This window comes from Ureibacillus thermosphaericus (assembly GCF_012396605.1).
GTDB classification, from domain to species: domain Bacteria; phylum Bacillota; class Bacilli; order Bacillales_A; family Planococcaceae; genus Ureibacillus; species Ureibacillus thermosphaericus.
In genome coordinates, this window is sequence record NZ_JAAXPW010000005.1 from 57,672 (window position 1) to 104,025 (window position 46,354).

General features: G+C 36.0%; 48 protein-coding genes, 1 pseudogene and 1 riboswitch (1 of these 50 running past the window's edge). Of the genes and pseudogenes, 35 read left to right on the forward strand and 14 right to left on the reverse strand.

The features are described from left to right. On the forward strand, window positions 1-162 hold the 3' end of the coding sequence (locus HF990_RS03555; protein WP_016838652.1) for a hypothetical protein. 255 nt of this gene lie to the left of the window's left edge; only the last 162 of its 417 coding nucleotides appear in the window; the start codon falls outside the window, past its left edge; it ends in the stop codon at window positions 160-162. Between the two features lie 54 nt (window positions 163-216). On the opposite strand, the gene HF990_RS03560 is transcribed toward HF990_RS03555, so the two are convergent. Then, window positions 217-537, reverse strand: coding sequence for a thioredoxin family protein (locus HF990_RS03560; protein ID WP_016838653.1), 321 nt, complete (start codon window positions 535-537; stop codon window positions 217-219). A gap of 327 nt (window positions 538-864) precedes the next feature. Here HF990_RS03560 and HF990_RS03565 point away from each other — a divergent pair, with 327 nt between their 5' ends. The 4 genes from HF990_RS03565 to HF990_RS03580 all read left to right on the forward strand — a co-directional run bounded on the left by HF990_RS03565 (window position 865) and on the right by HF990_RS03580 (window position 6,697). Then, the gene (locus HF990_RS03565; RefSeq protein ID WP_168411985.1) at window positions 865-3,249 is read left to right on the forward strand and encodes a 3-hydroxyacyl-CoA dehydrogenase/enoyl-CoA hydratase family protein; all 2,385 of its coding nucleotides are present in this window, start codon (window positions 865-867) and stop codon (window positions 3,247-3,249) included. 30 nt (window positions 3,250-3,279) lie between these two features. After that, window positions 3,280-4,455 carry an acetyl-CoA C-acetyltransferase gene (locus HF990_RS03570; protein WP_168411986.1) on the forward strand — a complete coding sequence of 392 codons (1,176 nt, stop codon included), beginning with the start codon at window positions 3,280-3,282 and terminating at the stop codon, window positions 4,453-4,455. A gap of 38 nt (window positions 4,456-4,493) precedes the next feature. Continuing rightward, window positions 4,494-6,275, forward strand: coding sequence for an acyl-CoA dehydrogenase family protein (locus HF990_RS03575; protein ID WP_016838656.1), 1,782 nt, complete (start codon window positions 4,494-4,496; stop codon window positions 6,273-6,275). Window positions 6,276-6,358: 83 nt separating this feature from the next. Then, complete coding sequence (locus HF990_RS03580) at window positions 6,359-6,697, forward strand: hypothetical protein (protein WP_168411987.1); 339 nt, start codon at window positions 6,359-6,361, stop codon at window positions 6,695-6,697. Here HF990_RS03580 and HF990_RS03585 read toward each other — a convergent pair. Both HF990_RS03585 and HF990_RS03590 read right to left on the reverse strand, forming a co-directional pair. Beyond that, window positions 6,678-7,784, reverse strand: coding sequence for a TFIIB-type zinc ribbon-containing protein (locus HF990_RS03585; protein WP_016838657.1), 1,107 nt, complete (start codon window positions 7,782-7,784; stop codon window positions 6,678-6,680). The two genes, HF990_RS03580 and HF990_RS03585, sit on opposite strands and share 20 nt — an antisense overlap. Before the next feature lie 11 nt (window positions 7,785-7,795). After that, the gene (locus HF990_RS03590) at window positions 7,796-9,097 is read right to left on the reverse strand and encodes an SPFH domain-containing protein (protein ID WP_016838658.1); all 1,302 of its coding nucleotides are present in this window, start codon (window positions 9,095-9,097) and stop codon (window positions 7,796-7,798) included. A 191-nt stretch (window positions 9,098-9,288) separates the two neighbouring features. Here HF990_RS03590 and HF990_RS03595 point away from each other — a divergent pair, with 191 nt between their 5' ends. From HF990_RS03595 to HF990_RS03625, 7 genes are all read left to right on the forward strand, one after another. After that, the gene (locus tag HF990_RS03595; protein ID WP_016838659.1) at window positions 9,289-9,645 is read left to right on the forward strand and encodes an arsenate reductase family protein; all 357 of its coding nucleotides are present in this window, start codon (window positions 9,289-9,291) and stop codon (window positions 9,643-9,645) included. 79 nt (window positions 9,646-9,724) lie between these two features. Then, complete coding sequence (gene gcvH, locus HF990_RS03600; protein WP_016838660.1) at window positions 9,725-10,105, forward strand: glycine cleavage system protein GcvH; 381 nt, start codon at window positions 9,725-9,727, stop codon at window positions 10,103-10,105. A 114-nt stretch (window positions 10,106-10,219) separates the two neighbouring features. After that, the gene (locus HF990_RS03605) at window positions 10,220-10,561 is read left to right on the forward strand and encodes a toprim domain-containing protein (protein ID WP_016838661.1); all 342 of its coding nucleotides are present in this window, start codon (window positions 10,220-10,222) and stop codon (window positions 10,559-10,561) included. 12 nt (window positions 10,562-10,573) lie between these two features. Then, entirely contained in the window at window positions 10,574-10,876 is a 303-nt protein-coding gene (locus HF990_RS03610) for a thioredoxin family protein (protein WP_016838662.1), read from the forward strand. Between the two features lie 62 nt (window positions 10,877-10,938). Beyond that, a riboswitch (SAM riboswitch) is annotated at window positions 10,939-11,051 on the forward strand. 178 nt (window positions 11,052-11,229) lie between these two features. After that, window positions 11,230-12,255 (forward strand): methionine ABC transporter ATP-binding protein, encoded by a 1,026-nt coding sequence (locus HF990_RS03615; RefSeq protein WP_096551694.1) that lies wholly within the window; start codon window positions 11,230-11,232, stop codon window positions 12,253-12,255. Further along, on the forward strand, window positions 12,248-12,916 hold the full coding sequence (locus HF990_RS03620; protein WP_016838664.1) for a methionine ABC transporter permease: 669 nt from the start codon (window positions 12,248-12,250) through the stop codon (window positions 12,914-12,916). The genes HF990_RS03615 and HF990_RS03620 overlap by 8 nt, the downstream gene beginning before the upstream one ends. A gap of 62 nt (window positions 12,917-12,978) precedes the next feature. Continuing rightward, window positions 12,979-13,833, forward strand: a complete 855-nt coding sequence (locus HF990_RS03625; protein WP_016838665.1) for a MetQ/NlpA family ABC transporter substrate-binding protein — start codon at window positions 12,979-12,981, stop codon at window positions 13,831-13,833. Between the two features lie 145 nt (window positions 13,834-13,978). On the opposite strand, the gene HF990_RS03630 is transcribed toward HF990_RS03625, so the two are convergent. Next, on the reverse strand, window positions 13,979-14,881 hold the full coding sequence (locus tag HF990_RS03630; RefSeq protein WP_026019096.1) for a LysR family transcriptional regulator: 903 nt from the start codon (window positions 14,879-14,881) through the stop codon (window positions 13,979-13,981). 553 nt (window positions 14,882-15,434) lie between these two features. Here HF990_RS03630 and sufC point away from each other — a divergent pair. Genes sufC through sufB form a run of 5 tightly spaced genes read left to right on the forward strand, consistent with a single transcriptional unit; the run spans window position 15,435 to window position 20,618 of the window. Next, window positions 15,435-16,220 (forward strand): Fe-S cluster assembly ATPase SufC, encoded by a 786-nt coding sequence (gene sufC / locus HF990_RS03635; RefSeq protein ID WP_016838667.1) that lies wholly within the window; start codon window positions 15,435-15,437, stop codon window positions 16,218-16,220. A 19-nt stretch (window positions 16,221-16,239) separates the two neighbouring features. Beyond that, on the forward strand, window positions 16,240-17,544 hold the full coding sequence (sufD, locus tag HF990_RS03640; protein ID WP_168411988.1) for a Fe-S cluster assembly protein SufD: 1,305 nt from the start codon (window positions 16,240-16,242) through the stop codon (window positions 17,542-17,544). Beyond that, complete coding sequence (locus HF990_RS03645) at window positions 17,544-18,770, forward strand: cysteine desulfurase (RefSeq protein WP_016838669.1); 1,227 nt, start codon at window positions 17,544-17,546, stop codon at window positions 18,768-18,770. The genes sufD and HF990_RS03645 overlap by 1 nt, the downstream gene beginning before the upstream one ends. After that, a complete protein-coding gene (gene sufU / locus HF990_RS03650; protein WP_016838670.1) occupies window positions 18,757-19,200 on the forward strand; it encodes a Fe-S cluster assembly sulfur transfer protein SufU in 444 nt (147 codons plus the stop codon). The genes HF990_RS03645 and sufU overlap by 14 nt, the downstream gene beginning before the upstream one ends. A gap of 20 nt (window positions 19,201-19,220) precedes the next feature. Next, a complete protein-coding gene (gene sufB, locus HF990_RS03655) occupies window positions 19,221-20,618 on the forward strand; it encodes a Fe-S cluster assembly protein SufB (protein ID WP_016838671.1) in 1,398 nt (465 codons plus the stop codon). A 162-nt stretch (window positions 20,619-20,780) separates the two neighbouring features. On the opposite strand, the pseudogene catA reads toward sufB, so the two are convergent. The 6 genes and pseudogenes from catA to HF990_RS03685 all read right to left on the reverse strand — a co-directional run bounded on the left by catA (window position 20,781) and on the right by HF990_RS03685 (window position 26,885). Further along, window positions 20,781-21,535: pseudogene (gene catA / locus HF990_RS03660) on the reverse strand (type A chloramphenicol O-acetyltransferase). 139 nt (window positions 21,536-21,674) lie between these two features. Further along, a complete protein-coding gene (locus HF990_RS03665; RefSeq protein ID WP_184656221.1) occupies window positions 21,675-23,045 on the reverse strand; it encodes an MATE family efflux transporter in 1,371 nt (456 codons plus the stop codon). Window positions 23,046-23,148: 103 nt separating this feature from the next. Next, the gene (locus tag HF990_RS03670; protein WP_096551690.1) at window positions 23,149-23,733 is read right to left on the reverse strand and encodes a helix-turn-helix domain-containing protein; all 585 of its coding nucleotides are present in this window, start codon (window positions 23,731-23,733) and stop codon (window positions 23,149-23,151) included. A gap of 686 nt (window positions 23,734-24,419) precedes the next feature. Beyond that, complete coding sequence (gene cysC, locus HF990_RS03675; RefSeq protein ID WP_168411990.1) at window positions 24,420-25,016, reverse strand: adenylyl-sulfate kinase; 597 nt, start codon at window positions 25,014-25,016, stop codon at window positions 24,420-24,422. A 12-nt stretch (window positions 25,017-25,028) separates the two neighbouring features. Further along, the gene (gene sat / locus HF990_RS03680) at window positions 25,029-26,168 is read right to left on the reverse strand and encodes a sulfate adenylyltransferase (RefSeq protein WP_096551686.1); all 1,140 of its coding nucleotides are present in this window, start codon (window positions 26,166-26,168) and stop codon (window positions 25,029-25,031) included. Window positions 26,169-26,180: 12 nt separating this feature from the next. After that, a complete protein-coding gene (locus HF990_RS03685) occupies window positions 26,181-26,885 on the reverse strand; it encodes a phosphoadenylyl-sulfate reductase (protein WP_016839276.1) in 705 nt (234 codons plus the stop codon). Between the two features lie 337 nt (window positions 26,886-27,222). On the opposite strand from HF990_RS03685, the gene HF990_RS03690 reads away from it, so the two are divergent. From HF990_RS03690 to HF990_RS03740, 11 genes are all read left to right on the forward strand, one after another. Continuing rightward, on the forward strand, window positions 27,223-28,299 hold the full coding sequence (locus HF990_RS03690; RefSeq protein ID WP_409373608.1) for a sulfate ABC transporter substrate-binding protein: 1,077 nt from the start codon (window positions 27,223-27,225) through the stop codon (window positions 28,297-28,299). A gap of 180 nt (window positions 28,300-28,479) precedes the next feature. Next, entirely contained in the window at window positions 28,480-29,322 is an 843-nt protein-coding gene (cysT, locus tag HF990_RS03695) for a sulfate ABC transporter permease subunit CysT (protein WP_096552552.1), read from the forward strand. Window positions 29,323-29,337: 15 nt separating this feature from the next. Beyond that, window positions 29,338-30,213, forward strand: a complete 876-nt coding sequence (gene cysW / locus HF990_RS03700) for a sulfate ABC transporter permease subunit CysW (protein WP_247595817.1) — start codon at window positions 29,338-29,340, stop codon at window positions 30,211-30,213. Between the two features lie 14 nt (window positions 30,214-30,227). Beyond that, complete coding sequence (locus HF990_RS03705) at window positions 30,228-31,298, forward strand: sulfate/molybdate ABC transporter ATP-binding protein (protein ID WP_016839281.1); 1,071 nt, start codon at window positions 30,228-30,230, stop codon at window positions 31,296-31,298. Between the two features lie 333 nt (window positions 31,299-31,631). Beyond that, window positions 31,632-32,486, forward strand: a complete 855-nt coding sequence (locus HF990_RS03710) for a DUF72 domain-containing protein (protein WP_168411992.1) — start codon at window positions 31,632-31,634, stop codon at window positions 32,484-32,486. Beyond that, window positions 32,486-33,307, forward strand: coding sequence for a sulfite exporter TauE/SafE family protein (locus HF990_RS03715; protein ID WP_016839283.1), 822 nt, complete (start codon window positions 32,486-32,488; stop codon window positions 33,305-33,307). Before HF990_RS03710 ends, HF990_RS03715 begins: the two co-directional genes overlap by 1 nt. Window positions 33,308-33,329: 22 nt before the next feature. Continuing rightward, entirely contained in the window at window positions 33,330-34,694 is a 1,365-nt protein-coding gene (locus HF990_RS03720; RefSeq protein ID WP_016839284.1) for a bifunctional metallophosphatase/5'-nucleotidase, read from the forward strand. Window positions 34,695-34,784: 90 nt separating this feature from the next. Continuing rightward, a complete protein-coding gene (locus HF990_RS03725) occupies window positions 34,785-35,882 on the forward strand; it encodes an HD-GYP domain-containing protein (RefSeq protein ID WP_016839285.1) in 1,098 nt (365 codons plus the stop codon). 69 nt (window positions 35,883-35,951) lie between these two features. After that, window positions 35,952-36,707 (forward strand): sporulation protein YunB, encoded by a 756-nt coding sequence (yunB, locus tag HF990_RS03730; protein WP_026019140.1) that lies wholly within the window; start codon window positions 35,952-35,954, stop codon window positions 36,705-36,707. 119 nt (window positions 36,708-36,826) lie between these two features. Then, a complete protein-coding gene (gene lipA / locus HF990_RS03735; protein ID WP_016839287.1) occupies window positions 36,827-37,726 on the forward strand; it encodes a lipoyl synthase in 900 nt (299 codons plus the stop codon). Window positions 37,727-37,768: 42 nt separating this feature from the next. Beyond that, window positions 37,769-38,101, forward strand: a complete 333-nt coding sequence (locus HF990_RS03740; protein ID WP_016839288.1) for a YutD family protein — start codon at window positions 37,769-37,771, stop codon at window positions 38,099-38,101. A gap of 41 nt (window positions 38,102-38,142) precedes the next feature. Here the strand turns inward: HF990_RS03740 and HF990_RS03745 are convergent, their stop codons facing one another. Then, entirely contained in the window at window positions 38,143-38,409 is a 267-nt protein-coding gene (locus tag HF990_RS03745) for a DUF3055 domain-containing protein (protein ID WP_016839289.1), read from the reverse strand. Between the two features lie 87 nt (window positions 38,410-38,496). Here HF990_RS03745 and HF990_RS03750 point away from each other — a divergent pair, with 87 nt between their 5' ends. Together HF990_RS03750 and HF990_RS03755 are read left to right on the forward strand one after the other, a co-directional pair. Next, the gene (locus tag HF990_RS03750) at window positions 38,497-38,946 is read left to right on the forward strand and encodes a DUF86 domain-containing protein (protein ID WP_168411993.1); all 450 of its coding nucleotides are present in this window, start codon (window positions 38,497-38,499) and stop codon (window positions 38,944-38,946) included. Next, on the forward strand, window positions 38,946-39,710 hold the full coding sequence (locus HF990_RS03755) for a TIGR01457 family HAD-type hydrolase (RefSeq protein WP_016839291.1): 765 nt from the start codon (window positions 38,946-38,948) through the stop codon (window positions 39,708-39,710). The genes HF990_RS03750 and HF990_RS03755 overlap by 1 nt, the downstream gene beginning before the upstream one ends. A gap of 245 nt (window positions 39,711-39,955) precedes the next feature. On the opposite strand, the gene HF990_RS03760 is transcribed toward HF990_RS03755, so the two are convergent. After that, window positions 39,956-40,192: a YuzB family protein gene (locus tag HF990_RS03760; RefSeq protein WP_016839292.1), complete on the reverse strand. Its 237-nt coding sequence runs from the start codon at window positions 40,190-40,192 to the stop codon at window positions 39,956-39,958. Between the two features lie 174 nt (window positions 40,193-40,366). On the opposite strand from HF990_RS03760, the gene HF990_RS03765 reads away from it, so the two are divergent. Beyond that, complete coding sequence (locus tag HF990_RS03765; protein ID WP_016839293.1) at window positions 40,367-41,437, forward strand: NAD(P)/FAD-dependent oxidoreductase; 1,071 nt, start codon at window positions 40,367-40,369, stop codon at window positions 41,435-41,437. 70 nt (window positions 41,438-41,507) lie between these two features. Here the strand turns inward: HF990_RS03765 and HF990_RS03770 are convergent, their stop codons facing one another. Then, a complete protein-coding gene (locus HF990_RS03770) occupies window positions 41,508-41,837 on the reverse strand; it encodes a YuzD family protein (protein ID WP_016839294.1) in 330 nt (109 codons plus the stop codon). Window positions 41,838-41,920: 83 nt separating this feature from the next. Here HF990_RS03770 and HF990_RS03775 point away from each other — a divergent pair, with 83 nt between their 5' ends. Next, window positions 41,921-42,157 (forward strand): NifU family protein, encoded by a 237-nt coding sequence (locus HF990_RS03775; RefSeq protein ID WP_016839295.1) that lies wholly within the window; start codon window positions 41,921-41,923, stop codon window positions 42,155-42,157. Window positions 42,158-42,229: 72 nt separating this feature from the next. Here the strand turns inward: HF990_RS03775 and HF990_RS03780 are convergent, their stop codons facing one another. Continuing rightward, window positions 42,230-42,943 carry a DUF2225 domain-containing protein gene (locus HF990_RS03780; protein ID WP_168411994.1) on the reverse strand — a complete coding sequence of 238 codons (714 nt, stop codon included), beginning with the start codon at window positions 42,941-42,943 and terminating at the stop codon, window positions 42,230-42,232. Between the two features lie 145 nt (window positions 42,944-43,088). Here HF990_RS03780 and HF990_RS03785 point away from each other — a divergent pair, with 145 nt between their 5' ends. The 3 genes from HF990_RS03785 to HF990_RS03795 all read left to right on the forward strand — a co-directional run bounded on the left by HF990_RS03785 (window position 43,089) and on the right by HF990_RS03795 (window position 46,217). Then, window positions 43,089-43,460, forward strand: coding sequence for a HesB/IscA family protein (locus HF990_RS03785; RefSeq protein ID WP_016839297.1), 372 nt, complete (start codon window positions 43,089-43,091; stop codon window positions 43,458-43,460). A 181-nt stretch (window positions 43,461-43,641) separates the two neighbouring features. After that, window positions 43,642-44,139 carry an NUDIX domain-containing protein gene (locus HF990_RS03790; protein ID WP_016839298.1) on the forward strand — a complete coding sequence of 166 codons (498 nt, stop codon included), beginning with the start codon at window positions 43,642-43,644 and terminating at the stop codon, window positions 44,137-44,139. Window positions 44,140-44,414: 275 nt separating this feature from the next. Then, window positions 44,415-46,217, forward strand: a complete 1,803-nt coding sequence (locus HF990_RS03795; protein WP_016839299.1) for a carbon starvation CstA family protein — start codon at window positions 44,415-44,417, stop codon at window positions 46,215-46,217. The last annotated feature ends 137 nt before the right edge of the window (window positions 46,218-46,354 follow it).

The following is a 46,354-nucleotide window of genomic DNA, read 5'->3' on the forward strand; positions in this document are numbered from 1 at the left end:
CTTTATCTTCCTTTAACTTCGGTGTCAATCATTAACATCCCTGTAGGTATGTGGTTTGCTAAAGTTTACTCTTCAGGATTGATTGAAATAGTAGCCGGTTTATCGTTAATGGTTAGCTTATTTTATCCTGCGAAAAATGAAAAAGAAAACATATTTTTATAGAAATTGAAAGGACATAACTTTTTTGATAGAAGTTATGTCCTAAATTTTTCAAAGTTACACCGTTTGCGCATCCAAAAATTGCGTTACATCTTCCGGTGTTTTGGCGTTGGCACTATGAAGGTGAGCTAATTTTTCACCGTTTTTATAAATTAATAAACTTGGAATTCCCAATACTTGATATTTTTCAGCCAGTTCTGGGAAATCATCGCGATTGATTTCGAACCATTCATACTGATTGTACTTTTCAATAATCGGATCAATAAACATGTTCATGCGTACACAATCAGGGCACCAACCTGCATAAAATTTAACTATCACTGGCTCGTCCTTGCTAATAATTTCATTAAATTGTTCAATTGACGTAATTTCTTTCAATTTTTTCGCCTCCTTACCTAGTAGTTTACACATTTTAGCGAATGTCGGAAAGAAATATGTTTGGAGTGTAAATAACAAACTATTAAAATATCAATTAATTTTTCGAAAATTTTAATAAAAGGATTGCGAAATTCTGTAAAATCATCTACACTAAATACAAGAATAGTTGCTTCATGTATTTTTTTTAAACTAGAAATGAATAGCCATTCATTTTCTTGAAAAAAACATCTTCAAATGAGGAATTGAATAAACTATGAATGAACAAAGGGGAAACTTATAGCGAAAATGAATGATTGTTCATTCAAAAGAGTGAAGGGGGAATTGTTTGTGACGTATAAAATTGAAAAAGTAGCAGTAATTGGATCTGGGGTTATGGGTTCCGGTATTGCAGCTCATTTAGTAAATATCGGTATACCAACATATATGTTGGATATTGTTCCAAAAGAACTAACGAAAGAAGAACAAGAAAAAGGATTGACACTTGAACATCCAACAGTGAGAAACCGCATTGTGAATAATGCTGTACAAAAATTGTTGAAACAAAAACCAGCTCCGCTAACTTCACCAAAAAATTTAGCACTGTTAACAGTTGGGAATTTAGAGGACGATTTAGATAAGTTAAAAGAAGTAGATTGGATTATTGAAGTAGTTGTCGAAAATCTTGATGTGAAGCGAAACTTATTCGAAAAAATAGAACAGGTGCGAAAGCCTGGTGCCATCGTTAGCTCAAACACTTCCGGAATCAGTGTAAATAAGATGGTGGAAGGCAGAACGGAAGAATTCCAAAAACATTTTTTAGGAACGCATTTTTTCAATCCGCCACGCTATCTAAAATTGCTTGAAATTATTCCTACTGAACATACATCGCCAGACGTTGTAACCTTTATGAAAAATTTTGCGGAAGATGTGTTAGGCAAAGGAGTTGTAATAGGTAAGGATACACCAAATTTCGTGGCCAACCGAATTGGTACGTATGGCTTGCATATTACACTCCATGAAATGCTAAAACGAGGATATTCAGTTGGAGAAGTAGATTCAGTAACAGGACCTTTAATTGGCAGACCGAAATCTGCAACTTTCCGGACACTTGATGTGGTAGGGTTGGATACGTTTATTCATGTGGCAAAAACAGTGTATGACCAAACTACTGGTGAAGAACAAAAAATTTTTGAAGTTCCAGAACTGATTCATAAGTTAGTGGAAAGAGGAGCCCTCGGTGCAAAATCTGGTCAAGGTTTCTATGTGAAGAAAGGAAAAGACATTTACGAAATCGATCCAAACACGCTAGAGTATGTTCCACAAAAGAAATTAAAAGCTCCTTCCATCGAAATGGCAAAACAAACAAAAGGGTTAGATAACAAGTTAAAAACATTAGTATACGCAAATGACCGAGCTGGTGAACTACTGTGGAATATTTTTGCTCCAACATTGATCTATTCTGCAGAATTAAACGGCATTATTGCAGACAACATTGTGGAAATCGACAATGCCATGAAATGGGGATTCGGTTGGAGCCAAGGTCCGTTTGAAATGTGGGATGCAATCGGCGTAGAAAAATCCGTTGCGAAAATGGAAGAAGAAGGTCGCAATGTTCCTGAATTTGTGAAAAAACTATTAGCGAAAGGCTATAAATCATTCTATCAAGAAATAGATGGCCAATTAGCATTCTTTAATGGAGAAGATTATGAAATTATTCCTGTCAATGAAAAAGCAATTGATTTAAAACGTTACAAAAAACAGCACGGCGTTCTTAAATCAAACTCTGGTGCTAGTTTGATTAATATCGGGGACGGCATTTTACTTCTTGAATTCCATTCGAAATCAAATGCCATTGGATTAGACATCATTCAAATGATTAACTATGCAATCGATGAAGTAGAAGCAAATTACAAAGGGCTTGTCATCGGAAACCAAGGAAAGAATTTCTGCGTTGGTGCAAACCTTGGCATGATTTTAATGGAAGCGCAAGATGACAACATATTTGAACTTGATTATGTTGTGCGTGCATTCCAAAAAACGATGCGTCGCATTAAATATTCGAGAAAACCAGTTGTGGCAGCTCCGTTTGGCATGACACTCGGAGGTGGAGCGGAAGTTTGCTTGCCAGCAGCACGCATTCAAGCTTCAGCAGAAACGTATATGGGACTAGTGGAAGTTGGTGTTGGATTAATTCCAGGAGGCGGCGGAAACTTAGCTCTCTATGAAAAGGCATTGGAAGGTCTTCCAAAAGGTGTGGAAATTGATTATCAAGCCGTTGCGAATAAAGTATTTGAAACAATTGCGATGGCGAAAGTGTCCACTTCTGCGGAAGAAGCTCGAGAAAATAACTTCTTAAGCAATCAAGATGGCATTTCCGTAAATCCGGATCATCTTATTTACGATGCGAAGCAAGTAGCACTTTCCTTATATGAATCTGGTTATAAGCCACCAGTGAAAAAGAAAATCAAAGTGGTTGGTGCACCTGGTTATGCAACGATGTTGTTAGGAGCACAGAACATGTACACAGCAGGTTATATTTCAGAACACGATTTAAAAATTGCGAAAAAACTTGCTTATGTACTGGCTGGAGGCCTTGTACCATATGGAACGGAAGTAGATGAAGAATATTTGTTAAATTTAGAACGCCAAGCGTTTTTAGAGCTTGTGGCTGACCGTAAATCTCAAGAGCGTATGCAACATATGCTCGTAACTGGTAAGCCGTTGCGCAATTAATTCGGAAAAAGAAACAAAGGGGGATGTAATATGCGTGAAGCAGTTATAGTGTCAGGAGCGAGAACGCCAATTGGTAAAGCAAAAAAAGGGTCACTCGCTCAAATGCGACCAGATGATTTCGGCGCAATCGTAGTAAAAGAAGCCATTCAGCGTGCAGGCTATGAGGGAGAAATAGATGATTTAATTTTAGGATGTGCAATGCCTGAAGCGGAGCAAGGCATGAACGTAGCAAGAAATATTGGAGCATTAGCAGGACTACCAGATACAACTCCTGCGATTACAATTAATCGTTTCTGTTCTTCAGGTTTACAATCCATTGCATATGCAGCTGAAAGAATTATGCTTGGTCATGCGAAGGCTATTGTTGCTGGTGGAGTAGAGTCAATGAGCATGGTGCCAATGATGGGACACGTTGTTCGACCAAATCCAAAATTGGCAGAAGAAGCGCCACAATACTACATGAGCATGGGCCATACGGCGGAAGAAGTTGCAAAACGTTATGGTGTTAGCCGTGAAGATCAAGACGATTTTGCGGTGCGTTCTCACGAATTGGCTTATAAGGCGATTCAAGAAGGAAAATTCAACGATGAGATTGTTCCAATTGATGTTGTACAGCATTACGTTGATGAGAATAACACGTTAAAAGAAAAACGCTTTACATTTTCTATGGATGATGGGGTACGACCAGATACATCGAAAGAAGTTTTAAGTAAACTGCGTCCAGCATTCAGTATAAATGGAACGGTAACAGCGGGTAATGCTTCACAAACTTCTGACGGGGCTGCAGCACTTCTTGTGATGGATCGAGAAGAAGCTGAAAAGCAGGGATTAAAACCGATGGCAAAATTCTTAAGCTTTGCAGTGGGCGGCGTTCCACCTGAAGTGATGGGAATTGGACCAATTGAAGCAGTGCCAAAAGCGTTAAAACTTGCAGGGTTAAAACAAGAGGATATCGACTTATGGGAACTAAATGAAGCATTTGCTTCTCAATCTATTCAAGTTATTCGTCATCTTGGTCTCGATCTTAATAAAGTTAATGTAAATGGCGGTGCGATTGCGTTAGGACACCCGCTTGGAGCGACGGGAGCAATATTGACGTTAAAGCTAATCCATGAATTAAGACGACAAGAAAAGAAATATGGCGTTGTTACGATGTGTATCGGTGGCGGTATGGGAGCTGCTGGCGTGTTGGAAGTTCTATATTAATCAATTTGTTAGCAATAAATCGATAGGGAGGAATTGACATGGTTCAAACAACAGATTTTGTAAAGGGTGGAAGTTTTTTAATTGAAGATGTAGATTTAGAAAAAGTATTTACACCTGAAGATTTTACTGAAGAACATTTAATGATTGCTAAAACGACGGAAGAGTTTGTAGAAAATGAAGTATTGCCGTTAATAGATAAATTGGAAAATCATGAATTTGAACACTCCGTAAAATTAATGAAACAAGCAGGTGAACTAGGGCTACTTGCTGCAGACATTCCTGAAGAATATGAAGGTCTTGGATTAGATAAAATTACATCAGCTCTTATCGGCGAAAAAATGTCTCGCGCAGGAGGCTTTAGCTTAACGCACGGTGCTCATGTAGGAATTGGATCATTACCGATTGTCCTGTTTGGAAATGACGATCAAAAGAAAAAATATTTACCGAAATTGGCTAGCGGTGAATGGATTGCTGCATACGCATTAACAGAGCCAGGATCCGGTTCCGATGCGTTAGGTGCAAAAACAACTGCGAAATTAAATGAGGCAGGAACTCATTATATTCTTAACGGTGAAAAACAATGGATTACGAACTCAGGCTTTGCAGATGTATTCGTTGTGTATGCGAAGGTAGATGGTGAGCATTTTACAGCATTCATCGTTGAACGTTCATTCCCTGGCGTTTCTGTTGGTGCAGAAGAGAAGAAAATGGGTATTAAATCTTCATCTACTCGTACATTGATTTTAGAAGATGTACCAGTTCCAGTGGAAAATGTATTAGGGGAAATTGGTCGAGGACATGTTGTGGCATTCAACATTTTAAATATCGGTCGTTATAAATTAGGTATTGGTACAGTGGGTGCATCAAAAAGAGCATTGGAGCTAGCAATCCAATATACAAATCAACGCAAACAATTTAACACACCGATTTCTAGCTTCAATTTAACAAAAGAAAAAATTGCGACAATGGCATCTGAACTATATGCTTCTGAATCGTTGAATTACCGTACAGTAGGATATTTCGAAGATCGTTTTAGCAAACTTTCTTCTGAAGAATTAAAAGATGGTAAAGCGGTAGCAAAAGCTGTTGCGGAATATGCAATTGAATGCTCGATTGCAAAAGTTGTTGGTTCTGAAACATTAGATTACATTGCGGATGAAGCAGTACAGCTTCATGGTGGATATGGTTTTATGTCTGAATATGAAGTGGAACGCATTTACCGCGACTCCCGTATCAACCGTATTTTCGAAGGAACAAATGAAATTAACCGTTTAATAGTACCTGGTACATTCATGAAAAAAGCATTGAAAGGAGAACTTCCTTTATTACAAGTTGCTCAAAACTTGCAACAAGAACTTCTCATGCTCATGCCTGAAGAGGTTAGCGATGAGCCATTAGCACAAGAAAAATATCTTGTGAAAAATGCGAAGAAAATTGGTATCTTAGCTGCTGGTGTTGCTGCTCAACGCTTCGGTACAAAACTTGAACAGGAACAAGAGGTATTGGTAAATATTGCGAATATCGCAAACTTTGTATATGCAATGGAATCAGCAGTATTACGCACTGCAAAAGCAATTGAACGCGACGGACTTGAAAAAGCGAAGCAAAAATTACTATATACTCAAATTTATTGCCAAGAAGCCTTTGCTGAAATTGAAAAAGAGGCAAAAGAAATTGTCATTGCTTCTGTTGAGGGAGATAATGCACGTATAACACTTTCTGCTTTACGTAAATTAACTCGTCACAATCCTTATAATTTAATCTTGAAAAAACGTGAAGCTGCTGAACGACTAATTGCAGCAGAAAAATATATCGTGTAATGGTAGAGAGCTGCTCACAAGTGAATCACTTGTGGGTAGCTTTTTTGTCTTTATAGAGTGAAGAATAACTGCACAAGCAAGGGTTGTATCTGCAGAATGGGTTATCTGCACGAGCAAGGGAGCTATCTGCACGAGTAGAGATTGTATCTGCACAAGTGAAGGGGGTATCTGCACGAGTAGAGATTGTTTCTGCACAAGTGATGGAATTATCCGCACGAGTGGAGGAGCTATCTGCACAAGTGGAGGAGTTATCCGCACAAGCTAGAATGAATCCGTACGAACAAGGGAGCCAACCGCACAAGCAAGAGCACTATCCGCACAAGGTAAAGGATTATCAAAGAAAAACGTTACGAAAAAAGAGCGACTTGCAAACATATACATTTTCTCAAGCCGCTCTTCATTCTAATATGAATTCTCCATAAAAAAGAAATAACCTAATAGGACAAATAGAAGAAGGATGAAGATTGTGATTGTAACTTTAATAGGAGAGATTGGATATTCTCCACCGACTTTGCCCGTTTGGCCATTCACCATAAATTGATAGACTTTATCTCTGTATCGAAAAGTCGATAGCCACAAAGGCAACATCAAATGTTTATATGTAATATCAGAATGGACTGTTGAAAATCGTAAATTTTTAACTACATGGGCGCGATGTTTCCATAAAATATGTTGTGTAATTTGAGATTCTAGATAATGATGAATTTCATTTTTGGCGATTTTCCAGCCGTCATCAAGACCAATACTGTATCGTTCAGCTACAAAACCATGCAAATACTCTTTTTGGTATGGGCGAGCATTTGTTAAATAAAAAGGTTCCACTTTGCTTAAAATATGAGCATCGTAGCGAGTAGAAGCGAGAACAAGGTGATCATCAATAAATTCTTGATAAAATCCTCTTGTACGATACCAGTCAGTAACGGTTTGAGGTTTTCCATCCTTATCGTATACCGTTCTTCTTCTACCATATGTTGCTGTATACTGTGAAGCGGTCTTTGTATCAAAAGTCCAGTAAGGCAAATAGATGCCTGTAAATGCTTCGGCTTTAGCTGATTGTCTAGCCTCATTAGGAGCAAACCATCTCCCTTTTATCCATTTTTGAAAGTTTTCGTTTGCTTGTTCCAATGTTAATTGAAATGGAATAATTCCGTTAGGAGCGATAGAGTGATCGTCTTTAATTTCCATCACATGATTTGATCCGCAATAAGGACATACGTTGGCTACTTCCAACGCATCATAGACTAATTCAGCAGCGCAGGCATCACAAATCACTATCTTTTTTTCGGCTCCCCAACGGAAGCTACTTCTAGCCTCTGCTTGATGGAAATCTAGCTCATCTATTTCTAAATCAGCCTCTAATTCTGCATTTGGAATCTCTTCTGTATGATGACAATAGGGACAAACTAACTTGCCTGAAGCAGGATGAAACTTGATGGAAGCACCACAGGATGGACACTTCGCATCATACTCATCTACTTCAATGAACTCTTGTTTTTCATTGGTACTCATACCAATCCTCCTTATTTGCGATCGTTTTCATCAATCACATCTCCGCATTCAGGGCAGAATTTCGGTGTAAAGGATGGATCTTTTGGTTGCCATCCACATTTATCGCATGTCAGTGCAAAGTTCGCTGGCTTTGGCGAACCGCATTCATAACAAAACTTCCCCTTATTTTCTGTGCCGCATTGACAAATCCAAGTATTTGATGTTGGTCGTTTGTTTCCGCATTCGGTACAGAATTTTCCTTGATTTTTCGCACCACAACTACATTGCCAAACAACATTTTGAGGATTTTGATCGACGGGTTGTTGTTTTTCACCCATTTCAAATAAATCTTTTGCATTGACACCACCTGCTTGCTGAGCCATTTGCAGTCCTGCAAAACCGACAAAGGCTCCTCCTTGATTTTCTGCAGCTTTTCTCATTGCTTCACTTTGAGCGTCAATTATTGTTGCTCCAGCCATAGATGGATTTCTGAACACTGCACTTCTTTGGAGTTGTTTAATCATTTTTTCATCTTCTTCTGAAGCATTGACCGCACTAATACCAAACGAAACGATTTCGATGCCTCGCTTTTTCATCCATTTATCAGATAATACTTCATTTAATGCTTTTGCAATTTCTAACGTATGTTGTGGAAGTTCGCTATAGCGTATCCCCATTGCAGAAATTTTAGCAAAAGCAGGTTGTAATGCTGTTAATAGTTCTGAGCGAAGTTGACCGTCGATTTCAGAACGTTTAAATTCATTTTGAACATTGCCAGAGACGTTAGAATAAAAAAGAATTGGATCCACAATTTTATAGGAATATTCCCCGTGACATCGGATGGAAATATCGATATCTAACCCGATATTTCGATCAATAATCCGGAATGGAATCGGTGTGGGAGTACCATATTTATTACCTGAAATCTCCTTCATGTTAAAAAAGTATACTCGCTGATCTTTTCCAGGCTCTCCACCGAAACTTAAACGCTTTCCAAAAGACTCAAAACTTGCTTTAATTGATTCGTTTAAGTCTCCATAAAAGATGCTTGGTTCTGTAGAAAAGTCATATACGTATTCTCCAGGTTCAGAGCAAAATTCAACTATTTTTCCCTGATCGACAATAATCATGCATTGCCCTTCATTGACTGCTATTATCGAACCGTTGCTAATGATATTGTCGCTTCCTTTACGGTTAAAACTTCTTTTACCGCCTCGTTTTTTTCCTTTGGTTATTAATACATCTGCAGGAATAGAGTCACAGTAAAAATACTCTCTCCATTGGTCAGATAAAACGCCGGCTAATGCACCGACACCCGCTTTTAATAAGCCCATACCATTCCCTCCAATAATCAAAATTTACATATAATTCATTCTACTTTGATTCTCTTATGAATGCATTATTTTTATTGATGTTAAATATCACTAAAATTTATGAAAATTCATACTTGAACACATGATTTCAATCGTGCATGATAAAAATAAGAAAGATTTGAAAAATTATTTAAAAATAAGGAGCCAATGAAATGTCGTTGAAATTTATTCATTATCCTAGATGTACAACTTGTAAAAAGGCGCAAAAATGGTTGGATGATAATGGAATAAAATATGATGCTATTCATATTGTAGAACAAACCCCAACGAAAGAAGAATTAAAATCGTATTGGGAAAAAAGTGGACTACCATTAAAAAAGTTTTTTAACACATCTGGACAAAAGTATAGATCCCTTGGTCTAAAGGATAAACTAGGTTCGATGTCTGAAGAAGAACAACTAGAATTATTAGCTTCAGATGGCATGTTAATTAAACGACCAATTGTTACAGATGGTGAAAAAGTGACTCTTGGGTTTAAAGAAGAAGAGTTTGAACAGACATGGAAGTAATCATCTAAAATAGCTTGTTTTTGAAATTGAAATATGTCAAACTGAAAAAAAGATTACATATCAGATGGAGGGTAAAAGTATGTCAATACCAAAGGAATTACGTTATACGAAAGAACATGAGTGGGTAAAATTAGAAGACGGTAAAGTACGTGTTGGAATAACTGATTTCGCACAATCTGAACTTGGTGATATCGTATTCGTTGAACTTCCTCAAGTTGGAGACGAAATTCAAATGAATGAACCTTTCGGAAGTGTGGAATCAGTGAAAACGGTTTCTGAATTATATGCGCCTATTTCTGGTAAAGTTGTTGAGGTGAATACTGAGCTTGAAGATAGCCCAGAATTAGTAAATGAGTCTCCTTACGAAAATGCTTGGATGATTGTTGTTGAACCTGCAGATTCTTCTCAACTTGATGAATTACTTACTGCAGAACAATACGAAGAAATTATTTCTGAATAATCTGTCTAAAACGCCAGGGAAAGAACTGGCGTTTTTTTAAAATCAAAATATAATATGTAGACAACACTATTCATCGTTTCTTCAGTTCTTATATAATACGTGGGGTGAGTAAAAATGCATTACGAAAAATGTATCATTGTAGAAGGTCGTTCAGATATGTTGAAATTGGCCCCAATTTTAGCGGAAGATGTGAAGATTGTCTGTACAAATGGTACTATAAGTGAAGAGGCGTTACTCGAGCTTATTGAGCCCTATGAAGAATGTCAGCTATATACTTTTTTTGATGCCGATCAATCCGGAGAAAAACTAAGAAAATTAATGAAGAGAATTTATTCGGAGGCTACTCACCTAAATGTTCCAAGAACATATATGGAAGTTGCAAACGCACCACGAAAAGTGTTAGCTCAATTACTGAAAGAAGCGAGATTTTTAGTTCATAAAGAATATTTAGCATAGGAAATGATTGATATGGAAGAATGGACAATAGAGAATTGGGAAGAAAAAGTAAACGAAAATGATATCACAGCATTTTATTTATATACACCTATTTGCGGAACATGTAAAATTGCATCAAAAATGATGGAAGTTATTGAAGAACTTCTTCCACACATTCCGATTGGGAAAGGAAATATTAATTTTTTGGAAGAATTTGCATACGAACAACAAATCGAAAGTGTTCCTTGTCTACTTATAACAAAGGACGGAAAAGTGCATGAAAAAGTCTATGCATTTAAATCCGTACAAAACTTATATGAAAAGTTGATTTTATAGTTGACAGATGATAGATTACGTGTTACATTGTTTCCATAATTAAATAACCGAATAGCAAAAAACTCTTATTAAGAGTGGTGGAGGGAAGTGCCCTATGAAACCCGGCAACCATCATATCATTGATATGATAAGGTGCCAAATCACGCAAAGTATTTATTACTTTGAAAGATAAGAGGAAGTTTTACGATATCTAAGTAGGTTGTTCAACTTCCCTTCTACTTATCAAAGTAGAAGGTTTTTTTATTGAAATGAAAGATTGTATACATAACGCTATAGTCAAAGGGTAATAAAAAGTGTAAAATGCACAATTGTAATATCAATACATATTGCGGTTTATAAAGGAGTACTCAAACATGATTGAAGTAAAAAATGTCACAAAAATCTTTAAAACGAAAAATGGGGAATTAACCGCAGTTGATCATGTAAATTTGTCTATTCAAAAGGGTGAAATTTTCGGAATCATCGGATATAGCGGTGCCGGAAAAAGTACATTGATTCGCCTATTGAATGGACTCGAGAAACCAACGAGCGGTTCTGTCATAGTGAATGGTCTTGAAATTTCTTCAATTAAAGGAAAAGAGTTACGGCTTGCTCGCCAAAAAATCAGCATGATCTTCCAACATTTCAATCTTTTATGGTCAAGAACAGTCGCAGAAAATATTGCTTTTCCTTTAGAAATTGCAGGGGTACCAAAAGAAGAAAGAGAAAAAAGAGTTCACGAATTAATTGAACTTGTAGGTTTAAGTGGAAGAGCGGATGCTTATCCATCCCAGCTTTCCGGTGGACAAAAACAACGGGTTGGTATAGCAAGAGCATTAGCTAACAATCCAGAAGTATTGCTTTGTGATGAAGCCACAAGTGCTCTAGACCCAGAAACAACTGATTCAATTTTGCGATTATTATCAGATATTAATCAGCGTCTTGGGTTGACAATTGTTTTAATTACCCATGAAATGCACGTGATTCGAAAAATTTGCCATCGCGTTGCGGTGATGGAAGCTGGACGTGTCGTTGAACAAGGTGATGTTCTTGAAGTGTTCCAAAATCCTCAAGCTGAAATAACGAAAAACTTTGTGATGCAAGTTTCGGATTCAAGAGAATCAAAAGAATCCATTGAACACATTTTGAAAAATTATCCTTCTGGAAAATTAGTAAAATTAATTTTTGTTGGAAATACAACAGAAAGACCGATTATTTCATATTTAATTAAAGAGTTCCAGTTGGATATCAACATCCTTCACGGCAATATTTCACAAACGGTGAATGGCTCTTATGGAACGTTAATTGTTCAACTTGACGGTGATTCTGAAAATGTCGAGAAGGCTTTGGAAAAACTGAAATCGATGAATATTAAAACGGAGGTGATTACGAATGATTGAGGCATTATTTCCGAATGTAGATTGGACAAAAATGTGGGAAGCAACCTATGACACACTCTACATGACAGCTATTTCTACAGCAGTTACCTTCGTTCTCGGCATAATCATAGGTATACTGTTATTCTTAACAAGTCCACACCAACTTTGGGCTAACAAAATTGTTCATTTCTTGACGGGGTCCCTTGTGAATATCTTCCGTTCGATTCCGTTTATTATATTAATTATTTTATTAATTCCGTTTACAAAATTTTTACTCGGAACTATTCGTGGTGTAAATGCGGCTTTACCAGCGTTAATTATCGGTTCAGCGCCGTTTTATGCGCGTTTAGTATTAATCGCTTTACGCGAAGTAGATAAAGGTGTTATTGAAGCAGCAAGATCGATGGGTGCGAATACTTTCACAATTATATGGAAAGTATTAATTCCTGAATCCAAACCTGCGCTCATTTCTGGAATTACTGTCACAGCTGTTGCTCTTGTTGGTTATACAGCGATGGCAGGAATCATAGGTGCAGGCGGTTTAGGGAACTTAGCTTTCTTAGAAGGTTTCCAAAGAAGTAGAGAAGATGTCACGTTAATGGCAACGATTTTAATACTTGTCATTGTATTTGTCATTCAATGGATTGGTGATACGATTACTGCCAAAACGGACAAGCGCTAATTCAGGTGATGGAGGCGATTTGCCTTTCACATAAAATTTAATGGAGAAGGAGTAATGGAAGGATGAAGAAAGTATTATCATTTTTATTCCTATCAGTGCTTGTGCTAGTATTAGCTGCATGCGGTACAAGTTCAAATTCTTCAACTGATGAAGGAACAAACGACGATCAACAAGCAACAGAAAAAGTAACATTAAAAGTAGGTGCTTCACACACACCTCACGCAGTAATTTTAGAGAAAGCAAAACCAATCCTTGCTGAAGAAGGAATCGAGTTAGAGATTGTACCATATCAAGATTATGTTTTACCAAATCAAGATTTAAATAATGGCGATCTTGATGCAAACTATTTCCAACACATTCCGTATCTTGAACAAAAAGTTGCTGAAGAGGGTTATGATTTAGTAAATGCTGGTGGAATCCACATTGAGCCAATGGGGATTTACTCTAAAAAATATCAATCTTTAGATGAACTTCCTGATGGTGCAACAATTTTAATTTCAAATTCTATCCCAGACCATGGTCGTATTTTATCACTACTTGAAGCAAATGGCTTAATCACATTAAAAGAAGGTATCGATAAAACAAAAGCAACTTTAGAAGATATTGTTGAAAATCCGAAGAACTTAAAAATCGAAGCAAGCGATGCTCCTGAGATGATGGTTACTTATTATGAAAACAAAGAAGGAGATGCGGTTGTTATTAACTCTAACTTCGCAATCGATGCTGGAATTAACCCAGTGGAAGATTCAATCGCAATTGAAGGTTCAGAATCACCATATGTAAACGTAATTGCTGTACGTTCTGGCGATGAAAATAGAGAAGAAATTAAAAAGTTAGTGGAAGTATTGCGTACAAAAGAAATTCAAGACTTCATTCTTGAAGAATGGGGCGGCTCTGTAGTACCAGTGAGCGAATAATAAAACGAAATAACCTCCTAATCGAAAACGATTGGGAGGTTTTGCATGTTTAAGAGAATTAAATAAGGTGACCTTTGCCTTCTTGATTTTGAGTATGTTGGCCATTACGAAACAGTTCTTTAACAATGAAATTATGTTATATCCTCTATTGAAATTGATTTAATCTGGAGAAGAATGTTTGAACAAATTTGATAAATACTTGTTCTGAAGGAGCTAATTCTCTGTTTGTTGGATAAATAATTCCTACATTGCGGGTGATATTTGGATTATCGATTTTCATTTTGATAGTTAACCGTGGTGTAGAATCGTAGAAAGAACTTTCTGGCAATAATGTTACGCCAATTCCTGCTGCTACAAGCCCCTTTAAAGCATCCATATCTTCTCCCACCGAAGTGGCTATAGGAGAAAAGCCTGCTGATTTGCAAGCATCGACTACGACTTTATGTAAAATATATCCTTCAGGGAAAAGGACAAAGTGATCATGACGTAGTTCATCTAAATGAATTTTATCCCGCTTCGCCAGCCGGTGATTGGCAGGAAGCAATGCACAAATGTTTTCATTGAATAAAATCATTGAATCGATTGTTTCATCTTTCTTTGGTACCGGTCCTAAAAATGCAAGGTTTAATTCACGGTTTTTGACTGCCTCAATTAAATAGCGATAGGATCCTTGGCGTAGATGGAAAGAAACGTCAGGATATTCTTTTTTAAAGGCAGAAATAACTGTTGGGAGGACGTAACTTGCTAAACTAGTAGGGAAGCCAATTTTAATGGACCCCTTTTCAGGATCTAAATATTCTTCCACTTGCTTAACAGCATAATCAATAGCATTCAGAGCGGTAATTGCATGCTCTAAAAAAATTTTACCAATCGGTGTTAGTTTCACGTTTCTCCCTACACGTTCAAAAAGTGCTGTGCCAAGCTCTTCTTCTAGATTGGCAATTTGTCTGCTTACAGCTGATTGGGCAACATGAAGGTGTTCAGCTGCCTCGGAGATATGTTCCCGTTCTGCAACTTCAACAAAATATCGTAATTGACGTAATTCCAGTGTTCTCCCTCCTAATCATCTAAAAAATAGATGGGTTGATAAAAAAATATATACAATTTATATTAATGGAAAATGCCAATAATGTAAACGTTTAGGAAAAGGAACATTGTTGCATAGATTGTATATATCAGTCAAAGTCAAGGGGCATGAAAGGGCAGAAATTTGATTTACTACTACTTTAGAAATTTCTTAAATAACAATTATTTCAAAGGATGAATTTAAGAACTCTGAAAAGAAGCATAGACTGAATGCAATTAAAAAAATATATCGAAAGATGTTGGTTGATAATAGCTTTCTATTCAAAAAATTCTTTCATTAATAACTGTTCTCAATTACGATTTATTTATTGAAAATAAACATTCCTTCTTTTTACATTGTCTTGATTTGTTGTTAAGAATTTAATGTTCGGAAATTCTAATATTGATGAGGATTTTACTCAATGATGGGAATAAATGATTAAATGTTTTGCATGCTCACTTGTTTTCGGTTAAGATTAGAATGATAATAAATTAGAAATGGTATTACCATTTATAGCAAAAATGGAGGTATATAGATGTCAACATTAGTTATTAAGGATCTTCACGTTTCAATTGAAGGTAAAGAGATTTTAAAAGGTGTAAACTTAACAATTAACACAAATGAAGTACACGCAATCATGGGTCCTAACGGTACAGGTAAATCTACTTTAGCATCTGCTATTATGGGTCACCCAAAATACGAGGTTACTCAAGGAACAATTGAAATAGATGGACAAAACGTATTAGAAATGGAAGTAGACGAGCGTGCTAAAGCAGGTTTATTCTTAGCAATGCAATATCCATCAGAAATCTCCGGAGTAACAAACGCTGACTTCATCCGTTCAGCAATCAACGCACGCCGTGGTGAAGGTAATGAAATTTCCATTATGAAATTTATCCGTGAGCTAGATAAAACGATGGAATTCTTAGAAATGGATCCAGAAATGGCTCAACGTTACTTAAATGAAGGTTTCTCCGGTGGGGAAAAGAAACGCAATGAAATTCTTCAAATGATGATGATTAAACCTACATTTGCTATTTTAGACGAAATTGACTCAGGTCTTGATATCGACGCATTGAAAGTTGTATCTAAAGGCGTTAATGAAATGCGCGGTGAAAACTTCGGTTGCTTAGTGATTACTCACTATCAACGCTTGCTTAACTATATCACTCCAGATTACGTACACGTAATGATGCAAGGTAAAGTGGTGAAATCTGGCGGACCTGAGCTAGCTAAGAAATTAGAAGCTGAAGGTTATGAATGGATTAAACAAGAATTAGGTATCGAAGACACAGATGCAGTAACGGAAAAAGAAGCTTAATTTAGGAGGACGATTATCGATGACGGTTGAAACAAAATTGGCGTTATCAGCTAGTGAAGTCCGCTCGTTCTCTGAGTTAAATAATGAACCGAAATGGTTTACTGATTTACGTGCGGCTGCGATTGAAAAAGCTACTGATTTACCAATGCCTAAACCAGATAAAACAAATATTGAAAAGTGGGATTTTATCAATTTCCCTAAACATACGGTGAAAAGTGAATCTTTCACGATTGAGCAATTGCCTGAAGCAGTAAAAGATTTAATTGACATTGAACAACAAGAAAATCTTTATATTCAAAGAAACAACACACCGGTAGTTATAAAGCTTTCAGAAGAATTAAAAGCACAAGGTGTGATTTTCACAGACTTCTTAACAGCAGTTCGTGAACATGGTGATTTAGTACAAAAATATTTTATGACAACAGCTGTTAAATTAGATGAACATAAATTAACTGCTTACCATGCAGCATTAGTAAACGGCGGCGTATTCTTATATGTTCCAAAAAATGTTGTAATTGAAAAGCCGATTCAAGTTGTGTTCCTAAATGATGATGAAGAAGCTTCATTATTTAATCATGTATTAGTGGTTGCAGATAAAAATTCTTCTGTCACTTATGTAGAAAACTACTTATCAACAGTTGACAGTGCAAAAGGACAAGCGAACTTAATTGAAGAAGTTATTGCATTAGACAATGCACAAGTTTCTTTCGGTGCAGTTGATGTGTTAGCAAAAGGCTATACAACATATGTAAATCGCCGTGGACATTTGTATCGTGATGCAAAAATCAACTGGGCATTAGGATTAATGAACAACTCAGATACTATTTCTGAAAATATCACTCATCTTGTTGGTGATGGTTCAAGTGCTGATACAAAAACAGTTGTTGTTGGTACTGGAAGTCAAAAGCAAAACTTTACAACAGAAGTTCGTCACTGGGGTAAAAACTCTGAAGGCTTCATTTTAACTCACGGAGTAATGAAAGATGCTGCTCAATCTGTCTTTAACGGAATTGGTAAAATCGAGCATGGTGCTTCCAAATCAAATGCTCAACAAGAATCCCGTGTACTCATGCTTTCAAGTAAAGCTCGCGGTGATGCAAACCCAATTTTATTAATCGATGAAGATGATGTAATGGCAGGACACGCGGCATCTGTTGGACGAGTTGATCCAACTCAACTGTACTATATGATGAGCCGTGGTATTTCAAAAGAAGAAGCAGAGCGTTTAATCATCCATGGATTCCTTGCACCGGTTGTAAGCTCATTGCCAATTGAAGGAGTTAAGAATCAATTAACGAAGGTTATTGAAGGGAAAGTTCGCTAATGAATGAATTTCGAAAAGATTTTCCTATCTTAAATCAAGAAGTAAACGGTCATCCGCTCGTTTACCTTGACAGCGCTGCAACATCACAAAAACCTGTTCAAGTGTTGGAAGTTGTTCGTAAATATTACGATTTTGATAATTCCAATGTGCATCGTGGTGTTCATACGCTAGGAAACCGTGCAACGGATTCTTATGAAGGGGCGCGCGAGAAAATCCGCAAATTTATTAATGCTAAATCAACAAAAGAAATCATTTATACTCGAGGAACAACAACATCTTTAAACACGGTTGCTAGTGCTTATGGAAGACAAAATGTTCAAGAAGGTGACGAGATTGTCATCACATATATGGAACATCATTCCAATCTAATTCCATGGCAACAACTAGCGAAGGAAAAAAATGCAGTATTAAAGTACATTGATTTAGAAGAAGACGGGACAATCTCTTTAGATACTGTGAAAGAAACGATTACTCCAAAAACAAAGATTGTTGCAATGACGATGGCTTCTAATGTGTTAGGCACCATTAACCCGATTAAAGAAGTTGCTAAAATTGCGCATGAAAATGGTGCGGTAATGGTGGTTGACGGAGCCCAGGCAGCACCTCATATGCCAATTGATGTTCAAGATTTAGATTGCGACTTTTTAGCATTTTCTGGCCATAAAATGTGTGGGCCAACAGGTATCGGAGTACTATACGGTAAGCAGGAACTTTTAGAAAATATAGAGCCAATTGAATTTGGCGGTGAAATGATTGACTTCGTTGATTTATATGATTCTACTTGGAAAGAGCTTCCTTGGAAGTTTGAAGGCGGTACACCAAATATCGCTGGGGCGATTGGATTGGGAGCTGCAATTGATTATTTAACGAATATTGGATTAGATAAAATTGCTAATCATGAACATGAATTAATCGAGTATGCTTTATCTGAAATGGATAAAATTGAAGGCCTTCATATTTACGGTCCAAGAGATCCAAAAAAACGTTGCGGTCTTATTACTTTCAATTTAGATGGCGTGCATCCTCATGACCTTGCCACTGTACTTGATATGAGAGGAATTGCAATTCGTGCAGGACATCATTGTGCTCAACCGTTAATGAAATGGTTGAAAGTTTCAGCAACTGCAAGAGCGAGCTTCTATATTTATAACAATAAGGAAGATGTCGACGCTCTCGTTGAAGGATTGCGCGCAGCGAAGGAGTATTTTAACAATGTCTTTGAATAATTTAGATCAACTTTATCGTGCTGTAATTATGGAGCACTACAAAAAACCTCGCAATAAAGGGTACTTAGATGAAAATAATGTAACAGTGGATATGAATAACCCAACTTGTGGAGACCGCATACATCTTACGTTAAAAATCAATGATGGAATCGTGGAAGATGCCAAATTTGATGGTGAAGGCTGTTCGATTTCCATGTCATCTGCCTCTATGATGACAGAAATAATTAAAGGGAAAAAAGTGGAAGAAGCATTAAAATTAGCTGATATCTTCTCAAAAATGATGCTTGGAGAAGAAATTGATGAAGAAATTTTAGATGAATTAGGAGATATTGCTGCATTACAAGGCGTATCAAAATTTCCAGCTCGCATAAAATGTGCAACTCTTGCTTGGAAAGCGATGGAAAAAGGTGTAAGCAAAGAGATAGAATAACTTTGAACGGAGGAGAGAACATGGCAAAACAAATGCCGGATATTGGCGATTACAAATACGGTTTCCGTGATAAGGACGTTTCTGTATTCCGTTCAAAACGTGGATTAACCGAAGAAATCGTCCGTGAAATTTCAAAAATGAAAAATGAACCAGAATGGATGCTCGAGTCTCGCTTAAAGGCTCTTGAAATATTCTATTCAAAACCAATGCCACAATGGGGTGGCGACCTATCAGCTTTAGACTTCGATGAAATTACTTACTATGTAAAACCAACTGAAGCAACACAACGCTCTTGGGATGAAGTGCCTGAGGAAATTAAGCGAACTTTCGACCGATTAGGTATTCCGGAAGCTGAACAAAAATATTTAGCCGGAGTTTCAGCACAATACGAATCAGAAGTGGTTTACCACAATATGAAAAAAGATCTTGAAGAAATGGGAATCATCTTTAAAGATACAGATTCTGCTCTTCAAGAAAACGAAGAACTGTTCAAAAAATATTGGGGAACAGTCGTACCAGCATCTGATAACAAGTTTGCTGCTCTAAATACAGCAGTTTGGTCAGGTGGTTCATTCATTTACGTTCCACCTGGTGTGAAAGTGGAGACACCGCTTCAAGCATACTTCCGAATTAACTCTGAAAATATGGGTCAATTCGAACGTACATTAATTATCGTTGATGAAGGTGCCCATGTGCATTATGTTGAAGGTTGTACAGCACCAGTTTATTCAACAAGCTCACTTCACTCAGCGGTTGTTGAAATCATCGTAAAGAAAAATGCTTATTGCCGTTATACAACAATCCAAAACTGGTCTAACAACGTATATAACTTAGTAACAAAACGTACAATCGTTGAAGAAAATGGTACGATGGAATGGATTGACGGTAATATCGGTTCAAAATTAACAATGAAATACCCTGCTTGTATCTTAAAAGGTGAAGGTGCTCGTGGTATGACGTTATCCATCGCATTAGCGGGTAAAGGTCAACACCAAGATGCAGGTGCAAAAATGATTCACTTAGCACCAAATACTTCATCTACAATCGTGTCAAAATCCATTTCAAAACAAGGCGGTAAAGTAACGTATCGTGGTATTGTCCGCTTCGGTCCAAAAGCAAGCGGTGCTCGTGCAAATATTGAATGTGACACATTAATTTTAGACAATGAATCTGCTTCAGATACAATTCCATATAACGAAATATTTAATGACAATGTATCCCTTGAGCATGAAGCGAAAGTTTCTAAAGTATCAGAAGAACAATTATTCTATCTCATGAGCCGCGGTATTTCTGAGCAAGAAGCTACAGAAATGATCGTTATGGGATTCATTGAACCATTCACTCGCGAACTTCCAATGGAATACGCAGTAGAGATGAACCGCTTGATCAAGTTTGAAATGGAAGGTTCAATCGGTTAATGTGAGGAAAACCTTTGTATGTCAAGGGGCTATGAGGAAGGTATTTAATAAATAGTTATTTTGCCGATTTGAATTATCGTTTACTGTAGGAGGCGAACTTTATAAGTTCGTCTTCTTCTTTTTCGGTAATATTATGACGTAGCAATTTTTCGCTCGTTCAAATTAAACTAGACTGGAACCGTTTTTCAGGAAATATTCGAACGAAAAAAATAAGGTTAGTGGCATTAGAAAACCGACTGTAAAAGTACAGTCGGTTTTTTCTCAAATTATAAAAGCCAGTCATTAGGTATATCTGCTAATTCCTGAATAGTATTCATAAACAATCCTGCATGATAGCCATCACAAACAGAATGATGTACTTGTAAAGATAGTGGTAAATAGATGGAATTACCTTTATGAATGAATTTTCCAGCTGTAATAATGGGGAGAAGGTAATTGCTATTATTATTGATATTTAAGTTAAACCCAGTGAATGAAGTCCACGGAATAATGGAAATAGAAAAAGTATTTTCGGGTATAGGAGTTTTGGGAAACAATTTCCCTGTACCATTATATTGATCTAAATCAGAAAGGTATAGATTGTAAAACTCTCTAAAGTCATCTTTTACAGGAGTCCATATACCTGAGAATGTTTTAGAATCATTATCAAAAATTGTATAAATTGGGTCTAATCTATCCCAATAACCTAACTCTCCATTGCTATTATAACCAGTTCGAAAAGCTACATTTGAGTTTATCACCTTTGTCACTAAGAAAATAAATGCAGGATAGAATTTATATTTTTTCTCTTTTATGTTTCGGTATAACTCAGTAATCTCAATTTCTGTTGTTATACTAAAAGTTGTTTGTTGGTTCAAAAAATGATTAAATATCTCTTTTCTTTTCCAATTGTCTAAATCAATTTTATGAAAGTTCATTTGCTATGCCTCCTAAATTTTTAATATAAAGTAAATTTAGGAGGCTGACTTGTCTGCTTTCTTCATAAGAATCAATCCTTTTTTAAAGTCAATTTTATTGTATCATAAAATTGTAAAATAGCTTCTTTTATAGTAGGTTTTAATTAATTAATACATTAAGAGATTTCTTTTTCCAATAAACTTTGTAGTAAATAGATTGCGCCAAGAAATTGAATATGAACGCAACAGGATATGCGAGCCATATTCCTGCTATCCCAAGTCCTGTAAAATGTGATAGGGAGTATGCTACTGGGACTCCAATCAATAAAATACTTGTAATCGTAAAAATTGTTGGCCAAAGAACAGTACCTGTTGCCCTCATTGTTGCTGAGATTGCCTGTGTGTGACCCAAAATTAAATAACTCCAAAATGAGATGATAATCAGACCTTTTGCTATATTAATCGTATAAGAATTGTCTACAAAGATTCTTAAAATAGGTATTGGTAACAGGTAAAGAATAATAATTGGAATACTGCCAAGAACATAATTAAGAGTTATTGATATTTTTGTAATGTGTTTTATATTTGAAATGTTACCTGAACCTAAGGCTTGTGCAACAAATACTGAAATGGCAATGGATATACTCATTGCTGGTATTTGAACGTAACTTGCAATTTGATTCACGATTCCATATGCAGCCGTTGCATTGGATCCATAATCATTGACAAAAGTGATGACTGCAATTTCTGACAATGCGATTGTAACCATACTTATGCTTGTAGGAATGGCTAATTTCAGTAAAGTTTTCAATATCGGGCCTTTCAAGTGAAGATGTTTCAAAGTATAAGAATCTAATTTGAGTACATGATTTTTTTTGTGTAAATACACTAATAGAATCACGAATGTAATGAAATTGGATAATACAGAAGCATAAGCAGCACCGTTTAATCCGAATTCCGGTAAACTTAACCACCCTAGAACAAGAGTTGGAATCAAGGCCATATTTAAAAAGATACTAATTAATAAGAAATAAAAAGGTGTTTTTGAATCGCCAACACCTCTCATAAAAGTTGTATAGCACATATATAAGAAAGTAATAGGTAATGTTACAAATAAAATACGTGCATATTCTGCACTTGCAATCAAAATATTCGCAGGTGTTCCCATCCATTTTAAAATTTCTTCTGTAAAGAGCCCTCCGATTACGGCGACTGCAAAGGATATAATCATCGTAAATGCCAAAGTGACTCCAACAACTTCCTTCATTTTTAAGATATTTCCTCCACCGTACGTTTGCCCAATTAGAATGGAACTACCAGATCCAATTCCTATTGCAAAGGACATTAAAAAAAAGAATAGAGGGAAGAATGCAGAAAAAGCTGCCAAAGAATTTACTCCAAGTATTTGCCCAATGAACATCATTCCAAATACTTGACCTAATGATTGAAAAGCACTTGCAAAAATGACAGGTATGAGGAAGGAAATCATTGGTTTTGCTAAGTCAATCGATTTATTTAAAGGTTCATTCATTTCATGCAACTCCTATTAGGTTTCATTCAAAAGAAGACCTCACTTTTGAAATATATGAACAAAGTGAGGGAGAAAAATAACCAGTATGAAGTTTAGCAAGTAATTATAAAATTTGGTAATATAAACCAAATTGAGTATCATACCATAATAGTTTGCTATGTTTATGTTTCGGGATACGTATTTGTATACCCCATTCAGGGTACTGTTTAATAATTTGAATTTGATCATCAGTAGCAATAGCAATAAAGGATATATAATGATCTTTTTTCATAGAATGATTGCTTGAAATAAACCATTCATTTTCAATTTCTGTAATTGATAGCTTTTCTTCGTCTGTTGCTTCCTTTGCTACTAATTGTTCTAATTTTCTCCCACAGCAAGACAGGGTTATATCTCCAGTTGCTAATACAATATTATTGCATGTTGGACAGACAAAAAAATTCGAATTTTTCATATTTCCTCCTACAAATTGATTAGAAGTTAATTCACCTTCTAAGATATTTTCTATATTGACTCCCAATAAGGTAGATAAACTTGGTAATAGTGAGATATCTGGACAACCATGTCCACGTTCCCATTTTGAAACTGTTCGATCGGAAATGTTCATTTGTTCAGCTAATTGTTTCTGCGTCAACCCTTTTTCTTTCCGCAAGTTATAAATTAATTCTCCAACTTTACGATTATCCATCTTTTCTCCTCCTGACCTATTTCCATCTTAGGGGGTTATATGTTTAGTATCAACAAACGCTCCGTAGAGTTAAAATTTTTCGTTGGCTAATATTAGGAAGAAGTTGACTAATATCGTGCTCCGATTGACTAATAAGTTCCCGAGAATGACTAATATCCGCAGACTGAAAGCTCAAATTTATTTCATTGGCTAATATTAGGAAGAAGTTGACTAATATCGTGCTACGAATGGCTAATAAGTTCCCGAGAATGACTAATATCTGCAGACTGAAAGCTCAAATTTTTTCCATTGGCAAATAAAGGGATGAAGTTGACTAATATCGTATTACGAATGGCTAATAAGTTTCCGAGAATGACTAATATCTGCAGACTGAAAGCTCAAATTTTTTCCATTGGCAAATAAAGGGATGAAGTTGACTAATATCGTATTACGAATGGCTAATAAGTTCCTGAGAATGACTAATATCTGCAGCCTGGAAGCACAAAATTTTCTCGTTGACTAATATATGGAAGAAGTTGACTAATATCCTGCTTCGAATGGCTAATAAGTTTCCGAGAATGACTAATATCCGCAGGCTGGAATCTCAAAATTTATATTTTAAGAAAATTTAACATAAAAAGAAGCAGGGGAAAATAAGCCCTGCTTCTTTACTCTATATTGAGGGGGAGTTTTCTATACAATTTTTATTATTTGATATATCCTTTTTCAATTAAAAAATCAATCAATTGAGCTGTGCATTCCTCAATAGAATATTTTTCGCTATCTACAACAATTTCAGGATGATCTGGTGCTTCATAAGGAGCAGAAATGCCCGTAAAGTTCGGAATTTCATGATTTCGCGCTTTTTTATACAACCCTTTTGGATCTCTTCGTTCACATTCTTCAATAGAACATTTCACATATACTTCGATGAATTCACCCTCATCAACAAGGGATCTCACTAAAGCACGGTCTTCTTTATATGGTGAAATAAAAGCCGTCAACACGATTTGTCCGCTTTCCACAAATAGTTTTGAAACTTCACCGATTCGACGGATGTTTTCTTTTCTTGATTGTTCATCGAATCCTAAATCCTTATTTAAACCGTGGCGAATATTATCGCCATCCAGTACAAAGGCTTGATTTCCACGGTTAAACAATTCTTTTGCCAATGCGTTGGCAATGGAAGATTTTCCGGATGCAGATAAACCGGTAAACCAAAGAATGAAGCTGTGGTGGCCATTTTTCTTTCGGTAATCAGCTTTCGTAATCGATGTATTATGCCATACGATGTTTGAACTCATTGTAACAACTCCTTATGAATGAACTTCTTCACGAAGCCCGCGAATTAATACTTCTACTACTTCTTTGCGGCTGAATGTGCTTGGAGGGATCTCTCCATTACGCAACATTTCTCGTACTTTAGTTCCGGATAAAATGATACGAGAAGAAGCATCATGTGGACAAGTTTTAGTTGTTGCCATGCCGTCGCATTCTGTACAATAGAAACTATGTTCAAATTTTAATGGTGTGATGCCGATTTCTTCTGGAGTGAAGTTGTCAAACATTTTTTGTGCGTCATATGTTCCGTAATAATTTCCGACACCTGCATGATCTCGACCAACAATAAAGTGAGTGCAGCCATAATTTTTTCGAACAAGCGCATGGAAAATGGCTTCTCTTGGTCCTGCATAGCGCATTGCTGCAAGGAATACGCCTAACTGCACACGGTCTTTTGGATAATATTTATCGAGCAATACTTCATAACTTTCCATACGAATTTTTGCTGGAATATCGTCTGACTTTGTTTCTCCTACTAAAGGATTTAAGAAAAGGCCATCCACGATTTCAAGAGCTACTTTTTGAATATACTCATGCGCGCGATGCACTGGATTTCTTGTTTGGAAGCCAACAACCGATTTCCATCCTTTTTCTTCAAATAAAGCGCGTGTTTCTTTCGGGTCGAACGTGTAGTCAGGGAATAATTTTTTTGTTTTCTTCACAAGCGTTACTTTTCCGCCAACATATACATTTGGACGTTCAAATAGTTTTTTCACGCCAGGGTGGTTTAAATCATCTGTTCCATATACATTTTTTGCTTCAATTGATTTATCGGGTGTGTAAATTTCATGAACTTCAATCGTACCGTATACTTCTCCATTAAATACTAATTTCGCTTTTTCACCAACTTTTAATGTAGCAGCAACTTCTTCTGTGACAGGTAATGTGATCGGAATGCTCCAAACAATGCCGCTAGCCAATCGCATGTTTTCGACAACACTTTTATAATCTTCTTGTGATAAAAATCCATCTAATGGACTGTAAGCGCCTACTCCGATTAACTCCAAATCACTTAATGCAATTCCATCTAGAGGAATTTCTAATTGCAGATGCTCGTATTTTTCATTTGGGTTAAATCGATTAATTAATTCTCCACCGTGGGGTTGAATTGTCATTGTTCCATCCTCCTAATCAACATGTAATCCGCATTCTGTTTTATTGAGACCTGCCCATCTTCCTGAACGCAAGTCATCCATTGTATAAGCTGGTTTTGTGCAATGAGCGCAACCAATACTCGGATACCCCTGGTCGTGAAGAGGGTTGTATGTTAGTTGATGTTTGCTTACGTAACGCCATACATCTTTCCATGTCCAATGAATGAGTGGGCATATTTTTATCGATTGAAATTTATTATCTTTGTTAATAAACTCCACATGTCTTCTCGTTTCAGATTGTTCACGGCGTAAACCAGATATCCATGCTTTTGCTCCTGTTAACGTTTCATGGAGAGGGATTATTTTTCGTATTTCACAACATTTATTCGGGTTAGTTTTCCAAAGTTCATCCCCATATAATTTCGCTTGTTCTTCTAAGGAAATAGAAGGCCTCTTTAACTCAATATTTAATTGGGGATATTTTTCTTTAACTTTTTCAATTGTTTCATATGTTTCTTTAAAATGAACATCCGTGTCTAAAAACACAATGTTCGCATCAGGCTTTACTTTTGAGATTAGATCAATTAACACAATGCCTTCGATGCCAAAGCTACATGCATAAATCACATCATCTCCGTAATGGTCATAGGTCCAATGTAAAACATTCAATGCCCCTTTATAAGTTTCATCCACTTCAAAATCTATCAATGAATCTTGCCATGTGTGATACGTTAGCATGCGATTCCTCCTTTCAATAAAAAAGAGGCGTTTTAATGTAAACAAAAAAGAGAATTTACATTAAAACGCCTCTAGTGTTCTAGTCAGCGTATCAAGTTATAAAAAATTTTAGAAATGTAATTTTATTTAAAGTATACTATTTTTATTGAATTTATCAATATTAAAAATGATTTTTTAAAATTTTATAAAACCATGTTGACTAATCGGAAAAATTGGATTATTGTATGTTTCAAAGAAAAAGAATAATGGTTTCATTCGAAAACCGATCAGACAAACTGAAGGTTGCTTATTTATTCCTTGGATTAAAAGGGGAATGTAAGCAACCTTCTATTATTTTATGAAAAGAAAAGGGGAGAATGAGATGAGAAAAAAACTTTTATTAGGAATTGCCTTACTTATTTTATTGTTAGCAGCATGTGGCAAACAAGAACAGTCAAATGATAATGCATCTACAAACAACAATGCGAGCGAAAACAATACTTCTAAACCAATTGAGTTGCTAAATGTTTCTTATGACCCAACACGTGAATTATATGAAGAATTTAATAAAGAATTTGCGGCTTATTGGAAAGAACAAACAGGTCAGGAAGTAACAATTCAGCAATCTCATGGAGGTTCAGGAAAACAAGCAAGATCAGTAATTGATGGAATTGAAGCGGATGTTGTGACGCTTGCATTAGCTTATGATATTGATGAAATAGCACAAACTCGACAATTATTAAATGAAGATTGGCAAACAGAATTTGAAAACAATTCTTCACCATATACATCAACAATCGTTTTTTTAGTTAGAAAAGGAAATCCGAAAAACATTCAAGATTGGGATGACTTAACGAAAGAAGGCATTTCGGTCATTACACCTAATCCAAAAACAAGCGGTGGTGCACGATGGAACTACTTAGCAGCATGGGCGTTTGCAAATAAAAAGTTTAATGGTGACGAAACAAAAATAAAACAATTCATGAAAGTTTTATATAGCAATGTTGAAGTATTAGACTCGGGTGCACGTGGATCTACAACGACTTTCGTAGAACGTGGTATTGGTGATGTGTTAATCGCATGGGAAAATGAAGCATATCTTTCTCTTGCAGAATTCGGGGAAGATGAATTTGAAATTGTGACACCTTCTTTAAGTATTTTAGCTGAACCACCAGTGGCAATTGTCGACAAAATCGTTGATAAAAAAGGAACTCGCGAAGTAGCAGAAGCTTACTTGAACTATTTATACAGCGAAAAAGGGCAAGAAATTGCAGCGAAAAACTTCTATCGCCCTCGTGATGAAAAAGTGTTGGAAAAATTTAAAAATCAATTCCAAACTTTAGAGTTAATTACTATTGATGAATTTGGCGGGTGGCAAGAAGCCCAGAAAACCCATTTCGCAGATGGCGGAACATTTGATGAAATTTATCAATAATACAAAATATATGCTTCTACGTAAAGTGTTAATTTTGGGATGGAATGAAATAAATTAACTTTGAATAAACCACCATCAACATCTGAACGGGAAGCATCATTTGAGAAAACTGAATTTTTCGAAATAAAAGCATAAAGGAGAAGTATGACTCCTCCTTTATGCTGAATCTTCATTATGGAGATGGTGAGAGTGGAATTATCATTAAAAAGAAGGAAAAAAACTACTATTATTCCTGGTTTTTCTTTGACCTTTGGATATACGATGCTTTATTTAAGCATGATTGTCCTATTGCCTTTATCGATGATTATTGTAAATACGCTATCAATGAGTTGGAGTGAATTTTACGAAACGATTACCCATCCTCGGGCAGTAGCCTCTTATAAATTAAGTTTTGGAACGGCTTTCGTTGCTGGATTAATCAATGTTTTCTTTGGAACGATGATTGCATGGGTGCTTATTCGATATGAGTTTCCAGGAAGGAAAATCATTGACGGTCTTGTTGATTTGCCTTTTGCATTACCAACGGCGGTTGCAGGGATTGCGCTTACAACACTGTATGCACCGAATGGTTGGATTGGGCAATTTTTTGATTTTAAAATTTCTTATACGCCGCTTGGGATTATTATTGCCCTCACATTTATTGGGTTGCCATTTGTCGTTCGAACGGTGCAGCCAGTCTTGCAAAATTTAAGTAAAGAAGTAGAAGAAGCTTCAGCCAGTTTAGGGGCAACTAGATTCCAAACATTTGTGAAAATAATTTTACCTGAACTATATCCAGCAATGATTACAGGTTTTTCGTTAGCATTTTCTCGAGCTCTTGGTGAGTACGGATCCGTCGTATTTATTGCTGGGAATATGCCGATGAAAACGGAAATTACTCCGCTTATTATTATGACAAAGCTTGAACAATACGATTATGTTGGTGCAACAGCAATCGCAATTGTCATGTTATCGGGTTCGTTTATCATCCTGCTATTTATTAATTTCATTCAATGGCGAATGAATAGGAAATTTTATCATTAATGAGGAGGGCAAGTAATGACCAAACCATTGGAGGTAAAACAAGAAGTGCCCGTTGTTACAAGAACAACCAGTAACTCTTATTCTTTGAAAGAATCAGCAACTGTAAAGTGGTCATTGATTACGATTTCATTCCTTTATATTAGCCTATTTTTAATACTTCCGTTGATTTCGATATTTGTCACTGCCTTCGAAAAAGGTTGGGAAACGTATGTTGCATCGATTGTTCATCCAGATGCACTAGCAGCAATTAAACTAACTATTACCGTTGCACTGATTGTCGTACCATTGAATGCGATTTTCGGAATTGTAGCTGCTTGGTTGATTACGAAGTTTTCTTTTAAGGGAAAAAATTTATTAATAACACTTATTGACTTGCCATTTGCCGTCTCCCCAGTAATTGCAGGTTTAATTTTTATTTTACTTTTCGGTGCTCAAGGATTGTTTGGTGAATGGCTCTTTGAACATGATATAAAAATTGTATTTGCATTACCGGGCATCATCCTTGCTACATTGTTCGTGACATTTCCCTTCATTGCAAGGGAGCTGATTCCTTTAATGCAAACACAAGGAGTAACTGAGGAAGAAGCTTCTATTTCGCTGGGAGCAAGCGGGTTGAAAACATTTCTCTATGTCACGTTGCCAAATATTAAATGGGGATTATTGTACGGCTTAATATTATGTAATGCCCGTGCAATTGGTGAGTTTGGCGCTGTTTCTGTTGTATCGGGACATATTCGAGGATTAACTAATACAATGCCGTTGCATATTGAAATTTTATATAACGAATATCAATTTACAGCGGCTTTTGCTGTCGCTTCCATCATGTCAGTGTTAGCGATTATTACAATCATTATTAAAAATATTGTTTCATGGAAAGCTAAAGATGTGTAAGGTAGGGAGAGCTTATGAGCATTCAAGTAAAAAATGTATCAAAATCTTTCGGCTCATTTCAAGCGCTGAAAGATATTTCAGTTGATATCGAATCTGGTGAATTAATTGCACTACTAGGCCCCTCTGGATCTGGGAAAACCACGCTATTACGTATTCTTGCAGGGTTAGAAGGGCTTGATGAAGGAGCAATCTATTTTGATGGCGAAAATATTACAAATGTAAGTCCAAAGGAGAGAAAAGTCGGTTTTGTTTTCCAACATTATGCGTTATTCCGTCATATGACTGTGTTTGAAAATGTTGCATACGGATTAAAAGTGCGTCCGAGAAAAACGAGACCTTCCAAGCAAGAAATTGCAAAAAAAGTTAATGAATTATTGGAGCTTGTTAAACTTCAAAACTTTCAAGATCGATATCCTTCACAACTTTCTGGTGGTCAGCGGCAACGAGTTGCATTAGCGAGAGCACTTGCAGTCGAACCGAAAGTATTATTGCTCGACGAACCGTTTGGCGCTTTAGACGCAAAAGTGAGAAAGGAGTTGCGAAGGTGGCTGCGCCAACTGCATAATGAGTTTCACGTGACAAGCATTTTTGTTACCCATGATCAGGAAGAAGCACTTGATGTGGCAGATCGCATTATTGTCATGAATAATGGAAAAATCGAGCAAATTGGTACACCAGATGAAGTATATGAGAACCCAAAAAGTCCTTTTGTTTATGACTTCTTAGGAAACGTAAATATTTTTCGTGGACGTTTACAAAATGGAAAGCTAAGACAGGGGCAATTTGAAATCAGTGCTCCAAATTATCTTGATTCCCATGATGAGGCAGTTGGATATGTTCGTCCTCATGACATTCAAATTGAAAAAGAAAAAGTTGACAACGAAACAGTTGCCGCAAAAATCACGTTTATTCATATCGTTGGCCCAACTGTACAAATAGAATTAAAAAGGGAAGATAATGGTGAATTTTTAGAGGCTGAATTAACAAAGGAACATTATAAAAATCTAGAAATTCAAAAAGGGGATATCGTGTATGTTCGCCCAAAACAATTAAAAGTGTTCATACCGGAAGATTTCTCAATATAATAGTTATATTTTTATAGAGCAATTAATAATTTCTATCCGACGAGAAAACTAGAGGCCATCTAAGTAGCAATTGCTATTTTATGGTCTTTTATTTTTGCTAAATACGCTTTAGTTGGAATGCGTCAAATTAAATTATAGTTAAGAGTAAAAAATACGCTTATTAAATCATCCTATTTAATGAGTGTAATCATTCGTTCCCAAATTTCTTGAGACATGACCAAAGTAATCAAGTTGGAAAGAGTTCGATTTGCGTATTGCTTAATCGAACTTTTTTTGTATAATCGTTTATACTTTTTTATATACAACATAATGAGGTAAAATGGAGAGAAAGAAATGATAAAAATTGGTCTTACTGGATGGGGTGACCATCCTTCAATATATCGTGAAAACTCCACAAAAAGAGATAGGCTTTTTGATTACAGTGGTCATTTCCCAATAGTGGAAGTAGATACATCCTTTTATGCAATTCCATCAGTGAAAAATGTTGAAAAGTGGATAGAGGAAACGCCAGAAAATTTCCAATTTATCGTGAAGGCATATCAAGGAATGACCGGTCATGGTAGAGATAATATTCCGTATCAAAACCGACAAGAAATGTTTGAAGCATTCCGCCAATGTGCCAATGCCTTTCACAAGTCCAATAAATTAGCTATGGTACTAGTCCAATTCCCACCATGGTTTGATTGTACCTCTCAAAATGTAAAGTATATTTTATATGTTAAACAACAATTAGAAGAGTTTCCAATTGCTATTGAATTTCGTAACCAAACTTGGTTTCAAAGTGATAGAGAGGAAGCAACGATTCAATTTTTAAGAGAAAATGGACTAATTCATACCGTTTGCGATGAACCACAAGCCGGTATTGGTTCAGTGCCCTTCGTTCCGAAAGTAACAAATAAGAAAGTACTTGTCCGTTTGCATGGAAGAAATGTTTTTGGATGGCGTAATTCGGGTACTCCTAATTGGAGAGAGGTTCGTTTTTTATACGACTATACAAAAGAGGAGCTAGAAGATTTAGCAAACAAAATAAAAGATTTGGAATCCAATGCGGAAGAAGTTTTTGTACTTTTTAACAACAATTCAGGGCATCATGCAGCAAGTAACGCAAAAATGTTTCAAGAAATTTTAAATATCAATTTTGAAGGTCTTGCACCGAAGCAATTAAATCTTTTTGAAGGGGAATTTTAATGGGATATTTACTTCTTTCCATCATCGCACTTTGTGCTGGAATATTAGGTTCGTTAGTTGGATTAGGGGGAGGGGTTATTTTAATACCAGCAACGCTTTTTTTCGGTATTAATTTAGGCTTTTTTCCTGACATTACTCCGCAGCGAGTCGTTGGTTTATCTGTAATCATGATGATTTTCATAGGTTTGTCTTCAACGATTTCATATATGAGATCAAAACAAGTGGATTTCATAAGCGGATTAATTTTTTTTATAGGTAGTGCACCAGGTACAATATTGGGCGCTTGGTTAAACAAAGGGTTGGATATTGATTCATTTAATTTATATTTCGGTTTTTTACTAATCGTTTTGTCAACAATATTGTTTGTACGAGATAAGTTAAAGCCCATTAACTGGTTTATTGATCACGGATTAAAAAGAAGTTTTACAGATCGCCAAGGCCAAAGTTTCGAATATGGCTATCCTATATGGTTTGCTGTTCTCTTTTCCTTCTTTGTCGGCATGATTTCAGGATTATTTGGCATAGGTGGAGGTTCATTACTTGTTCCTGCAATGGTGTTATTGTTCCGTTTTCCACCACATGTTGCAGTTGCTACTTCGATGTTTATGGTGTTTTTAACATCATTAGTCAACTCGATGAGTCATATATATTTAGGAAATATCCCTTGGCACTATACAATTCCCGTAATTGTTGGGGCTTATGTAGGTGCGAAATTAGGTTCAGCTTTAAACAAACGATTGAAATCAAAAACGGTTGTTCTTGTATTGCAAATCGTTATGGTATTAATCGGTATCCAATCGATTTTAGAGGGGCTATTTTAAATATTGAGAGATGGTGAATAGTTTGCTAGAAACGATTCATTTTTATCATACAAATGATTTACATAGCCATTTCGAATATTGGTTGCGTTCTCAATTTTTCATTCGAAAAGAACGCCTTGCCTACGCAGAACGTGGAGAACCTAGTTTTTTATTTGACATTGGCGACCATTTAGATCGTTCGAATATATATACCGAAGCAACGCTCGGTTTAGGGAACGTCAAACTATTAAATGAAGCTCAATATGATGTCGTTACAATCGGAAATAATGAAGGAATTACGTTAGATTTTGACGAACTTTATCATTTGTATGATGAAGCAAATTTTGAAGTAGTTGTCGCTAATTTAAAGGCAGCAAATAGAGAAAATCCGAAATGGCTAAAACCATATACAATCTTAGAGACTAAATACGGAACAAAAATAGGTGTAATTGGTGCTACAGCTTTTTATGAATTGTTTTATAAAGAACTTCAATGGGATATTGTAGAGCCGAGAAAAAAGATAATTTCTATTGTTAAACAGCTTAGGGAGCAAGTCGATATCTTACTATGTTTATCTCATTTAGGAATTACGGAAGATGAATTATTGGCTCAAGATTGTCCAGATTTAGATGTAATTTTTGGTTCTCACACTCACCACTTTCTTGAAACAGGTAAAATGGTAAATGGTGTTTTGCTCACTGGTTGTGGTAAATTCGGGGCATATACTGGACACTTAACGATTCAATTTGATCACCGCGAGCGAAAAATTATTCGGAAAGAAGAAAAGATTATTGATAATGCATTGTTACCTGAAATTGACGGGGAAGTGGAGTTTCTAGAACAGTTATCGAGCACTGGCAAGGAGTTAATGAGCGAAACGATTTTCCAAACAACGAAAAGTTATAATAAAGAATGGTTTCATCATTCCCAAATTTCTAGGCTTTTTGCAAAAGCAGTATTGGAACATACGGGTGCCGATTGTGCGATGTTTAATGCAGGAATATTTTTAGATGGCTTGAAAAAAGGTAATATTAGTAAATATGATATTCATCGAATTTTACCCCATCCCATTAACTTATGTGTTGTAGAAATAACTGGTAGACAATTGAAGGAAGTGTTTCTTCAAGCGAAGAATGATGAGTGGTCACAACTTGAGTTAAAAGGATTAGGTTTTAGAGGATTAATTTTTGGAAAAATATTAACGTATGATTTTTCGGTAAACAAAAATCGGGAATTAATTGTAAAAGGAGAAGTCAGTGACTTAAATCGAACATATCAATTAGCGACGCTTGATATGTTTACTTTTGGATATTTTTTCCCTAATTTTAAATATGCGAAAAAGAAATATTTTTTACCATATTTTTTGAGGGACGTTTTAATAGATTATTGTAAACGGTATTTAAATTGAAAATTTTTACTAAAATGTTCCTAAATGATATTACTGGCTATATAATATAATTTGGAATACTGAAATCGGCAGAATGGGGTAAACATTATTATGCGACTCATTTCTATTAATGCAGCAAAACCAGGAATGATAATGGGGAGAGCAATTTTTAACGAATCAGGACACCCATTAGTGCAGCGACATGTAAAAATGACCGAGGGCATTATACGAAGATTAAAGCAAATGAACATTCAATATATATATATTGAAGATGAAATTTCCAAGGACATTGTAGTGGAAGAGACGGTACCCCTAGAACTCAGAGCAAAAGCTGTATCGAATATTGAGCGTTCTTTCCGTCAAATGAAAGGATTAAATAGTCGTGATGCGGCTTTTGTTTTAGATAAGCAATCAAAAAAGTTGAATTTTTTAGTAGATGATTTGTTAAAAACGATATTTAGCAATAATGAAATGTTAACGATAATAACGGATACTTATCTTTATGATGAAGCGTTGTTCCAACATTCCTTTAATGTAACCCTTTATTCTCTTGCAATAGCGAAAGAACTCGGATACCCGTATGAAGATTTACGTACAATTGGAATTGGCGCATTATTACACGATGTAGGTAAAATGGTGCTGCCACTCGAAATTTTACATAAACCTGGACAATTAACTGATGAAGAATTTGCCATTATGAAACTACATACCCGTTACGGGTTCAATATTTTACGAAATTTACATACGGTTTCTTTATTAGTTGCTCATTGTGCCCTGCAACATCATGAACGTTTGGATGGCAGTGGATATCCAAGAGGATTAGTAGACAATGAAATTCATCCATATGCAAAGATTATTGCCGTGGCCGATGTTTTTGACGCGGTGACATCTAATCGGGTTTATCGCGATAAAATGTTGCCTTCGGAAGGAATTGACCTAATTGAATCTGATAGTGGCACACTTTTTGAAAAACGAGTGGTAGATGCTTTGATTAAAAGTGTTGTACACTATCCAAATGGAACGGTTCTTTGTTTATCGGATGGAAGAAGGGGAATCGTTGCAAAACAAAATACTAAACAATCCTCCCGTCCCTATGTTCGCATTTTTGAGGAAAACGGTATGTTATTAAAGTCTACGTATCTTTTAAATTTAGAAGAATTTCCGCAAGTTGAGATATTAAGAGTAGATACTGAATATTTACAGCCTTGAATAGTCATCTCCTCCTGTTCATAAAATTAGCTAGGAGGAGATTTTTTGTTTTCACGAAAACCTCGTAGAATGATGATTCGGTCACCGAATAGACGAAAAAAAAGAGCAAATCGTTTTGCATTATTTCTTATGAGCTTTGTATTCACTGTGATATTATTTTTATATTTTTTAAACTCTCGATTGATGCCAACCTATTTAGATTATGCTGAAGTACAAACATATAAAATCGCCTCGCATGTAGTAAGTAAGGCAATCAATGCAAGAACTTCAAGCGTGCTAGATGTGAATGAAATAATTGAGGACTTGCCTACGGAATCAGACTACATGTTGACAACGAAATTTAATACTGAAATTATTAACCAAGTCCGCGCGGAAACGACAGCCCTCGTAAAAGAACATCTAGAAATGGCGGAAAGGGGAGACTTGTCCCAGCTTCCTGAATTAGAAAATGTAGAATATGATGTTTCGGAAATTCAAAGAGGGGACGGCATTGTCTTTTTTGTTCCACTTGCTCAAGCGTTAAATCTGCCCCTATTAGGTAACTTAGGACCTAAAGTGCCAATACGTTTTCACATCATTGGAAATGTTTCGAGTGATGTTGCGACAACCATAACAGAGTTTGGAATCAATAATGCACTTGTAGAAGTGAACATTCGCTTAAAAGTAAATGTCCAAATCATCGTGCCATTTGCTAGTAAAACTGCTACTGTAGAACAAACGATTCCAGTCGCAATTGGACTAACTAGAAGCCAAGTTCCAAATATTTATACAAACGGTGGAGATGGTGCACAACCTTCTATTGAAGTCCCTGTTCCATATGAATAATAATAGAAAATAATATTAATGAACTTTATCGATATTGTTAGTTGTTGCAAAAGCATTAACATGATATATTGACAAGTAGGTTATACTATTTTTTCTTAATTGATAGGGGCTGATACGAAATGAGCAATAAAGAAATTTTAAGGAAACCCGAATGGTTAAAAATAAAGTTAAATACGAACGAAGAATATCGAGATTTAAAAAAATTAATGCGAGAAAATAACTTGCATACTGTTTGTGAAGAAGCACGTTGTCCAAACATTCATGAATGTTGGGGAGAGAGAAGAACGGCAACGATGATGATTTTGGGGGCTGTTTGTACCCGAGCATGCAGATTCTGTGCGGTTAAAACGGGACTTCCAAATGAGCTGGACTTACAAGAACCAGAACGTGTTGCTGATTCAGTAAAAATTATGAATTTAAAACATGTCGTAATCACAATGGTTGCGCGTGATGATTTAAAAGATGGCGGAGCAAGCATATTAGCTGAAACAATTCGCGCCATTCGACGTAAATCACCGCAAACTTCTATTGAAGTCCTACCTTCTGATTTAGGCGGGGTAGAGGACAATTTACGCATTGTCATGGATGCAAGACCAGATATTTTGAATCATAATATCGAAACTGTTCGAAGACTTACTCCGAGAGTCCGTGCTAAAGCAACGTATGACCGTTCACTAGAGTTTTTGCGCCGAGCAAAAGAAATGCAACCGGATATTCCGACAAAATCTTCTTTAATGATCGGACTCGGTGAAACATGGGATGAAATTTTAGAAGTAATGGATGATCTCCTTGCTAACAATGTTGATATCATGACAATCGGACAATATTTACAACCAACGAAAAAACACTTACCAGTTAAAAAGTATTATTCACCTCTAGAATTTGGAAAACTTCGAAAAATTGCGATGGAAAAAGGTTTCAAACATTGTGAAGCAGGTCCTTTAGTTCGTAGTAGTTATCATGCGGATGAACAAGTGAATGAAGCAACGAAAACTAGACAACTCCAAGCAGAGATGTAATGAAATAAAAAGTGATCTAGTCGTAGAATTGGAGGGGTTTGGGTGATTGTAGTCGAAGGAATTGGCTATGAGTTAATTGAAAATTATCGTGACGGTTTTCAAGACGAGGCATTTATAAATCGATATACGGACGTATTAGCGAAGTATGATTATATCGTCGGAGATTGGGGATATGGTCAACTTAGATTAAAAGGATTTTTTGATGATCGTAATCAAAAATCTACCTTTGATAATAAAATTAGCACCGTTCAAGATTATTTATTTGAGTATTGTAATTTTGGGTGTGCATATTTTATTTTAAGAAAAATTGGCCGAGTCCCACAAGAAAAGCTTGTATCAGCTCCGCAGGGGTATTCTCACGACAAAATCAAATAAGAAAATGAAGGCCATCTCCCTTGTTGGAGATGGCTTATTGATTATGACAATAATTCCATTAAATATTCTCTTAAATCTTCAGCCTCTTCTTCTGTTTTATTAAAAACATGTTCTAAATAGCCAGGTTCTTCTAAATCATCTGGTCCGATAATCGCAAATCGGCCAAATTGCATATCTAAAACAAGAACTTTTCCATAAAAACGTGTCGATTGCATAATCGCTAAATCATAGCGAAGTTTTTTTCCAGTAAAGCTGACAAATCTTGTCTTTGTATCTTCTATATCATCATATAAGAAAAATCGTTCCATCGCTGTTTTGGTCTCCTTCCAATACTACAGAATATGTTACTATAGAAGCGGGAAAACTATCAACTTTTTGAATTGGAGGCATTTGTCATGTATTTTGTTGACAGAAATAAAATTACGAGAACTTTATCATATTTAGATGAAATCATCTCCATTTTTGAACAGAAAGAAGATTGGTTAAAAGATGATATAACAAAATTAGCATTGGAACGCATTACACATAATGCAATTGAATCAGTCATCGACGTTGGAAACTTGATGATTGACGGTTTTATTATGAGAGATCCTGGCAGCTATGACGATATTATTGACATTTTGATTGATGAAAAAGTTATCGCAAGTGAAAAAGAAAAGCCATTCAAAGAATTAATCAGTTTACGCAAAAATATCGTCCGTGAATTTACACAAGTAGAAATTGAAAAGGTTTATGAAGTGTTAAAAAATACATTACCAGCGTTAAAAACATTTTCAAAAGAAGTAACGCAATATTTGGAAAATGAATTAGGACCAGTGTCCGCATTTTTACCGGAGGATCGTTGATGAAGCACTATCGAGCGTACTGTTTTGATTTAGATGGCACAGTATATCGTGGAAAAGAAGTTATTCCTACTGCCATCCAATTCATCCATCAATTAGAAGATAAACAGTTAGATTACTTTTTTGTAACAAATAATTCGTCGAAAACTCCTTCCCAAATTAAACAAACACTTCAGCAGTTCGGATTGAACGTTTCTGAAAAACAAATTTACTCAAGTTCATTAGTGACTGCAAAATATGTGAAAAAGCATTTTGGACAAGCTAAAGTATTTGTTATTGGCCAGGATGGAATCCGTTATGCACTTCAACAAGAAGGAATTGACATAGTGGAAGAAAATCCTGATGTAGTTGTAATGGGAATTGATCGAAAAATTGATTATGAAAAATTAACGAAAGCTTGTATTGCTGTTCAAAATGGAGCAACCTTAATTGGAACGAACGAAGATATTAAATTCCCAACAGAAAAAGGGTTCCATCCAGGGAACGGTTCTTTTGTTAAACTCGTTAGTCAAGTTTCTAATGTGGAACCAATGTTTATGGGGAAACCGTCGCCAGTTATGCTAGAAATGATACAGCAAGAATATGGCTATAACAAAAATGAGATGCTAATGATTGGAGATAATTACGATACGGATATTTTATGTGGTATTCGCTTTGGCTGCGATACTGTTCATGTCAATACGGGTGTCGTGAATACGGAGAAAGTTAAAGAAAAAGGGGTACAACCAACTTACTGCATTAATGATTTAAGTGAATTTGAATTATAAGCGTAACAAAAATTTGTCATAATAAATGATAGATATACGTTATAGCTAGTTGTCTTCTGCGGTACTCCTTTATAACTTGCATTTATCACATATAAAATGCGACGAGAGGGGGCATTTGATGTGGCCACCTGACTACCGTAGAGACAGCTTAAAAATATTCATAGTAAATATTTGAGCCTGACTAAAAGTTAATACTTTTGGTCAGGCCATTTTTCAATCTGTATCTAAACGAAATGATGACATGATTAAAAAAGAGGGTTGTCTTTAATATATTCATAAATCTTTTTCGTCAATTCTTCAGGAGTATCAGCTTCAACCATGTCTCCATTGACGAGAGCATATAACTTCTCTGAACACATTGTACAATAACTTAAACAACCGTATTCAAGAACATCTATATTTGGATCATTTTCCAATACATCATATGTTTCTTGAGAGCCCATTGCTAAATTCGAAATACAAAATTCTACTAACGGATTCACAAAGGTTCACCTCACTCAAAAAAATCCTACTCTTAAATTTTACATTCGTCAATGAAATAAACTTTATGTGAATCCTTTCACAAAAAACTATTGTGAAATCTCTCACAATGTAATATACTAATGTTTGTGTAAATTTAGTGAACTGCAAGCAATAAAAAAATAGGGGAGTTTTCTATGAAAAAACTTGTATTACTAGGCGGCGGTTATGGCAACATGCGTATTTTGCTTCGATTGCTACCTAACCAAATTCCAGAAGATACGATGATTACATTAATTGATCGCAATCCGTTCCATAGTTTAAAAACAGAGTTTTACGCACTTGCAGCGGGGACAACAACTGACAAAAAAGTACGAGTTGATTTTCCTGAACATCCAAGATTAGAAAAGGTGTACGGAGAAATTACAAAAATTGATCGTAAGGAAAAAACGGTTCATTTACAAGATGGAACGGTTATCCCATATGATGATTTAGTAATCGGTCTAGGCTGTGAAGATGATTATCATGGTGTACCTGGAGCAGAGGAGTATACATTGAGCATTCAAACGATAGCAAACTCTCGCAAAACGTTTGAAATGTTATGCGGCTTACCTCCAGGTTCTATCGTTGCAATCGTAGGAGCAGGATTGAGTGGTATTGAGATTGCTAGTGAATTAAGAGAAAGTCGCTCAGATTTACAAATTAAATTGTTTGACCGATCTTCTCGTATTTTACGTTCATTCCCTGAAAAACTAAGTAAGTATGTAAAAGAGTGGTTTGAAAAAAATAATGTAGAAATCGTTGCAGAATCTAACATTACAAAAGTGGAACCTGGAAAAATCTATAATCATGATGAAGTAATTGAAGCAGATGCCATTGTTTGGACAGCTGGTGTGCGTCCGGTGAAAATTGTTCGAGAAATGGATGCTGAAAAAGATAATAAAGGTCGACCACTTGTCAACCAATATTTCCATCTCGTTGATGATGAGCATGTTTTCGTTGTAGGAGACTGTGCTTCATCTGATTTGCCAGCCAGTGCACAACTTGCTGAAGAACAAGCTGAACGAATTGTTCGTGTGTTAAAACATCGCTGGAAAGGTGAAGCGTTACCAGAAAAAATGCCAGATATCAAATTAAAAGGATTTATGGGATCTTTAGGGAAGAAACAAGGATTTGTTTATATTGCGGATACAACGGTAACAGGTAGAATTGCACGTTTACTTAAGTCAGGATTGCTTTGGATGTACAAACGTCAAAACGATAACTAAATGAAAAATTCGCAAGTATTTTCCTTGTAATACTTACGAATTTTTAACGTGAAGAAAACGTATGTTAATATTACTCGCTAGGCTCAAAACCTAATTTTTCTAAAGCTTTAAAAACCGGCTGTATTTGGATATATCCTTCTCCGACAACTTCATTGTTAATAAGTACTAGAGGATAAAAATATTCATCATTATGAATGCGTTCAGCATATTCTTGATCCCGTTTATCTGTTAGCGGTTCGTTGATATCAATGTAGCGAATTGTAAATGGTTGATTCGGATATTTCCGTTTAATCGCTGCTTCTAACCATTCGTAAGTGTCTTTGGATGAAGGTGCATTAACGCAACTTGCACAAAGAACGTCGGCACCAAAAACTTCAATAATTGGCATATTTTTATTCATATTATTACACCTTTCGTTACGATAATAATGGATTTTTTCTCTTGTTCACATTATAATAATTTTAATGAAAGGAGTCGAGGAATATGACAAATACTGAACAATTTGAACAAGTAAAAGAAGTTTTAGATAAATTACGCCCGTTCTTACTACGCGATGGTGGAGACTGCGAATTAATTGATGTGGAAGACGGCGTTGTAAAATTACGTTTACTAGGTGCATGTGGTTCATGCCCAAGCTCTACAATTACATTAAAAGCCGGCATCGAACGCGCATTATTAGAAGAAGTACCTGGTATTGTTGAAGTAGAGCAAGTTTTCTAATTGAAAAACGACTAAACTAATTGAAAACGGTGTACTCTTCTATTTAATATGAATAGTGAGTACACCGTTTTTTTATTCAGTAATTACATTTCCTTGATTTCGCTCTTCGCGAATGATTTGCCATTGTTCCTTAGCCATTTCTATTATTTTAGGTTCTCCACCATGTCGTTGATTTTCTATTACTCTTGAGAAGAATCTCGTTGCATTTGATATGTCCCCGATTCTTCGTGAAAGTTCAGCAATCAAGTACATAACACGGATTCCGCTCATTCCAGTGCTTAAATAGTCTTCTGTTGAGTAAGAATCCATATATAAATCTCTGGCAATTTTTAAAAAACGTATTTCTTGTTCTTTATTTTGAAGAGTACGATATAGCCACCCAATTCGAAGAGCAAGACCTGCTCTTGCAATGAATTTTTCATTTTTTAAATTACCGCAAACGAGTGCGAGTTTATATGATTGTATTGCTTGGGCTATTGTACGTTCACCGCTAAAGCTGTGTGGAACCCATTTTTTCGTAATTTGCTCTTGAATTTTTTCCCGTGTACCTGGTGCAAAATATTTAGAAAAATCTTCGGTGAAGGAAAAGCCGCAGTGTTGACAAACAAATACATTGTAGTATAAAGGATTGACATTCGAATCAGAATAAATGGGACGAAAATCAGTTTCAGTATTTTCAACTTTTACGAACTTGGAACGAACTTTTAGGGTAGGAAATTTTTTTTCACAAAAAATACAAACTACTTTTTTTACATAAAAAGGGGAGATTTCTGTATAGTTTTCCATAATATACTACCTCCTGAGCAGTAGGTTATAAGACTATTATACTGGCAGATTCAATAAATGAGTTTAACAATAATGTGTATAAAGCAGTTTCATTGTCATATTCATGATTGCACTGTTATTATATTGTTTAAGGAAGGTGATTCGGATGAGTGCAGAAAAAAGAGTTATTGAATTAACAGAAGCAGCTGCATTTCGCGTAAAAGAGATGGCAAAACATAATGAGGAAGAAAGTTCTTATTTACGTTTAGCTGTTCATGGTGGTGGTTGTAGTGGTCTTACTTATGGCATGAATTTTGATCAAAATGTAAATGAAGATGATTATATCGATGAACAGCACGGAATTAAAATTTTAGTATCACAACAAGATGCCCCTATTTTAATGGGGACAAAAATTGATTATAAACAGTCGTTAATGGGCGGTGGATTTACGATCGACAATCCGAATGCCATTGCATCTTGTGGTTGCGGTTCATCTTTCAGAACAGCGAAAGTTACTGGCACACCGGAAGAATGTTAAAACGATTTATATTAATTGGGCTGTCTAGAAGAGAAATTTCTGGCGGCCTATTTTTATGAATTTTTTTAAGTGAACTAGGTGCTACTACCAAATAAGGAGATAGCTGAAAGTTTTATAGATATATTCAAATAGCTATAAGCGTTGTAAAATAGTGGTAAGTTTAAACAAAGGGTGAGTATATATGAAAAAAGAACGAGGAAAAGTATGGTTAGGTGCAGGAGCTGTTGTTGTCAATTCAGATGGAAAATGGCTCGTTGTAAAAAAGAGATATAGTGGATTAAAAGGAGTATGGTCAATTCCAGCAGGATTTGTGCAACTAGGTGAAACTGCTGATGAAGCAGCACTCCGGGAAGTAAAAGAAGAGACTGGGATTGATTGTATCGTAACCGGCATGGTTGGATTTAGAACGGGGGTTATAAGAGGAGAAGTAAGTGATAATATGGCCATTTTTGCTTGTAAACCAATTAATGAAGAGCAACCGATTTGTATTCAAGAACGCGAACTAATTGACGCCAAATGGCTTTCTGTCGAGGAATTATTAACTGGCGGAGAAGCTTCCATCATGCTACAAAACATGGCAAGTGATACTTTAATTCAGCATCAGCTATCAAAAAATGAGGGGATTAATCCAGGAGATTGGTTTCAATATACATCCTATCGTGTGTTTTTTAACAAGTAATCTTTGAAACTTTATTGAATAAATCAAAGAATAGGATAATAGTATAGTAAAAAAAAAAAGAGATTGATTTTTTTGAAAAAATATAAAATAATGATAAAAAAATATTTTTTTGTAAAAGTTGTAATTTTTATACTATTACAAAAGAAATTTCATATTGTTTATTACATTTTCAACAATTTCTAAAGGGGGATTGGACAAGGGGGTTATTTTAAAATAGAAATCGATTCTGTTAGTAGTTATTCCAAGAAATAAATACTAAGGGATGGGGGAATTTTATGAATGGACTTTCTATTGTAATCGGTGCCATCTGTATACTCGTGATTGGATACCGATTATATGGTTATTTTTTTACAAAAAAAGTTTTGTTAATCAATGAAAAAACACCAACACCTGCCCATGAATTAAACGATGGGCAAGACTATGTGCCGACGAACAAATGGGTAGCATTCGGACATCACTTCGCCGCAATCGCTGCAGCTGGGCCGCTTGTTGGACCTGTACTTGCTGCACAATTTGGATATTTACCAGGTTTACTATGGTTGTTAATTGGTGCGGTGATTGGTGGAGCAGTACATGATGCCGTTGTATTATTTGCATCCATGCGCAAAAAAGGGAAATCCCTTTCTGAAGTGATGAAAGAGGAGCTGGGGCCGGTTGCAGGATTCTGTACAGGTCTTGCTATGTTATTCATCATTACGATAACAATGGCTGGTCTTTCCATGGTAGTGCTTGGTGCATTAGAAAGAAATCCGTGGGGAACTTTTGCAGTAGGAATTACAATCCCAATTGCTATGCTTGTTGGGATTGCCTATAAAAAGACTGGTAACTTAGTTGTAACATCTACGGTTGGATTCATTTTATTAATGATCGGCGTCTTTGTTGGACCGTATATTCAAGGAACAGTGCTTGGTGATTGGTTGACGTTAGATCGCCAAACTTTGGCGTTGATCTTACCGATTTATGCATTTTTTGCTGCGGCATTGCCGGTATGGTTTTTGCTTGCACCAAGGGATTATTTATCAAGCTTTATGAAAATTGGGGTATTTATAGCTTTAATTATTGGGGTATTTTTCGTTAACCCTGTTATTCAATTCCCAGCAGTAACAGAATTTATTCATGGTGGAGGGCCAATCATTGCAGGTCCTGTATGGCCATTTGTTTCAATTACCATTGCTTGTGGTGCCATTTCTGGTTTCCATGCATTCATTGGATCTGGAACAACGCCTAAGATGTTAGATAAATGGGAAGATATTCGCGTTGTAGGATTTGGAGCTATGCTAGTCGAAAGTTTAGTAGGGGTAATGGCGCTTGTTGCAGCTACTTCTTTGCATCCTGCTGATTATTTCGCAATCAATGCAGCTCCAGCAGTATTTGCCACATTAGGAATGGAAGTTGTCAACTTACCTCAATTATCACAAGCGATAGGTATTGATTTAGAGGGAAGAACGGGCGGTGCCGTATCCCTTGCAGTAGGGATGACACAAATTTTTACTGGAGTGCCATGGTTCACAGAAATGAGCGGTTACTTCTACCAATTTGTCATCATGTTTGAAGCGGTGTTCATCTTAACTGCAATCGACGCAGGTACTCGTGTAGCCCGCTACTTAATTCAAGATTTCTTAGGAGATGTCATCAAACCGTTAAAACGGACAGATTGGTTGCCTGGTACAATCATTGCTAGTGCTTTAGCGTGTTTCATGTGGGGGTATTTACTGTACACAGGTGAAATTGGACCAATTTGGGCGTTATTCGGTGTATCTAACCAGCTAATGGCTTCCATTGGATTAGTTATTGGTGCAACGGTTGTATTAAAAATTGCAACAAAACGGATTTATGTTTTAACTTGTATTATTCCATTAGTATATTTATATATATCAGTAAATGTTGCAGGAATTTGGATGATCAAAAACGTGTACTGGAATCCAGCAGCATCTGGTTATTCTGTATTAAATGGCATATTATCCGTCATAATGTTGATTTTAGGTGTTGTTGTTGTGATTACGGCTATTAAATCATGGATTAATCTATGGAATAGTCCAAGATTTGTAAATGGTAAAGCGGTAGGAGAAGCGGTATAACATAAATTTAAGAGGTTGGGACATAAGTATTTTTCAACCTCAAAAATAAGGGGTGAGTTGTTTGAAACAGCTCACCCTTTTACAATTTCATCCAATTCATGAGGGTTTTACACCCCTCGTAGTGCATATTTTCTTAA

Excerpts from the sequence above, each read along its gene's own strand:
- HF990_RS03770 (WP_016839294.1), bottom strand. The coding sequence starts at position 41,837 with ATGAATAAAAATATGCCAATTATTGAAGTTTTTGGTGCCGACGTTCTT.
- HF990_RS03785 (WP_016839297.1), top strand. The coding sequence starts at position 43,089 with ATGAGTGCAGAAAAAAGAGTTATTGAATTAACAGAAGCAGCTGCATTT.
- HF990_RS03705 (WP_016839281.1), top strand. The coding sequence starts at position 30,228 with ATGAGCATTCAAGTAAAAAATGTATCAAAATCTTTCGGCTCATTTCAA.
- HF990_RS03710 (WP_168411992.1), top strand. The coding sequence starts at position 31,632 with ATGATAAAAATTGGTCTTACTGGATGGGGTGACCATCCTTCAATATAT.
- HF990_RS03795 (WP_016839299.1), top strand. The coding sequence starts at position 44,415 with ATGAATGGACTTTCTATTGTAATCGGTGCCATCTGTATACTCGTGATT.
- HF990_RS03685 (WP_016839276.1), bottom strand. The coding sequence starts at position 26,885 with ATGCTAACGTATCACACATGGCAAGATTCATTGATAGATTTTGAAGTG.
- yunB (WP_026019140.1), top strand. The coding sequence starts at position 35,952 with ATGATGATTCGGTCACCGAATAGACGAAAAAAAAGAGCAAATCGTTTT.
- HF990_RS03570 (WP_168411986.1), top strand. The coding sequence starts at position 3,280 with ATGCGTGAAGCAGTTATAGTGTCAGGAGCGAGAACGCCAATTGGTAAA.
- HF990_RS03690 (WP_409373608.1), top strand. The coding sequence starts at position 27,223 with ATGAAAAGAAAAGGGGAGAATGAGATGAGAAAAAAACTTTTATTAGGA.
- gcvH (WP_016838660.1), top strand. The coding sequence starts at position 9,725 with ATGTCAATACCAAAGGAATTACGTTATACGAAAGAACATGAGTGGGTA.
- HF990_RS03780 (WP_168411994.1), bottom strand. The coding sequence starts at position 42,943 with ATGGAAAACTATACAGAAATCTCCCCTTTTTATGTAAAAAAAGTAGTT.
- HF990_RS03645 (WP_016838669.1), top strand. The coding sequence starts at position 17,544 with ATGAATGAATTTCGAAAAGATTTTCCTATCTTAAATCAAGAAGTAAAC.
- HF990_RS03725 (WP_016839285.1), top strand. The coding sequence starts at position 34,785 with ATGCGACTCATTTCTATTAATGCAGCAAAACCAGGAATGATAATGGGG.
- HF990_RS03715 (WP_016839283.1), top strand. The coding sequence starts at position 32,486 with ATGGGATATTTACTTCTTTCCATCATCGCACTTTGTGCTGGAATATTA.
- HF990_RS03610 (WP_016838662.1), top strand. The coding sequence starts at position 10,574 with ATGGAAGAATGGACAATAGAGAATTGGGAAGAAAAAGTAAACGAAAAT.
- lipA (WP_016839287.1), top strand. The coding sequence starts at position 36,827 with ATGAGCAATAAAGAAATTTTAAGGAAACCCGAATGGTTAAAAATAAAG.
- cysT (WP_096552552.1), top strand. The coding sequence starts at position 28,480 with ATGGTGAGAGTGGAATTATCATTAAAAAGAAGGAAAAAAACTACTATT.
- HF990_RS03620 (WP_016838664.1), top strand. The coding sequence starts at position 12,248 with ATGATTGAGGCATTATTTCCGAATGTAGATTGGACAAAAATGTGGGAA.
- HF990_RS03605 (WP_016838661.1), top strand. The coding sequence starts at position 10,220 with ATGCATTACGAAAAATGTATCATTGTAGAAGGTCGTTCAGATATGTTG.
- HF990_RS03670 (WP_096551690.1), bottom strand. The coding sequence starts at position 23,733 with ATGGATAATCGTAAAGTTGGAGAATTAATTTATAACTTGCGGAAAGAA.
- HF990_RS03755 (WP_016839291.1), top strand. The coding sequence starts at position 38,946 with ATGAAGCACTATCGAGCGTACTGTTTTGATTTAGATGGCACAGTATAT.
- sufB (WP_016838671.1), top strand. The coding sequence starts at position 19,221 with ATGGCAAAACAAATGCCGGATATTGGCGATTACAAATACGGTTTCCGT.
- sufC (WP_016838667.1), top strand. The coding sequence starts at position 15,435 with ATGTCAACATTAGTTATTAAGGATCTTCACGTTTCAATTGAAGGTAAA.
- HF990_RS03615 (WP_096551694.1), top strand. The coding sequence starts at position 11,230 with ATGATTGAAGTAAAAAATGTCACAAAAATCTTTAAAACGAAAAATGGG.
- HF990_RS03790 (WP_016839298.1), top strand. The coding sequence starts at position 43,642 with ATGAAAAAAGAACGAGGAAAAGTATGGTTAGGTGCAGGAGCTGTTGTT.
- HF990_RS03590 (WP_016838658.1), bottom strand. The coding sequence starts at position 9,097 with ATGGGCTTATTAAAAGCGGGTGTCGGTGCATTAGCCGGCGTTTTATCT.
- HF990_RS03745 (WP_016839289.1), bottom strand. The coding sequence starts at position 38,409 with ATGGAACGATTTTTCTTATATGATGATATAGAAGATACAAAGACAAGA.
- HF990_RS03575 (WP_016838656.1), top strand. The coding sequence starts at position 4,494 with ATGGTTCAAACAACAGATTTTGTAAAGGGTGGAAGTTTTTTAATTGAA.
- sufD (WP_168411988.1), top strand. The coding sequence starts at position 16,240 with ATGACGGTTGAAACAAAATTGGCGTTATCAGCTAGTGAAGTCCGCTCG.
- HF990_RS03595 (WP_016838659.1), top strand. The coding sequence starts at position 9,289 with ATGTCGTTGAAATTTATTCATTATCCTAGATGTACAACTTGTAAAAAG.
- HF990_RS03585 (WP_016838657.1), bottom strand. The coding sequence starts at position 7,784 with ATGAGTACCAATGAAAAACAAGAGTTCATTGAAGTAGATGAGTATGAT.
- HF990_RS03750 (WP_168411993.1), top strand. The coding sequence starts at position 38,497 with ATGTATTTTGTTGACAGAAATAAAATTACGAGAACTTTATCATATTTA.
- HF990_RS03775 (WP_016839295.1), top strand. The coding sequence starts at position 41,921 with ATGACAAATACTGAACAATTTGAACAAGTAAAAGAAGTTTTAGATAAA.
- HF990_RS03765 (WP_016839293.1), top strand. The coding sequence starts at position 40,367 with ATGAAAAAACTTGTATTACTAGGCGGCGGTTATGGCAACATGCGTATT.
- HF990_RS03625 (WP_016838665.1), top strand. The coding sequence starts at position 12,979 with ATGAAGAAAGTATTATCATTTTTATTCCTATCAGTGCTTGTGCTAGTA.
- HF990_RS03665 (WP_184656221.1), bottom strand. The coding sequence starts at position 23,045 with ATGAATGAACCTTTAAATAAATCGATTGACTTAGCAAAACCAATGATT.
- sufU (WP_016838670.1), top strand. The coding sequence starts at position 18,757 with ATGTCTTTGAATAATTTAGATCAACTTTATCGTGCTGTAATTATGGAG.
- sat (WP_096551686.1), bottom strand. The coding sequence starts at position 26,168 with ATGACAATTCAACCCCACGGTGGAGAATTAATTAATCGATTTAACCCA.
- cysC (WP_168411990.1), bottom strand. The coding sequence starts at position 25,016 with ATGAGTTCAAACATCGTATGGCATAATACATCGATTACGAAAGCTGAT.
- cysW (WP_247595817.1), top strand. The coding sequence starts at position 29,338 with ATGACCAAACCATTGGAGGTAAAACAAGAAGTGCCCGTTGTTACAAGA.